The 55,772-nt window shown below is 74.8% G+C and carries 54 protein-coding genes (1 of these 54 running past the window's edge); 26 read left to right on the top strand and 28 right to left on the bottom strand.

Translation table 11 applies throughout. From position 1 onward, the window contains the following. Positions 1 to 48 precede the first annotated feature (48 nt). Positions 49 to 1,182 carry a hypothetical protein gene (locus A949_RS0117190; RefSeq protein ID WP_026004746.1) on the bottom strand — a complete coding sequence of 378 codons (1,134 nt, stop codon included), beginning with the start codon at positions 1,180 to 1,182 and terminating at the stop codon, positions 49 to 51. Positions 1,183 to 1,319: 137 nt separating this feature from the next. Between A949_RS0117190 and A949_RS0117195 the strand changes: the two genes are divergently transcribed. The 4 genes from A949_RS0117195 (at position 1,320) to A949_RS0117210 (ending at position 4,140) form a co-directional block, all read left to right on the top strand. Then, complete coding sequence (locus tag A949_RS0117195; RefSeq protein WP_019357259.1) at positions 1,320 to 1,775, top strand: DUF4442 domain-containing protein; 456 nt, start codon at positions 1,320 to 1,322, stop codon at positions 1,773 to 1,775. Positions 1,776 to 1,927: 152 nt separating this feature from the next. Continuing rightward, positions 1,928 to 2,659 (top strand): DedA family protein, encoded by a 732-nt coding sequence (locus A949_RS0117200; RefSeq protein ID WP_019357260.1) that lies wholly within the window; start codon positions 1,928 to 1,930, stop codon positions 2,657 to 2,659. A gap of 37 nt (positions 2,660 to 2,696) precedes the next feature. After that, complete coding sequence (locus tag A949_RS0117205) at positions 2,697 to 3,245, top strand: gamma carbonic anhydrase family protein (RefSeq protein ID WP_019357261.1); 549 nt, start codon at positions 2,697 to 2,699, stop codon at positions 3,243 to 3,245. 130 nt (positions 3,246 to 3,375) lie between these two features. Continuing rightward, a complete protein-coding gene (locus A949_RS0117210; RefSeq protein WP_026004747.1) occupies positions 3,376 to 4,140 on the top strand; it encodes an acyltransferase in 765 nt (254 codons plus the stop codon). Between the two features lie 13 nt (positions 4,141 to 4,153). Here A949_RS0117210 and A949_RS0117215 read toward each other — a convergent pair whose 3' ends face one another. After that, the gene (locus tag A949_RS0117215) at positions 4,154 to 5,026 is read right to left on the bottom strand and encodes a DMT family transporter (protein ID WP_019357263.1); all 873 of its coding nucleotides are present in this window, start codon (positions 5,024 to 5,026) and stop codon (positions 4,154 to 4,156) included. 89 nt (positions 5,027 to 5,115) lie between these two features. Here A949_RS0117215 and A949_RS0117220 point away from each other — a divergent pair, with 89 nt between their 5' ends. Further along, positions 5,116 to 5,703: a helix-turn-helix domain-containing protein gene (locus A949_RS0117220; RefSeq protein ID WP_019357264.1), complete on the top strand. Its 588-nt coding sequence runs from the start codon at positions 5,116 to 5,118 to the stop codon at positions 5,701 to 5,703. A gap of 91 nt (positions 5,704 to 5,794) precedes the next feature. Here the strand turns inward: A949_RS0117220 and A949_RS0117225 are convergent, their stop codons facing one another. Beyond that, the gene (locus A949_RS0117225) at positions 5,795 to 6,202 is read right to left on the bottom strand and encodes a CoA-binding protein (RefSeq protein WP_019357265.1); all 408 of its coding nucleotides are present in this window, start codon (positions 6,200 to 6,202) and stop codon (positions 5,795 to 5,797) included. A gap of 89 nt (positions 6,203 to 6,291) precedes the next feature. Between A949_RS0117225 and A949_RS0117230 the strand changes: the two genes are divergently transcribed. The 3 genes from A949_RS0117230 to A949_RS0117240 all read left to right on the top strand — a co-directional run bounded on the left by A949_RS0117230 (position 6,292) and on the right by A949_RS0117240 (position 11,487). Then, positions 6,292 to 6,957 (top strand): YigZ family protein, encoded by a 666-nt coding sequence (locus A949_RS0117230; RefSeq protein ID WP_019357266.1) that lies wholly within the window; start codon positions 6,292 to 6,294, stop codon positions 6,955 to 6,957. Between the two features lie 91 nt (positions 6,958 to 7,048). Continuing rightward, the gene (locus A949_RS0117235) at positions 7,049 to 8,293 is read left to right on the top strand and encodes an exonuclease SbcCD subunit D (protein ID WP_019357267.1); all 1,245 of its coding nucleotides are present in this window, start codon (positions 7,049 to 7,051) and stop codon (positions 8,291 to 8,293) included. After that, complete coding sequence (locus A949_RS0117240; RefSeq protein ID WP_019357268.1) at positions 8,290 to 11,487, top strand: AAA family ATPase; 3,198 nt, start codon at positions 8,290 to 8,292, stop codon at positions 11,485 to 11,487. Before A949_RS0117235 ends, A949_RS0117240 begins: the two co-directional genes overlap by 4 nt. 154 nt (positions 11,488 to 11,641) lie before the next feature. Here A949_RS0117240 and A949_RS0117245 read toward each other — a convergent pair whose 3' ends face one another. The 4 genes from A949_RS0117245 to A949_RS0117260 form a co-directional block, all read right to left on the bottom strand. Then, positions 11,642 to 13,354 carry a DUF885 domain-containing protein gene (locus tag A949_RS0117245; protein ID WP_019357269.1) on the bottom strand — a complete coding sequence of 571 codons (1,713 nt, stop codon included), beginning with the start codon at positions 13,352 to 13,354 and terminating at the stop codon, positions 11,642 to 11,644. Between the two features lie 111 nt (positions 13,355 to 13,465). Continuing rightward, positions 13,466 to 14,680 (bottom strand): GNAT family N-acetyltransferase, encoded by a 1,215-nt coding sequence (locus tag A949_RS0117250; RefSeq protein WP_019357270.1) that lies wholly within the window; start codon positions 14,678 to 14,680, stop codon positions 13,466 to 13,468. A gap of 171 nt (positions 14,681 to 14,851) precedes the next feature. Then, on the bottom strand, positions 14,852 to 15,370 hold the full coding sequence (locus tag A949_RS0117255) for a DUF1990 family protein (protein ID WP_019357271.1): 519 nt from the start codon (positions 15,368 to 15,370) through the stop codon (positions 14,852 to 14,854). 40 nt (positions 15,371 to 15,410) lie between these two features. Continuing rightward, entirely contained in the window at positions 15,411 to 16,991 is a 1,581-nt protein-coding gene (locus A949_RS0117260) for an alkaline phosphatase D family protein (RefSeq protein ID WP_019357272.1), read from the bottom strand. A 339-nt stretch (positions 16,992 to 17,330) separates the two neighbouring features. Here A949_RS0117260 and A949_RS0117265 point away from each other — a divergent pair, with 339 nt between their 5' ends. Continuing rightward, positions 17,331 to 20,597 carry a hypothetical protein gene (locus A949_RS0117265; protein WP_019357273.1) on the top strand — a complete coding sequence of 1,089 codons (3,267 nt, stop codon included), beginning with the start codon at positions 17,331 to 17,333 and terminating at the stop codon, positions 20,595 to 20,597. 84 nt (positions 20,598 to 20,681) lie between these two features. On the opposite strand, the gene A949_RS0117270 is transcribed toward A949_RS0117265, so the two are convergent. Continuing rightward, positions 20,682 to 21,587: an alpha/beta fold hydrolase gene (locus tag A949_RS0117270; protein WP_019357274.1), complete on the bottom strand. Its 906-nt coding sequence runs from the start codon at positions 21,585 to 21,587 to the stop codon at positions 20,682 to 20,684. 177 nt (positions 21,588 to 21,764) lie between these two features. Between A949_RS0117270 and A949_RS0117275 the strand changes: the two genes are divergently transcribed. After that, entirely contained in the window at positions 21,765 to 22,694 is a 930-nt protein-coding gene (locus A949_RS0117275) for an RNA polymerase sigma-70 factor (RefSeq protein WP_019357275.1), read from the top strand. Here the strand turns inward: A949_RS0117275 and A949_RS0117280 are convergent. Beyond that, entirely contained in the window at positions 22,672 to 23,445 is a 774-nt protein-coding gene (locus tag A949_RS0117280) for an SDR family oxidoreductase (protein WP_019357276.1), read from the bottom strand. The genes A949_RS0117275 and A949_RS0117280 overlap by 23 nt on opposite strands. A 221-nt stretch (positions 23,446 to 23,666) precedes the next feature. On the opposite strand from A949_RS0117280, the gene A949_RS0117285 reads away from it, so the two are divergent. Beyond that, positions 23,667 to 24,413, top strand: a complete 747-nt coding sequence (locus A949_RS0117285; protein ID WP_019357277.1) for a GntR family transcriptional regulator — start codon at positions 23,667 to 23,669, stop codon at positions 24,411 to 24,413. A 43-nt stretch (positions 24,414 to 24,456) separates the two neighbouring features. Here the strand turns inward: A949_RS0117285 and A949_RS0117290 are convergent, their stop codons facing one another. Beyond that, the gene (locus tag A949_RS0117290) at positions 24,457 to 25,629 is read right to left on the bottom strand and encodes an ROK family protein (protein WP_019357278.1); all 1,173 of its coding nucleotides are present in this window, start codon (positions 25,627 to 25,629) and stop codon (positions 24,457 to 24,459) included. A 188-nt stretch (positions 25,630 to 25,817) separates the two neighbouring features. Here A949_RS0117290 and A949_RS0117295 point away from each other — a divergent pair, with 188 nt between their 5' ends. Further along, a complete protein-coding gene (locus A949_RS0117295; RefSeq protein WP_019357279.1) occupies positions 25,818 to 26,228 on the top strand; it encodes a hypothetical protein in 411 nt (136 codons plus the stop codon). Here A949_RS0117295 and mug read toward each other — a convergent pair. The 6 genes from mug to A949_RS0117325 all read right to left on the bottom strand — a co-directional run bounded on the left by mug (position 26,214) and on the right by A949_RS0117325 (position 32,191). Further along, positions 26,214 to 26,714 (bottom strand): G/U mismatch-specific DNA glycosylase, encoded by a 501-nt coding sequence (mug, locus tag A949_RS0117300; RefSeq protein ID WP_019357280.1) that lies wholly within the window; start codon positions 26,712 to 26,714, stop codon positions 26,214 to 26,216. The two genes, A949_RS0117295 and mug, sit on opposite strands and share 15 nt — an antisense overlap. 47 nt (positions 26,715 to 26,761) lie before the next feature. Then, positions 26,762 to 28,192, bottom strand: a complete 1,431-nt coding sequence (gene purB, locus A949_RS0117305; protein ID WP_019357281.1) for an adenylosuccinate lyase — start codon at positions 28,190 to 28,192, stop codon at positions 26,762 to 26,764. An 11-nt stretch (positions 28,193 to 28,203) separates the two neighbouring features. Then, positions 28,204 to 28,980, bottom strand: coding sequence for an SGNH/GDSL hydrolase family protein (locus A949_RS0117310; protein WP_237735846.1), 777 nt, complete (start codon positions 28,978 to 28,980; stop codon positions 28,204 to 28,206). A 209-nt stretch (positions 28,981 to 29,189) separates the two neighbouring features. Continuing rightward, a complete protein-coding gene (locus tag A949_RS0117315) occupies positions 29,190 to 30,200 on the bottom strand; it encodes a hemolysin family protein (RefSeq protein ID WP_019357283.1) in 1,011 nt (336 codons plus the stop codon). Further along, on the bottom strand, positions 30,197 to 31,558 hold the full coding sequence (locus A949_RS0117320; RefSeq protein WP_019357284.1) for a hemolysin family protein: 1,362 nt from the start codon (positions 31,556 to 31,558) through the stop codon (positions 30,197 to 30,199). Before A949_RS0117320 ends, A949_RS0117315 begins: the two co-directional genes overlap by 4 nt. A gap of 207 nt (positions 31,559 to 31,765) precedes the next feature. Continuing rightward, the gene (locus A949_RS0117325; RefSeq protein ID WP_026004751.1) at positions 31,766 to 32,191 is read right to left on the bottom strand and encodes a GNAT family N-acetyltransferase; all 426 of its coding nucleotides are present in this window, start codon (positions 32,189 to 32,191) and stop codon (positions 31,766 to 31,768) included. A gap of 257 nt (positions 32,192 to 32,448) precedes the next feature. On the opposite strand from A949_RS0117325, the gene A949_RS0117330 reads away from it, so the two are divergent. After that, complete coding sequence (locus A949_RS0117330) at positions 32,449 to 32,712, top strand: hypothetical protein (protein WP_019357286.1); 264 nt, start codon at positions 32,449 to 32,451, stop codon at positions 32,710 to 32,712. Beyond that, positions 32,709 to 33,080 carry a hypothetical protein gene (locus A949_RS0117335; RefSeq protein ID WP_019357287.1) on the top strand — a complete coding sequence of 124 codons (372 nt, stop codon included), beginning with the start codon at positions 32,709 to 32,711 and terminating at the stop codon, positions 33,078 to 33,080. The genes A949_RS0117330 and A949_RS0117335 overlap by 4 nt, the downstream gene beginning before the upstream one ends. Before the next feature lie 17 nt (positions 33,081 to 33,097). Here A949_RS0117335 and bioD read toward each other — a convergent pair whose 3' ends face one another. From bioD to bioB, 3 genes are read right to left on the bottom strand one after another with little or no spacing between them, the layout of a single operon-like run. Next, entirely contained in the window at positions 33,098 to 33,850 is a 753-nt protein-coding gene (gene bioD / locus A949_RS0117340) for a dethiobiotin synthase (RefSeq protein WP_019357288.1), read from the bottom strand. 1 nt (position 33,851) lies between these two features. Beyond that, entirely contained in the window at positions 33,852 to 35,186 is a 1,335-nt protein-coding gene (locus A949_RS0117345; protein WP_019357289.1) for an adenosylmethionine--8-amino-7-oxononanoate transaminase, read from the bottom strand. Then, positions 35,179 to 36,267, bottom strand: a complete 1,089-nt coding sequence (gene bioB / locus A949_RS0117350) for a biotin synthase BioB (protein ID WP_019357290.1) — start codon at positions 36,265 to 36,267, stop codon at positions 35,179 to 35,181. Before bioB ends, A949_RS0117345 begins: the two co-directional genes overlap by 8 nt. Positions 36,268 to 36,471: 204 nt before the next feature. Between bioB and A949_RS0117355 the strand changes: the two genes are divergently transcribed. Together A949_RS0117355 and A949_RS0117360 are read left to right on the top strand one after the other, a co-directional pair. Continuing rightward, positions 36,472 to 37,641, top strand: coding sequence for an 8-amino-7-oxononanoate synthase (locus A949_RS0117355; RefSeq protein ID WP_019357291.1), 1,170 nt, complete (start codon positions 36,472 to 36,474; stop codon positions 37,639 to 37,641). Positions 37,642 to 37,931: 290 nt separating this feature from the next. Beyond that, a complete protein-coding gene (locus A949_RS0117360; protein WP_019357292.1) occupies positions 37,932 to 38,363 on the top strand; it encodes an ATP-binding protein in 432 nt (143 codons plus the stop codon). 48 nt (positions 38,364 to 38,411) lie between these two features. On the opposite strand, the gene A949_RS0117365 is transcribed toward A949_RS0117360, so the two are convergent. The 4 genes from A949_RS0117365 to A949_RS0117380 all read right to left on the bottom strand — a co-directional run bounded on the left by A949_RS0117365 (position 38,412) and on the right by A949_RS0117380 (position 41,394). Beyond that, positions 38,412 to 39,092: a hypothetical protein gene (locus tag A949_RS0117365; protein ID WP_019357293.1), complete on the bottom strand. Its 681-nt coding sequence runs from the start codon at positions 39,090 to 39,092 to the stop codon at positions 38,412 to 38,414. 35 nt (positions 39,093 to 39,127) lie between these two features. Beyond that, positions 39,128 to 40,138, bottom strand: a complete 1,011-nt coding sequence (locus A949_RS0117370) for a DMT family transporter (protein ID WP_019357294.1) — start codon at positions 40,136 to 40,138, stop codon at positions 39,128 to 39,130. Between the two features lie 275 nt (positions 40,139 to 40,413). Further along, positions 40,414 to 40,743 (bottom strand): hypothetical protein, encoded by a 330-nt coding sequence (locus A949_RS0117375; RefSeq protein ID WP_019357295.1) that lies wholly within the window; start codon positions 40,741 to 40,743, stop codon positions 40,414 to 40,416. A 6-nt stretch (positions 40,744 to 40,749) separates the two neighbouring features. After that, positions 40,750 to 41,394, bottom strand: a complete 645-nt coding sequence (locus tag A949_RS0117380; RefSeq protein WP_026004753.1) for an ATP-dependent Clp protease proteolytic subunit — start codon at positions 41,392 to 41,394, stop codon at positions 40,750 to 40,752. 238 nt (positions 41,395 to 41,632) lie between these two features. Between A949_RS0117380 and A949_RS0117385 the strand changes: the two genes are divergently transcribed. Continuing rightward, the gene (locus A949_RS0117385; RefSeq protein ID WP_019357297.1) at positions 41,633 to 41,944 is read left to right on the top strand and encodes a type II toxin-antitoxin system Phd/YefM family antitoxin; all 312 of its coding nucleotides are present in this window, start codon (positions 41,633 to 41,635) and stop codon (positions 41,942 to 41,944) included. A gap of 47 nt (positions 41,945 to 41,991) precedes the next feature. Here A949_RS0117385 and A949_RS0117390 read toward each other — a convergent pair whose 3' ends face one another. Then, complete coding sequence (locus A949_RS0117390; protein WP_019357298.1) at positions 41,992 to 42,966, bottom strand: M28 family metallopeptidase; 975 nt, start codon at positions 42,964 to 42,966, stop codon at positions 41,992 to 41,994. Between the two features lie 509 nt (positions 42,967 to 43,475). Between A949_RS0117390 and A949_RS0117395 the strand changes: the two genes are divergently transcribed. The 7 genes from A949_RS0117395 to A949_RS0117425 all read left to right on the top strand — a co-directional run bounded on the left by A949_RS0117395 (position 43,476) and on the right by A949_RS0117425 (position 50,179). Then, positions 43,476 to 43,778, top strand: a complete 303-nt coding sequence (locus A949_RS0117395; RefSeq protein WP_026004754.1) for an urease subunit gamma — start codon at positions 43,476 to 43,478, stop codon at positions 43,776 to 43,778. A 42-nt stretch (positions 43,779 to 43,820) separates the two neighbouring features. Next, a complete protein-coding gene (locus A949_RS0117400) occupies positions 43,821 to 44,132 on the top strand; it encodes an urease subunit beta (protein ID WP_019357300.1) in 312 nt (103 codons plus the stop codon). Next, on the top strand, positions 44,125 to 45,846 hold the full coding sequence (locus tag A949_RS0117405; protein ID WP_019357301.1) for an urease subunit alpha: 1,722 nt from the start codon (positions 44,125 to 44,127) through the stop codon (positions 45,844 to 45,846). The genes A949_RS0117400 and A949_RS0117405 overlap by 8 nt, the downstream gene beginning before the upstream one ends. A gap of 191 nt (positions 45,847 to 46,037) precedes the next feature. Then, the gene (locus A949_RS0117410; protein WP_026004755.1) at positions 46,038 to 46,703 is read left to right on the top strand and encodes an urease accessory protein UreF; all 666 of its coding nucleotides are present in this window, start codon (positions 46,038 to 46,040) and stop codon (positions 46,701 to 46,703) included. Between the two features lie 167 nt (positions 46,704 to 46,870). Then, complete coding sequence (gene ureG, locus A949_RS0117415; RefSeq protein ID WP_019357303.1) at positions 46,871 to 47,578, top strand: urease accessory protein UreG; 708 nt, start codon at positions 46,871 to 46,873, stop codon at positions 47,576 to 47,578. Next, positions 47,527 to 48,375: an urease accessory protein UreD gene (locus A949_RS0117420; protein WP_019357304.1), complete on the top strand. Its 849-nt coding sequence runs from the start codon at positions 47,527 to 47,529 to the stop codon at positions 48,373 to 48,375. The genes ureG and A949_RS0117420 overlap by 52 nt, the downstream gene beginning before the upstream one ends. 136 nt (positions 48,376 to 48,511) lie before the next feature. Then, positions 48,512 to 50,179: an alpha/beta hydrolase gene (locus A949_RS0117425; RefSeq protein ID WP_019357305.1), complete on the top strand. Its 1,668-nt coding sequence runs from the start codon at positions 48,512 to 48,514 to the stop codon at positions 50,177 to 50,179. 160 nt (positions 50,180 to 50,339) lie between these two features. On the opposite strand, the gene A949_RS0117430 is transcribed toward A949_RS0117425, so the two are convergent. The 3 genes from A949_RS0117430 to A949_RS0117440 all read right to left on the bottom strand — a co-directional run bounded on the left by A949_RS0117430 (position 50,340) and on the right by A949_RS0117440 (position 53,331). Continuing rightward, a complete protein-coding gene (locus tag A949_RS0117430; RefSeq protein ID WP_019357306.1) occupies positions 50,340 to 51,062 on the bottom strand; it encodes a lysophospholipid acyltransferase family protein in 723 nt (240 codons plus the stop codon). Positions 51,063 to 51,387: 325 nt separating this feature from the next. Next, complete coding sequence (locus A949_RS33720) at positions 51,388 to 52,209, bottom strand: thioesterase II family protein (RefSeq protein ID WP_019357307.1); 822 nt, start codon at positions 52,207 to 52,209, stop codon at positions 51,388 to 51,390. 297 nt (positions 52,210 to 52,506) lie between these two features. Then, on the bottom strand, positions 52,507 to 53,331 hold the full coding sequence (locus A949_RS0117440) for a 2-oxo acid dehydrogenase subunit E2 (protein WP_019357308.1): 825 nt from the start codon (positions 53,329 to 53,331) through the stop codon (positions 52,507 to 52,509). Between the two features lie 406 nt (positions 53,332 to 53,737). On the opposite strand from A949_RS0117440, the gene A949_RS0117445 reads away from it, so the two are divergent. Both A949_RS0117445 and A949_RS0117450 read left to right on the top strand, forming a co-directional pair. Further along, the gene (locus tag A949_RS0117445; protein ID WP_019357309.1) at positions 53,738 to 54,652 is read left to right on the top strand and encodes a DMT family transporter; all 915 of its coding nucleotides are present in this window, start codon (positions 53,738 to 53,740) and stop codon (positions 54,650 to 54,652) included. A gap of 168 nt (positions 54,653 to 54,820) precedes the next feature. Next, on the top strand, positions 54,821 to 55,360 hold the full coding sequence (locus tag A949_RS0117450; protein ID WP_026004756.1) for a type 1 glutamine amidotransferase domain-containing protein: 540 nt from the start codon (positions 54,821 to 54,823) through the stop codon (positions 55,358 to 55,360). A 273-nt stretch (positions 55,361 to 55,633) separates the two neighbouring features. Here the strand turns inward: A949_RS0117450 and A949_RS38135 are convergent, their stop codons facing one another. Then, positions 55,634 to 55,772, bottom strand: the 3' portion of a protein-coding gene (locus A949_RS38135; RefSeq protein WP_158687595.1) for a hypothetical protein. The gene runs 35 nt beyond the window's last position; 139 of the gene's 174 nt are visible here — the last part of the coding sequence; the start codon falls outside the window, past its right edge; the stop codon is at positions 55,634 to 55,636.

A 55,772-nucleotide genomic window follows, 5' to 3' on the forward strand; every position in this document is an offset into this window, starting at 1 on the left:
TGGACTGAGGGCGCCGTCGCAGCCGGTCCCCGTGGCCCGGGGGCGGGGTCAGCCGCGGGGCTCGTCCCCGCCGCCGTCGTAGTCGCGGAGGCTGCCCGTCATCTTCTCGATGGTGGCGTCCGACACCTCGTCCTTGACGCCGGCGTCGGTGTAGAGGACCCAGATCGCCAGGTCACCGTTGCTGTTGATCCAGGACACCGTGACGACCTTGCCCGCGCTGGTGGAGCACTTGTCCTCCTTGGGTGCTCCGGTGATCTTGGCGGTGACGGTGTGGCCCTTGATGCCGTGCTCGTTCTTGAACGGCTTGGGCTTGGAGACCTTGAGGGTGCCCTTCTGCTTCTGGTCGTAGCCGGCGATCGCGAAGTTGCCGGCCGCGATCCGCGCCGCCTCCTTGGTGTCCTTGGAACCCTGCGCGCCCTTGGTGCCGACGCCGGCGCGGCTGCTGCGCTTGCACCAGTCGTCCTTGTAGTAGGCGGGCGCCGACATGGCGACCAGGACCTTGCCCTTGTCGTCCTCGAACCCGGTGATGGTGCCCGTGCTCGCGAGGGTCCAGTCGTCGTTGTCCGGGACGTCGAAGGCCGAGTACCACTTGGGGTTGACGACGGTCTGCCAGCCCTTCACCACCGGGTCCGAGGGGTCCTTGGAGGCGCCGCCGCTTCCCGGCTCGGCCTTCTCGCTCTTCTCCGGCTTCGTCTTCACCGAGGGCGAGGAGGTCTTGTCGGCCTCGTTCTTCTTGCCCCCGCCGGAGTCGTCGCCGCCGAGGACGACGACTCCGGCCACCGTCGCGGCGATGACCGCGACCGCGGCGACGATCGCGATGGCGATCGTCTTGTTCCGGCCTCCTCCGCCACCGCCCTTGGGGGACTGCGGGCTGCCCGGCATGCTCCCCGGGCCCCACTGTCCCGACTGCCCCGGGCCGCCCGGCTGCCCCGGGCCGCCCGGCTGCCCGTAGGGGTGGGGAGCCGGTCCGGGCTGCTGCCCGTAGCCCCCCGGGCCCGGCGGTTGCCCCTGGCCGGGCTGCTGGCCCGACGGCTGCTGCCCGTAGCCGGGCTGCTGGCCCGATGGCTGCTGCCCGTAGCCGGGTTGCTGGTACGGGTTCGGTTGCCCGTACCCGGGTTGCTGGTACGGGTTCGGCTGCTGCGGGTTCTGCTCGCCCCCGGGCGGCTGCTGTCCTGGCCACATGGCCGACAACCCTATGGTGCGGTCGTCGGGTCGGCCACGGCCGGTCCTGGATCGGTACGGACCCGCTACACGAATGGGGCCGAAGCGGGAAGGAACGATTCTCCCACCCCGAGTTACTGGGTGGTAACGTGCGAGCCATGACCACACAGTCGCAGCCGGACATCGGCGAGCTGATGCGGGCCTCCGTGCCCATGGCCCGCACTCTCAACCTGGAGTACCTGGAGACCTCGCCGGAACGGGTCGTCGTCTCCCTGCCCGACCAGAGCGAGTACCACAACCACGTGGGCGGCCCGCACGCCGGGGCGATGTTCACGCTCGCCGAGTCCGCGACCGGCGCGGTGACCCTGGCCGCGTTCGCCGACCAGCTCTCCCGCGCCGTCCCGCTGCCGGTGCGCGCCGAGATGGACTTCAAGAAGATCGCCAAGGGGGTGGTCACCGCCACCGCCGAGCTCGGCCGCCCGGCCGCCGAGGTGGTCGCCGAGCTGGACCGGGGAGAGCGCCCCGAGTTCCCGGTCCGGGTCGCGCTCCGCCGCCCCGACGGCGCGGTCACCAGCGAGATGACCGTCGTGTGGACCCTGCGGCCCAACGACTGACGCCGCGCCGCGCCGCCGGTCCGGTCCCGGTGCCCTCCGGCCGGCGAGCGGCGCGCGAGGCAGTGGACGCGGGCCGGCGCGTGGTCGAGTAGGCTTCCGAATTCGTGCCGTCATGGCAGCTCGTGCTCCGATGTCATGAGAGGAAGCCGCAGTTGCACATCCAGGACTGGCTGGAGAGCGTTCCGGCCGTCAGCGTGTACCTCCTGGTGGGAGTGGTCATCGGGCTGGAGAGCCTGGGGATCCCGCTCCCCGGAGAGATCGTCCTCGTCAGCTCCGCGCTGCTGGCCTCGCAGCAGGGGCACATCGATCCGCTGATCCTGGGAACCTGCGCCACGGTCGGTGCCGTCGTGGGTGACTCGATCGGGTACGCCATCGGCCGGAGAGGCGGCAAGCCGCTCCTGGACTGGCTGGGCGGGAAGTTCCCCAGGCACTTCGGCCCCAGCCATGTGGCCACCGCCGAGCGCTCCTTCCAGCGGTGGGGCATGTGGGCCGTCTTCTTCGGCCGCTTCATCGCCCTGCTGCGGATCTTCGCGGGGCCGCTCTCGGGTGTGCTGAAGATGCCGTACTGGAAGTTCCTGACCGCGAACGTGCTGGGCGGCGTGGTGTGGGCGGGCGGCACGACGGCGGTCATCTACTACGTCGGTATCGTCGCCGAGGCGTGGCTCAAGCGCTTCTCCTGGCTCGGGCTGGTGGCCGCGGTGCTGATCGGCCTCGCCTCCATGGTGCTCGTCAAGCGCCGGGCCGCGAAGGTGGCCGCCGAAGCGGTCGAGGAGCACCGGTCCGAGCCTGCCGCCGCGCGGCGGGACGAGCACGCACCGGCCGCGGAGGGGGAGCCCCGCCGGTCCGAGCGCGACGGCACCCCGTCCACCCCGGTCGGTGACTGAGCGGGACCGGGCAGCGAGACATCCGGAGTGGAGAACAGTGACACAGTACGGGCTGATCGTGACGGTCGGCGGGCACGAACCGCGGCTGGATCCCACCGCGTTCAACGCGCCGACCTCAGTGATCGCGGGTGACGTCACCCTGGCGGCCGGGTCGAGCGTGTGGTATGGCGCCGTACTGCGGGCCGATGCCGCCCCCATCGTGCTCGGTGAGGGGAGCAATGTGCAGGACAACTGCACCGTGCACGGCGATCCCGGTTTCCCGGTCGAGGTCGGCGCCCGGGTCACCGTGGGCCACAACGCCGTGCTGCACGGCTGCACGGTCGAGGACGACGTGCTGATCGGCATGGGAGCCACCGTCCTCAACGGCGCCCGCATCGGCGCCGGTTCCCTCGTCGCGGCCCAGGCGCTGGTGCCGCAGGGGACCGTCGTGCCGCCCGGTTCGCTGGTGGCAGGGGTGCCCGGCAAGGTGCGGCGGGAGCTGACGGACGAGGAGTTCGAGGGCGTGCGCCTCAACGCGCTCGGCTATGTGGACCTGGCCGAGCAGCACCGCGGGGCGACCGTCGGCGAACGGCCGGCGGCCCCCTGAGCGGTTCCGCGGCCGGGCCCGCCGCTGCCCGCCGCGGCTGCGAAGCCCGCACCCGACGCACGCGCCGCCCGGGGTTACCGGTGAGGAACCTCACCGGGGCGCGGCGGTGCCGGGGCGCTACGGTGACGACGTGCCATCCATCAGGAACACGTTCTCCTCCCTCACCTCCCGCGCCGTGCACGGCCTCTGGCGCCGGGCGCGGCAGGCGGGGGCCGTCACCGCGCGGCGCCCGGGGCCGTACGCGTTCCGCCGCATCGGGACCGGGACACGGCTCGCCTTCCCGCAGGGGACGCTCTTCGGGACGCCGTGGATCGAACTCGGCGACCACTGCATCGTCGGCCAGGACGTCACGCTGACCGCGGGGATGATGCCGGATCTGGAGCTGGGGCCGGAGACGGTGCTGCGGCTGGGCAACGGCGTGGTGCTGGGCCGGGGCAGCCACATCATCGCGGACACCCGGGTCAGTCTCGGCGACGACGTGTTCTGCGGCCCGTACGTCTACATCACCTCGACCAACCACTCCTACGACGACCCGGAACGGCCCGTCGGCAAGCAGTGGCCGCGCACCGCACCGGTGGAGATCGGCGCGGGGAGCTGGATCGGCGCGGGGGCCGTCGTCCTGCCCGGCGCGACGCTGGGGCGCAACGTGGTGGTCGCGGCGGGAGCCGTGGTGCGGGGTGAGATTCCCGACCACGCCGTGGTCGCGGGTGCCCCCGCCCGGGTGGTGCGCCGGCTGGATCCCGAGCAGGGGTGGCAGCCGCCGCTGCGCACTCCGCCGCCGATGCCGGTTCCCGAGGGCGTCAGTCCGCAGCAGCTGGTCGACCTCGCCGACCTGCCCACCGCACCGGACGCCGGGCCGCCCGGCGGATCGTCCGGCTGCTCGTCCGGCGGTTGAGCCGGTGCCCCGGTCAGCCCGAGGCCAGCAGGACCGTGCCGAGCAGCGCCAGCCCGGCGCCCGTGGTCTGCAGCGCGCGCAGCCGCTCCTGGAGCACGCTCCGCGCGGCGAGCGCGGTGACGACGGGATAGAGCGAGGCGAGGACGGCGGCGACGGTGACCGGGCCGTGCTGCGCGGCGACGGCGTACGTCCCGTTGGCGGCGACGTCGGCCAGACCGACGAAGGCCAGGGCCGGCAGCGCCGTCCACACCGCACCCAGGCCCTCCTCGGGGAGTGCCGGTGTGCCGCGCCGCACCGAGGCCCAGAGCGCACCGCCGCCCACGACGACGTTGACCACCCGCTGCACGAACAGCGTCAGGAAGAGCCCGGCGAGCGTCGTGGACGCCTCGGCGACCAGGCTCATCGTCGCGCCGAACCCGAAGGCCGCGATCAGGGTGAGCAGGACCGTGCGCCGCTGCACGGGTGCGCCTCGGCCGCCCACGCCGCCGGCCAGCACCACTCCGGTGACGGCGACCAGGGTCCCCAGGGCCTGGAGCGGGCCGGGCCGTTCGCCGTGCAGGGTCATGCCGACGGCCACCGGCACGGCGACGCTGCCGAGGGTGGCGACGGGTGAGACCACGCCCATCGGGCCGACGGCCAGTGCCCGGTAGAAGCACAGCATCGACACCGGTCCGATCGCTCCGGCCGCCACCGCGCACCACAGCAGGCGCGCGTCCAGTTCGCCCCAGGCGCCGGTGGCGAGCACGATGACGCCGAGCACCAGGCAGGCCGCGCCCTGCGAGACGACCACCACGGTCAGCTCGCGCAGCCGCTTGCTGAGCAGTCCGCCACCGAAGTCGGCCAGCCCCCACAGGAGGCTGGTGGCCAGCGCGAAGACAGCGGTCATGGCGGATTCCCTCGCAGTACAGTGTGATGAACGCTCAAGTCCAGCACACCGTAGTACATCGCAATGAACTCTGTCATTTAATATTTTGGATGGTGCGGAACACCGTGACGGACCTCGACCACCTCACGCAGGCGCTCGCGCGCAACCTGAAACACCTGCGTGCCGAGCGCGGCTTCACCCTCGACGCCCTCGCGGCCCGGGCCGGTGTCAGCAGGGGCATGCTCATCCAGATCGAACAGGCCCGCACCAACCCCAGCGTGGGCACCGTCGTCAAGATCGGCGACGCGCTCGGCGTCAGCATCACCTCGCTGCTGGACTTCGACCAGGAGCCGCAGGTCCGCCTGGTGCCGCCGGAACAGGCGGTGCGGCTGTGGTCCACCGAGGCGGGCAGCCACAGCACCCTGCTCGCGGGCACCGAGGCCCCCGGTCCGCTGGAGCTGTGGCACTGGAAACTGGCGCCGGGAGACGCCAGCAGCTCCGATCCGCACCCGCTGGGCACCACCGAACTCGTCCATGTGACCACCGGCACGCTCACCCTCGAGGTGGACGGCGACACATACCCGGTGCCGGCCGGGACCTCCGCGTGCTTCGAGTCCCACGTCCCGCACGGCTACCGCAACGACGGGCCGGAGAACGTCGAGATGACCATGGCCGTCGCAGTCCCCGCGCCCCGCTGAACCGGACGGCCGCGCCGGTGGTCCGGCTGTCTGCCGCGCCGCACCCGCCGGCGGGGCGCCGACCGCTCCCGTGCGGCGGCCGGCTCCGTGCTCACCCCAGCCGCGGGATCTCGATCGCCGGACACCGGTCCATCACCATCCGCAGCCCGGCCGCACGGGTGCGCTCGCAGGCCGCCTCGTCCACCACGCCGAGCTGGAACCAGACGGCCCGGGCACCGATCGCCACCGCCTCGTCGGCCACCCGTCCCGCCAGCTCGGAGCGGACGAACACGTCCACCACGTCCACCGGGAACGGGATCCGCGCGAGCGTCGGGTAGCCGCGCTCGCCGTGCACCGTCTCGGCGCTCGGGTGGACGGGAACGACACGTTTGCCGTACCGCTGCAGCACCTCGGCGACCCCCCAGGCGGGCCGCGAGGTGTTCTGCGACAGCCCCACCACCGCCCAGGTGTCACCCAGCTCGGTGAGAATCTCCCGCACCGTCCCGGTATCGCCGTACATCACTCTCCTCCTCCGCGGCAGTCCAGCTCTCCGCGACAACGGACGGCACCCCCCGCCGATTCCCGCGGCCGCGGCCCTAGGCTGGCGGGATGCACCAGGAGCAGCACGCACAGCAGGAGCAGCCGCCGGGGCCCGCGGAGTACGTCACCGTGGCCGGGGAGGGCGTGCACGAGACGGAGGTCAACCGCTCCCGCTTCCGGTGCGCCCTCGCGCCCGCGGCCACGGAAGCCGAGGCCCAGGAGTTCATCGCCCGGATCCGCAGGCAGCACCCCGGCGCCAACCACAACTGCTCGGCCTACGTCATCGGCGCCGACGCGGGCACCCAGAAGGCGAACGACGACGGCGAGCCGGGCGGCACCGCGGGAGTGCCGATGCTCCAGATGCTGCTGCGGCGCGAGGTGCGGTACACGGTCGCCGTCGTCACCCGCTACTTCGGCGGCGTCAAGCTGGGTGCGGGCGGCCTGATCCGGGCCTACGGAGGCGCGGTCGGCGAGGCTCTGGACGCGGTGGGGACCGTCACCAGGCGCCGCTTCCGGCTGCTGACGGTCACGGTCGGGCACGAGCGCGCCGGACGCCTGGAGAACGAACTGCGCGCCACCGGCCGGGAGGTGCGCGAGGTGCGCTACGGCGCCGAGGTCGCCATCGAGGTCGGCCTGCCCGACGCCGACCTGGCCGGCTTCCGCAGCTGGCTGGCCGACGCGACGGCGGGCAGCGCACGAGTCGAGGTGGGCGGCGAGGCGTTCGGTACGGTCTGAGCCCTCCGGAGTCCCGGCGGACGAGCCGGCGCGGACCCGGAACGGGCCCGCGGACCGGCAGTGTCGGTGGTGGGCCTTAAGGTCGTTGACCATGCGTCTGCTGCACACCTCGGACTGGCATCTGGGCCGGAGCTTCCACCGCGTGAGCCTCCTCGACGCCCAGCGCGCCTTCCTGGACCACCTGGTCGCCACCGTCGAGGAGCGGGCGGTGGACGCCGTACTGGTCTCCGGCGACGTCTACGACCGCGCGGTCCCCTCCCTCGCCGCCGTCGAGATGTTCGACCGGACGCTCTCCCGCCTCGCGGACCTCGGCGTGCCCACCGTGATGATCTCCGGCAACCACGACTCGGCACGCCGGCTGGGGGTCGGCGCGAAACTGCTCGGCCGCGCCGGGGTCCACCTGCGCACCGACCCCCGCGAGTGCGGCACGCCCCTACTCCTCGAACCCGCCGACGGAGGCGGCCCGGTGGCCGTCTACGGAGTGCCCTACCTGGAGCCCTCGCTGGTGCGGGAGACGCTCGGCGCGGAGAGCGGCGGCCACACCGCCGTGCTCCGCGCCGCGACGGACCGGATCCGCGCGGACCTCGCCGCCCGGCCGGCCGGGACGCGCTCCGTCGTGCTGGCCCACGCCTTCGTGACCGGCGCCGAAGTCTGCGACAGCGAACGGGACATCACCGTCGGCGGCGTCGCCTCGGTGCCCGCCTCGGTCTTCGCGGGGATCGACTACGTCGCGCTCGGCCACCTGCACAACTGCCAGGCCCTCTCCGAGCGGATCCGCTATTCCGGCACCCCGATCGCCTACTCGTTCTCCGAGGCCGGGCACCCGAAGTCCATGTGGCTGGTCGACCTCGGCCCCTCGGGCGAACCGGTGGCCGAGCGGCTGCCCTGCCCCGTACCCCGGCCACTCGCCCGGCTGCGCGGCAGGCTGGCCGAACTGCTGGAGGACCCGGCTCTGGAGCAGCACACCGACTCCTGGGTGGAGGCCACCCTCACCGACGCGGCCCGCCCGCACGACCCGATGGCCCGGCTGACCGCGCGTTTCCCGCACACCGTCAGTCTTGTCTTCGCGCCCGACCGGGAAGAGGACGGCGACGCCCGCTCCTACGCCGTACGGCTCAGCGGGCGCACCGACCGGCAGATCGCCGAGGACTTCGTCGGCCATGTACGCCCCGGACAGCAGGCGGCGCCCGAGGAGCGCGAGATGCTCGGGCAGGCGCTGGAGGCCGTCCGCGTCGCCGAGGGCGAAGCGGGGACAGCGGCCGCCCCGCGTGCGCCGCGGCCCCCGGCCGACGGCCGGCGCCCGAGCCAGGACGGCACGCGGGCGGTGGCCCGTTGAGAATCCACCGGCTGTCCCTCACCGCCTTCGGCCCGTTCGGCGGCACGCACACCGTCGACTTCGACACGCTCTCCTCGGCCGGTCTGTTCCTGCTGCACGGTGCCACCGGCGCGGGCAAGACCTCGGTGCTGGACGCCGTCTGCTTCGCGCTCTACGGCGGAGTGCCCGGCGCCCGCCAGCAGCCCGGCGGCACCCTGCGCAGCGACCACGCCGACCCGCACGTGCGCACCCAGGTCGTCCTCGACCTCACCGTCGCGGGCCGGCGGCTGGAGGTCACCCGCGCTCCCGAGCAGCTCCGGCCCAAGACCCGGGGCACCGGCCTCACCCGCGAACGCGCCCGCTGCGAATTGCGCGCCTGGGATCCGGGCGCGGGCGAGTGGCAGGGGCTCAGCCGCTCCCACCAGGAGATCGGTGAGGAGATCGGGCAGGCCCTGGGCATGAGCAAGGACCAGTTCTGCCAGGTGGTGCTGCTGCCGCAGGGCGACTTCGCCCGCTTCCTGCGCTCGGGCGCCGAGGACCGGGCGAAGCTGCTGGGCCGGCTCTTCGACACCGGCCGGTTCGCCGCCGTCGAGGAGGAGCTCGCGCGGATGCGCAAATCCGCCCAGCGCGAGGTCGTCGCCGCCGACGAGGAACTGCTGGCCCTCGCCCACCGGATGCGGCAGGCCGTCGGCGACCCCGCCGAGCTCGCCGAGGGGCCCGCGCACACCGCTGCCGCCGACCCGCTCCCCGGCCAGCGCACCGGCTCGCCCCGCGGCTCGGCGCCGGACGCCCGCGGCAGCGGAGGCGCGCGCACCCGCGGCGGCGCCCGCGGCCGGGCGGCGCCGCCCGGCGAGTCCCCCGCGCGGGACGGGCTCGCCCCCGGCGATCCCGGTCTGGCCGACTCGGTCCTGGCCTGGGCGGCGCAGGCCAGGACCTACGCGCGGGAACGCTGCACCGCCACGGCGCTCGCCGCCGACACCACGCGGGCACACCACACGGAGGCCGTCCGGGAGCTGGAGGCGGTCCGGGACCTGGCCCGCGCCCAGCAGCGGTTCGCGCATGCCGGGCAGCGTGCCGAAGAGCTGGCGGCCGGTGCCGCGGAGCGGGACGCGGAGCGGCAGCGGCTGGAGCGGGCGCAGGCCGCCGAGACGGTGCTGCCCGCCCTGCGGCTGCACAGCACCGCACAGCAGGACCACACCCGGGCCCGAGCCGCGGAACGGGAGGCGCGCGCGGACCTCCCGGACGCCCTCGGCGACGCCGGCCCCGACCGGCTGTCAGCACTGGAAGGCGAACTGCGACAGGAACTGGGGGCGCTGCGGGCCACCCGCGAGGAGGAACCGCGCGCCGCCGCGATCGAGACCGAACTGCGCCGCCTGGATGCCGAGTCCCGGACCGACGAGGACCTCCTCCGCGAGACGGGGGAGTGGCTGGACGGCTGGGAGGAGCAGCGGCTCGGGCTCGAACGGCGGGTGGCCGAGGCACTGGAGGCCGCCACCCGCACCGAGCACCTGGCCGGCCGGCTGCACCCCGCCCGCGCCCGCCTGCAGGCCGCGCACCGCCGGGACCGGCTGGACGCCGAGATCGAGTCGGCCGACGAGGTGCGGCGCCGGGCCCGCGAGGAGGCCGCCGACGCCAAGGAGCACTGGCTCGCGGTGCGGGAGCGGCGGCTGCGCGGCATCGCGGCGGAGCTCGCCGCGCAGCTGGCCGCGGGCGACCCCTGCGCCGTGTGCGGCGCCACCGAACATCCCGATCCGGCCCGTGCGGAGCCCGGCCACGTGGACCGGGCGGCCGAGGAGGAGGCGCTCGCCCGCTCGCAGCGGGCGGCCGAGCACCACCGCTCGGCCGAGCAGCGGCTCGCCGCGCTGCGCGACAGCCGCACCGAGGCGGCGGCCGACGCGGCGGCCGACGCGACCGGGGACGGAGCAGGGGCGGCGTCCGACGGCGGCACCGAGCAACTGGCCAGTGCCGTCGCCGCCCTGGAGCAGGAGCATGCCCGGGCCCGCGCCCAGGCGTCCGGCGCCCATGAGGCCCGCGAGGCGCTGGCCGCCGCCGAGCGGGAGCACGACGGGCGGAGCGCGGCCCGCCAGGAAGCCGCGCGCCGGGCCGCCGCGCGCACCTCGACCCGGGAGGCCCTCCAGCGGGAACTGGCGGCGCTCACCGAGCGGCTGAGCAGAGCACGCGGCGAGGCTCCCAGCGTCGCCGCCCGCTGCGCGGAGCTGGAACGCCGGGTCGGGGTGCTCTCCCGCACCGCGGAGGCGGCCCGGGCCGCCGCCCGCACCGCCGAACGGCTCGCCGATGCCGCCGCGCAGCGGGCGGAGGCCGCCGGCCGCGCCGGCTTCGCCGCACCCGAGGAGGCGGAGGGGGCCGTACTGCCCGAGCCCCGGCAGCGCGAGCTGCGGACCCGGCTGGAGCGCCGGCAGGTCGAGGAGGCCGCAGCCGCGGAGGAGCTGGCCGACCCGGAGCTCGCCGCGGCCGCGGCCCGGCCCGCCGCGGAGCCGGAGGCGGCACGGGCCGCCGCCGAGGCCGCCGAGGAGCGGCTGCGGGCCGCGGATGCCCAACTGCACACCGCGCGCGGCCGGGTGGAGGCGCTGGACGGACTGGGTGAGCGGGCCGCCGAACGTGCCCGGCGGGTGGCGCCGTTGCGCGGCGCCTACGAGAGCGTCGCCCGGCTGGCCGGGCTGGCCGCCGGCACCTCACCGGAAAACGAGCGCCGGATGCGGCTGGAGTCCTATGTGCTGGCCGCCCGGCTCGAACAGGTGGCGGCTGCCGCCTCGGCGCGGCTCGGCCGGATGTCCGGCGGCCGCTACACGCTCGTGCACTCCGACGAACGGTCCGGCGGACGGGGCAGAGCCGGGCTCGGACTGCACGTGGTGGACGCCTGGACGGGTGCCGAGCGGGACACCGGCACCCTCTCCGGCGGCGAGACGTTCTTCGCCTCGCTGGCCCTCGCCCTAGGACTGGCCGACGTGGTGACCGAGGAGGCCGGCGGCACCCGACTGGAGACCCTCTTCATCGACGAGGGCTTCGGCAGTCTGGACGAGCAGACGCTGGACGAGGTGCTGGACGTCCTCGACTCGCTGCGCGAGCGGGACCGCTGTGTCGGCATCGTCAGCCACGTGGCCGATCTGCGGCGGCGGGTGCCCGCGCAGCTGGAGGTCGTCAAGGCGCGCGCGGGCTCCACCCTGCGCCACCGGGCCGCCCCGGCCGACACCTGACCGGCCCGGACGGCACCCGCCCGGCCCGGACGGCGGCCGGCCCGCGTGGACGGCCGGCCCGCGTGGACGGCCGGGCCCCGGCGCACCGGCCGACCGCCCGGCCCGGTGCCGCCGGACCCGCCCGGGGACCGGTCCGGCGGCACCGCACGGCAGTTCAGAGCGCGGACAGCTCCGCCACCAGGTCGTCGAGACCGAGGGAGCCCTGCGAGAGGGCCGCCATGTGCCAGGCCTTGGCGTCGAAGGCGGCGCCGTGCGCGCGCTGCGCGGCCGCGCGGCCCTCCAGCCAGGCGCGCTCGCCCAGCTTGTAGCCGATGGCCTGCCCCGGCATCCCCAGGTAGCGCACCAGCTCGCTCTCCACGAAGTCCGCAGGGCGCCCGCTGTGCATGCCGAAGAACTCCTGGGCCAGCTCCGGAGTCCACCGCTCACCCGGGTGGAACGGCGAGTCGGCGGGGATCTCCAGCTCCAGGTGCATGCCGATGTCGACGATCACCCGGGTGGAACGCATCATCTGCGCGTCCAGATAGCCCAGCCGCCGCTCCGGCGTGGTCAGGAAGCCCAGCTCGTCCATGAGCCGCTCGGCGTACAGCGCCCAGCCTTCGGCGTTGGCGCTGACCATGCCCACGGTCGTCTGGTAGCGCGAGAGCTTGTCGGCGACGTACGTCCACTGCGCGAGCTGCAGATGGTGCCCGGGTACGCCTTCGTGGTACCAGGTGGTGACCATGTCGTAGACCGGGAACCGGGTCTCGCCCATGGTCGGCAGCCAGGTGCGGCCCGGCCGGGAGAAGTCCAGCGACGGCTGGGTGTAGTACGGCGCCGCCGCGCTGCCGGGCGGGGCGATCCGGGCCTCCACCCGGCGTACCGGCTCGGCGAGTTCGAAGTGGGTGCCGTCCAGTTCCGCGATGGCCTCGTCCATCAGCGCCTGGAGCCATTCGCGGACCTCGTCGACGCCTTCCACGGCCTCGCCGTGGGTGTCCAGGTGGCGCAGCGCCTCCCAGGGGGTCCGTGCGCCCGGCAGGATCTTCTCCGCCTCGGTGCGCATCTCTGCCAGCAGCCGGTGGAACTCCTGCCAGCCGTACCGGTAGGACTCCTCCAGATCCAGGTCCGCGCCGTTCCAGTAGCGCGCCCAGCGCGCGTACCGCTCGCGGCCCACCGTCTCCGGTGCTCCGGCGACACCCGGCGCGTACACGTCCCGCAGCCAGTCGCGCAGTTCCGTGACGGCGCGGGTGGCCTCGGCGGCGGCCTCGCCCAGTTCCGGCCGGAGGCCGTCGGGGCAGCCGCCGGCGAACTCCGCGAACCAGCCCCGGTCGTCCTCCGCGTCCTTCTCGCCCAGCCACTGCGCGAGCTGCTCCAGCACGGTGGCGACCTGGCGGGGCCCGGCGTACAGCTTTCGGGCGAGCCCCTCGTCCAGCGAGGCCCGGTATCCGTCGAGCGCGACCGGCATCGCCCGCATCCGGGCGGCGACCGCCTTCCAGTCCTCCTCCGTCTCGGAGGGCATCACCGTGAAGATGCCGCGCACCGCGTGCAGCGGCGAGTTGAGGTTGCTGACGGCGCGCAGTCCCTCGCCGGCCTCGTGGACGGCCAGCTCGGCGGTGAGCCGTTCGCGGAGCAGCCGGGCGCAGCGCCGCTCCTCGTCGCTCTCGGCGCCCGGCCGGGCCTCCGCCGCGGCCAGCTCCTCCAGCGTGGTGCGGTTCAGGACGGCCGTCGCCTCCTGACCCGCGGGGGAGAAGTCCGGCAGCCGGCCGTGGCACTCGGGCACCCCGAGGTAGGTGCCGGTGAGCGGGTCGAGTTCGACGAGTGCGTCGACGTAGGTGTCTGCCACCTGGCGGGGCAGGGGGCCGGGGGTCGCTGTGTTGATCGCATCGGACATGGGCCCATCCTCGTACGCCGGCACCCCTTCCGTCAGCACCGGGCCGACCCGGGTGGGGCACCGGGGCCCGGCGCCGGATGCGGCGGCCGGGCGTCGTGCCGGGGGCGGGCCTCAGCGGGGCGCGACCGCGGCGGGTGCCAGGGCCGCGGTCACCACCAGCGTGCCCTCCTCGATCTGGTAGTCCAGCGGCAGCCCCAGCCCCCGCATCGCCGCGACCATGCCGGTGTTGGAGGACCGGGTCACCGCGTAGACGCTCTCGCAGCGGGCTTCGCGGGCCATGTCGGTCAGCCGCCGCAGCAGGGCGGCGCCGATGCCCCGGCGCTGCCAGGCGTCCTCGACCAGCAGGGCCGCCTCGGTCTCGTCGCCGTCCCACAGCAGGTGCCCGAGCGCCACCAGCTCGCCCGCGGGCGACTCCACGGCCAGGGTGCGGCCGAACCGGGGGGAGAGCAGATGCCGCAGATAGCGGTCGGCACCCTTGACGGGACCGTGGTACCGCTGGGTGAGCGTCTGTTCCGAGCAGCGGGCGTGCATGGCCGTCGCGGCCTCCAGATCGCCCTCGTCGGCGCGGCGGATGGTGACGGCCCGGCCGCCGGGCAGCGTCAGCGCGTGCCGTTCCCCCGGGGTGCGGCGCCCCAGCCGGGCGTCCAGCTCCACCAGCGCGTGGGCCCGCGCGAACTCGGTGGGGGTGAAGGGCACATGGTGCCGTTCCACGACGATCTCTCCTCCGGCAGGGTCGGGCAGGCGCAGCAGCGTACCCTCCAGCGCCCCTTCCGCGGGCGTGTCGCCGGGGACCGAGCGGATGGCGCAGCGGCCCAGCAGCGCCCGCAGGGCCAGCGGGAGTTCGGCCGTGTCCAGGGCCGCCCTGGTGGCCAGGTGGAGCACCCGGGTCGGGCTGTCCACCAGGTCGTGTGCGTCGGCCCGCTCCACCCAGGTGTCGGCGCCGCCCGCTTCGCGGAGCAGCCGGGCCAGCTCCCGCGGCTCCACCGCGTCGGAGGTGCGCAGCAGGAACTCGTCCACCGTGCGGTCGCCGAGCGGGTGCGTCTGGAGTGTGAGGATGTCGACGCCGCCCGCCGCCAGGGCGCCGCAGATCCGGGCGAGCGTGCCGGGTTCGTCCCGCACGGTCGTGCGCACCCGCCACAGCGCGGTGGCGCTGCCGGGGGACCGCCGCACCGCCGCCGCGGCACCCCGCAGCCCCCGTCCGCCGCGGCCGGGCCGGACGCGCCACGCCCGCAGACCGCGCCGGGCGGCCGCCGCCGCGCGCCGTCGGCGGCGCGCGGCGGCGCCGGTCGTGGTGTCCGTCTTCTTCGCGGCAGGGTCATCAGCCATACGAACACCTTCGCGGGTCGTCGTTGCCTGACCACGAACGACATATGACAGGTGCGTAAAAAGAGCGCCTGCCGAGCAAACGTCCCATTTGCGGCGGGCGGTGCGGCCCTTCCCGGAGCGCCCCGGACGGCGTGCCGTGGACCCCGGGGCGGGCTCCGCGGAGCGCGCCGGTCACTCCCGGGCCAGCCTGCGCAGCACCTGTCCGCAGCGGAGTGCGTAGCCCCGCTGCAGCACCGGCAGCACGGGTCCCGCCGCCCGCGTCCACCACACCGCGGGCACACTGTAGGCCCGCACGGTCAGCCGGACGGCGCCGTCGGGCGCGTGTTCGACGAGAAAGGCCTCCTCGCCGCGCTGCGGGTGGCCCGGCAGCGTCCCGTACGCCCACCCGGCGCGCCGCTCCTCCTGCACGGCCCACACCACCCGGCACGGTCCGCCCACCCGCAGCGCTCCCACCCCCAGGCCGACCGTCACCCGCACCCCGGGCGCGGCCCGGCCGGCGTCCGCCTCGAGTCGGACGCCCATCGCACGGTGCATGCGCCACTCCAGCAGCGCCCGCGCGGCCGCCGCGAAGACGGCCCCGCCGGTGCCCAGCGGGATGCGGACCCGCAGTGCGCGGAATCCGGGCGGGGTCACGCCGTACGCGGTGCGGCCGACCGGCGTGTAGCTGTACTCGGCCCGCGGTGCCCTCACCGCGTCGCCCGGTTCGGTTCACCGGCCCTCCAGGCCCGGTTCACTGGCCCACCAGGCCCGGCCGGAGCGTCTTGGTGAACAGCACCGCGCCGCTCTCCTCGCGCAGCCGCACGGTCAGCTCCCCCGTGGAGCCGTCGATGTCCACCTGCCCGAAGTGCTGCCCGCCCTCGCTCGGCGGGGTGTTGGCGCGCTCCGGAGCCCGGATGAACCGCTGCTCGGGCCCGAAGGTGCCGTCCAGCTTCAGCGCCCCGAATCCGCCCGCGTTCAGCGGCCCGGAGACGAACTCCCAGAACGGTGCGAAGTCCTCGAACGCGGCGCGGCCGGGGTCGTACCGCTGCGCGCTGGTGTAGTGCACGTCCGTGGTGAGCCACACCGTCCCGGTGACGCGATGGTGCTTGATGTGCCGCAGCAGTTCGGCGATCTGCAGCTCCCGGCCCAGCGGGGCGCCCGGGTCGCCCTGTGCGACGGCCTCGTAGTCGGTGCCGCCGTCCGGTACGACGAGCCCCAGCGGCATGTCCGAGGCGATCACCTTCCACACCGCGCGCGAGCGCGACAGCTCCCGCTTGAGCCAGCGCAACTGCCGCTCGCCCAGGATGCCCTGGCGGTCGTCGGGGCTGCGGCCGGGCGAGTTCGCGTTCCGGTGGGACCGCATGTCCAGCACGAACACGTCCAGCAGCGGGCCGTGCCGCACCACCCGGTGGACGCGCCCGTCCTCGTCACCGGGCGGCAGGCTGCCGACCGGGAAGTACTCGCCGAACGCCCGCAGCGAGCGCGCCGCGAGAGTGGAGACGTCCTTCTCGGTGTAGCGGTCGTCGTCCAGGATCTCGCCCGGGTACCAGTTGTTGAGCACCTCGTGGTCGTCCCACTGCACGATCGAGGGAACCTGCGCGTTGAACCGGCGCAGGTTCCCCGCCAGCAGGTTGTAGCGGAAATTGCCGCGGAATTCCGCCAGAGTCTCGGCCACCTTGGACTTCTCCTCGGTGGTGACGTTCCGCCAGATGCTGCCGTCCGACAGCTCCACCCGTTCCTGGATGGGGGAGTCGGCGTAGATGGTGTCGCCGCTGTTGAGGAAGAAGTCCGGATCCAGCCGCCGCATCCGGTCGAAGATCGGATATCCGCCCCGGTCGGGGTTGATGCCCCAGCCCTGCCCGGCCAGGTCGCCCGACCACAGGAAGCGCACGTCGTGCCGGTGCGCCGGGGCCGTGCGGAACGTCCCGTGCACCGGCCTGCCCGCGCGCCGCGGATCGTCCGGGTCGGCCAGCAGCACCCGGTAGTGGATCTGCTCGCCCGCGGGCAGCCCGTGCAGCGCGGTGCGTCCGGTGAAGTCGGTCTCCGGCCCCACCACCGGGCCCCGCCACCGCTTCGGGTTGCGGAAGCTCTCGGTCGCGGCCGTCTCCACCACCATCCGCGCCCGGCGGTCCGCGCGCACCCACACCAGACCGGAGGACGCGGTCACGTCGCCCGTCTGCACGCCCCAGTCCGCGGACGGCCTGCCGCGCCGCGCCTGCGCGGGAGCGGCGGCGCCGAGCAACGGCAGCGACAGCGCCGCGCCCGCGCCCGCCGTGCCGCGCAGCACGGCCCGCCGTGCCGGGTGACTGCCGGTCGGATCGTCCTGTGCCATGTGCAGGCCTCCTCGAGAGGTTGCGAGTGTGCGCCGTCGGAGCGTGGGACGGAGACGGGCCCCGGCCGCGGCGCGGAGGACCACTCGCGTGCCGGAGATCCGCCGCGGCGCCGCACGCCGCCCGTCACTCCTGCGAGCTGTATCCCGTTCCCGTGGTGTGCCTGCTCCCTCCGCGTGCCATACGTCCGAAGCCCCAGTGAACACCGGTGCCACACCGGACAGAAGAGGCGGCACGCCACTGCGTGTGTCCGACCGCTCACCGAGGCCTAGGATTGCCGCTTCACGGACAACTCCACCCGCATCCCGCCCGACCTGTTACGCGCCGGCCCAGGAGGCCCGATGACCACCAGCCGTACGCCTGCCGAGCTCCGTGCGGACATCCGTGCGAGCGGTCTGGCCCCGCACGGCCCCGGGCGCGTCGCACGCGCCGAGGAGCTGGTCGCGCAGGCCGAGGCGGCCGCGGAGGCGGGCACCCGCGAGGGCCGGGCCGCCCTGGGCGCGGCGCTGCTGCACCTGGCCGCCAGCCGCGCCTTCGGGACCGCGGCCCGCACCACTCCCGGCCCCGTCGCCCGGGCACTGCGGCTGCGGGACGAGGACCCGGAGGCGTTCGACTCCGAGGACGCCTTCGCGCTGCTGTGGTCGCTCCGCTGGGCCGTGGCGGACCTGGTCGGCGACCCGGCGGTCCCCATGACGGAGATCGAGGAGTGGCTCACCCGGCTGGCCCGCGAGCACGACCGCGCCGGCCTGTCCCGGCGCGCCGTGTACGCACGCGAGTTCCTGGTCGCGCAGTGGTTCGGCGACCGGCAGCGGGCCGCGCGCGCCTACAGCGCCTGGCTGGAGGCGGAACGCGACCGCAGCGCCGACTGCGCGGGCTGCGAACTGGCCTGGCGCGGCCGCGCGTACGCCGTGCGCGCCGAGGAGGCCGAGGCCGTGGCACCGGGCGCCGGAACGGCCCAGGACGAGGCGGCACTGCGGATGTGGGAACCGGTGCTGCGCGGCGAGTACGCGTGCGCCCACCGGCGCTCCTACCTGCTGGCCGCCTCGCTGGAGCCGCTGCTGCGCCTCGGCCGCGCCGCGGAGGCGCGGAGCCGGCATCTCGCGGGCTGCCTGCTGGTCCGGGAGGCGCCGACCGGGCGCGGCGCACTCGCCCGGCACCTGGAGTTCTGCGCCCGCACCGGCAATGAGCCGCGCGGCCTGGAGATCCTCGCCGGGCAGGAAGGGGAGCGCTGGGAGGAGCAGCAGGACGCGCCCGGCCACCAGCTGTGGATGTCCGCCGTCGCCCTGCTGATGCGGCGGCTCGGCGAGCTGGGGCACGCCGCCCTCCCGGTCCCCGGCCCTCCTGGACGGGACTGGAGCGCGGCGGCACTGTTCGAGCACGCCGCCGCGCAGGCCCTGGACACGGCGGAACGCTTCGACCGGCGGGCCGGCACCAGTGGGCATCGCGCGGCGGCGCGCCGCCGCATCGACGCGCGGCCGCTGGTCCCGCACCTGCCGCTGGGGATCGGCGCCGTCACGTTCCCCGCGCCGCCCGGGCCGCCTGCGCCGCCCGCGGCCCCCGTGCCGCCGGGCGGGCCGGAGGCCGTCCCCGGACGTGCCGCGGAGCGCGGCCCGCAGCCGGGAGAGGGAACCTGGAGCGGCCCGGAGGCAGGACGCGGAACCGAGCCCCGGCCGCAGGCGGGTGCGGGATCCGGAGCCGGCTCGCCGGACGCGCAGCGGCTGCTGGCCCAGGCGCGGCGGCTGAGCGCCGTCGGCCACCCGGAGGCGGCCGCGCGGTGGGCCGCGGCCGGCGATGCCGTCGCCCGTACGGGGGCGCGGCTCGACCAGGTGTCGCGGGCCGAACTCCTCGACCACCGGTCCGAGGCGGCGGCCCGCACCGATCCGGCGGCCGGTGCCGCCGGATTCGCGGAGGCCGCCAGTCTCTTCGCCGGGGCCGAGCTGCCCGGTGAAGCCCTGGCGTGCCGCGCGCGGGCCGCCTCCGCCGCCTCCTGCGCCCCCGAGGGGGCGGCCGTGCCGCCCGAGTCCCTCGACGCGCTGTGCGCCGAGGCCCAGCAGCTGCGCGCCGCGGGGCACATCGGCGCCCGGCACGCCCTCGCCGTGCTGCTGGCCCGGGCCCGGCTGCGCGCGCACGACCTCGGCGGGGTGCAGGAGGATGCGGAGAACGCGGGTGGCAGCCCGTTCGACGCGGCCAACCCCGCCAACCGGCCGCCGGCGGCCGACGCCGCATATCCGGCCGGACCGGCGCGTCCGGAGGGCGCGGACCCGCTGGGTCCGGGGGCCGAGGCGCTCGACGCGGAGGTGGCCGGTCTGGTCGCGTTCGCGCTGCCGTACCGCGAGGAGCCCGCGGTACGGGCCGGGATCGCCGAGGCCGTCGAGATCCGGGGCAGGCTGGCGGCCCGGCGCGGCGCCGCGGTTCGCGCCGGCGAACTGCTTGCCGAGTCCGCCGACCTCTTCCACGAGGCGGGCCGCCCGTGGTCCGCCACCGGGCCGGAACTGGCCCTCGCCCGGCTGCTGATGGAGACCGGCGACCACAAGCGTGCCGCCGAGGTGCTGCGCGGCGCCCTGCAGGACCGGCCGGGTGCTGCCGCCCGTCCGTCCGCCGAGCTCGCGCGCCTCCACCTGCTGCACGCCGACGTGCACGCGGCCCAGGGCCTGCTGGCCGAGGAGGCCGGATCGCTCCGGCACGCGGCGTACGCGCTGGCCGGTTCGGGCAGCGCCGCGGAGGCCACCCGGGCCGGTCTCCGGCTCGGCGGCTGCCTGCTCGTCCTGGAGGAGACCGACGAGGCGGCCGCCGTCCTGGTCGAGGCCCTCGGCGGTCTGCTGGAGCGCGAGGACGAACCCGGCATCGTGCAGGCGTGTGTCTGGCTCGGCCAGTCCTGCGCCCGCCCCGAGCAACTGCGGGCCGCCGCCCGGCTGCTCCGCCGCGCGGCCGAGCTGCCGCACCGGTGGCGGGACCGGCACGGGTGCGCCGTCGTCACCCACCTGGCGGCCGACACCCACCGCGCCTGCGGCCGGCACACCGCGGCGGGCGAGCTGTACGCCCGGGCAGAGGCGCTGTGGCGGGAGCTGGGCGATCCGCACGCGGCGATCCGTACGCTGCACGCCCGGGGCTGGCTGGCCATGGAAGCGGGTGCGCCGGTCGAGGAGGCACTGGGGTGCATGGCCGCGGCACAGCAGGAGATCGCCCGGGTGCTGCGCTCGGAGGAGCGCCTTCAGGACGAGGAGCAGCGCCTCCGGCTCCGCCTGGAGGTCGGCCACACCTACCGGCAGACGGCCGAACTGCTGGTCGAGCCGATGCCGGTGCCGGCCCCCGGCGAGCTGGGTGCCACCGCGGTGGACTGCTACGCCCGGGGCATCGAGTACGCCGAGCGTGCCGTGGCCGCCTTCCGCTCCTGCGGCGAGGCCGGCCTGCACGAGGCGACGAGCGCGGAGTTGCGGGCCGCCGCGCTCGAGGTCGACCTGGGCCGCTACGACCAGGCCGTCACCCGGCTCACCCGGGTGCGGGCCGCCTACCCGGCCGGGCGCCCCGATCCGCACGGGACCGTCGCCGAGCGGGTCAGCGAGGCGGGCGCGCTGGAGCTGCGCATCGAGACGGCGCTGAGCCGATGAGCTGACGGCCTGCGCCGGACCCGCGGAGAGGCGGACCCGGCGGCTCCGGGCAGGGCCGATCCGCCGGCCGCGCGTGCCCGGTGCTCAGCTGCGGGCGCGAACCGTTCCCGGCCGCGCGGCCGCGTGCCGGGCGGTGTCCAGGACGACGCGGGCGACGGTGGCCGGGTCGTCGTTCATCGGTACGTGGCCGCAGTTGCGCAGCCGCACCAGGCGGGCGCCGGGCAGCGCGCGCTTGGCGCGGACGCCCTGGCGGCGCAGCAGCAGCCGGTCCCGGTCGCCCCAGCCGATCGTCACCGGCAGGTCCCCGAGGTCCTGGTCGAAGCGTGCCGCGGGGCGGCGGCCCTCCGCCAGTACCGGGGCGAAGCCCGCCGCCTGCCGCAGCGCGCGGGTCTCGGCCACCACGGCGTCGGCCGGACGCCGCCCGGGCCGGGCGTAGATGGTGCTGGTCAGCGCGGCGCGCCCGGCGCTGGTGCGGGCCAGCACCTCCAGCGCCGGGTCGGGCAGGGCCCGCGCCCCGGCCCGCATGCCGCGCAGCACCGCGTAGGCGTACAGCCGCTCGGGGCGGGTGAAGAACCCGGCGGGGGAGAGCGCGGTGACCGAACGTGCCGCGCCGTGCAGTCCGAGCTCCAGGGCCAGCAGTCCGCCCAGCGAGTTGCCCACCACGTGGGGGCGTTCGACTCCGAGGGCCGTGCAGGCCGCGGCGAGGAGCGGCACCACCCGCCGCAGGCCGTAGGAGGCGTCGTCCGGCAGCGGCTGGGAGGCGCCGAAGCCGGGCAGGTCGAGGGCGATCACGTCGTGGCTTGCCGCGAGCACCGACAGCACCGGCTCCCAGGCCTGCCAGTGGTGGCCGATGCCGTGCAGCAGCAGCATCGGCTCGCCCGAGCCGCGCCGTTCGTAGGCCAGCTCGACCGGCGGCCCTCCGGACACCGGGACCTCGACCACGGAGGCGGCGGCGCCTGCGGGTGTCTGCGGGGTGAAGACGGCGGGCATGGCCACTCCTGGGGTTCCTGCGGTGCTGTGCGGCATGTCGGCGGCCGGTCGGCGGCATGGAGCCCCGTCCCGGGGACGGGCGTCGCCGCGGCGACTCGTTGACACGATGTCAGCAAGCGTCCGTCCGGGGAAGCCCCGTGTGCCCTGCGGATCAGCACCCGGTGGCATGATGGCGCGGTGACCGCAGACGCGACCGAGGTCTTCGAGGAACACCGCCCGGTGCTCGACGGCGTCGCCTACCGGATGCTGGGCCGGGTGGCCGACGCCGAGGACGTGGTGCAGGAGGCGTGGCTGCGGTGGGCGGCGGCCGACCGTGCGCAGGTGCGCGAGCCGCGCGGGTACCTCGTGCGCGTCACCACCCGGCTGGCCATCGACCGGCTCCGCCAGGTGCAGTCCCGGCGCGAGGCCTATGTCGGTTCCTGGCTGCCCGAGCCGGTGCCCACCGGCCCGGCCCCGGCCGCGGCGGGCCCGGACGGCGCCGAGCGCGCGATGCTGGCCGAGTCGGTCTCGCTGGCCGTGCTGGTGGTGCTGGAGTCCCTCTCGCCGCTGGAGCGCGCGGTGTTCGTCCTGCGCGAGGCGTTCGGCTTCCCCTACGCGGAGATCGCCGGGACGCTGGAGCGGAGCGAGGCGGCCGTGCGTCAGCTCGCCGGACGGGCCCGGCAGCATGTGGCCGAGCGGAAGCCGCGCTTCGAGGTCGACCCCGCGCTGCGCCGGGAGCTGACCGAGCGGTTCCTCAAGGCCGCGGCGGAGGGCGATGTGCGGGGGCTGGTCTCGGTGCTGGCGCCGGACGCGCGGCTCGTCTCCGACAGCGGAGGGGCGGCCAAGGCGCCGCGCCGGGTCGTCGTCGGTGCCGACCGGATCAGCAGGTTCCTGGCCGCCGTCGCCCCGGAGGGCATGCGGGACCCGGCGCTCGGGGTCCGCTTCCTGGAGCTCAACGGCGCTCCGGCCGTGCTGCTGACCGTCGACGGGCGGCCGGACACGGTCTTCTCGCTGGAGGTGGCCGGGGGACAGGTGCGGACCGTCCACCTGATCCGCAACCCGGCCAAGCTCGCCCACCTGGCGGGGGCCGGCGAGCGGTCCGGCCTCACAGGCCGCCTGCGGCTCTGAGGACCGCGCCCGAGACGTAGGACGCCTCGTCGGAGAGCAGCCAGGCGACGGCGTCGGCGATCTCCTCCGGTTCCCCGGGGCGCCGGGCCGGGGTGATCCCGGCCTTCTTCCACGCCCGGTCCGGGTCGCCCATCCGCGCGTGCATCTCGGTGAGGACCGACCCCGGCTGCACGCAGTTGACCCGTACGCCCTCGCCGGTGAACTCCTTGGCCAGGCCCACCGTCATGGCGTCGACCGCGGCCTTCGACGCCGCGTAGTGCACGTACTCGCCGGGGGAGCCGAGAGTGGCGGCGCAGGAGGAGATGTTCACGATTCCGCCGCCCTGCCCGCCGTGGGCCGTGGACATCTCCCGCAGGGCGCGCCGCGCGCACAGCAGCGCTCCCGTCACGTTGACGTCCACGACGCGCCGCATCACCTCGGGTGAGGTCTCGGTGAACCGGCCGAGCGGTCCGGAGACACCGGCGTTGTTGACCAGTCCGGTCAGGGGGCCGAGGGCGTCCCGCACGGTGTCGAACAGGTGGTCCACCGCGTCCGGGTCGCCGGTGTCGGCCCGGACGGTGACGGCCTCGCGCCCGGCGGCCCGGACTGCCTCCGCGGTGCGGGCGGCCGCTTCCTCGTCGGCCACGTAGTTGACGCCGATGTGGTGGCCGTCCCGCGCGAGCCGCAGTGCGGTGGCGGCCCCGATGCCGCGTCCGGCACCGGTGACGACGGTGACACGCCGCAGCGAGGCGGGGGTGCGGGGGCGCGGCATGGGGTCCTCCGGGCAGCGGCGGGCAAAGTGATCGATGATCGATCATCGCAGTCGGCGGGTCGGGCGACAAGGGGCCGGCCCGACCCCGGGGCATTGGTCTTGACCAAGGGTGGGGGGCGTCCTAGGGTCGGTAGGCATACGCAAGGACCTTTAAAAAACAAGGACGCATAAACACCGGCCGCACACCGTCCGTCGGGTGTTCGGGGATTGCGGAGGCAAGGGTGGGGACCACGCAGTTGGAGACGGTGCCGGAGCCGAAGTACTGGCATCTGAGGACGGTGCTCTCCGAGGCGCTCGACTCGGAGTTCGCGGTCGGCGAGATCCTGCCGAACGAACGCGAACTGGCCGCCCGCTTCGGAGTCGCCCGCGCGACGCTCCGCCAGGCCCTGGAGCAGCTCGAACTCGAAGGACGCCTGCAGCGCCGCCGCGGCGTCGGCACCACGGTCGCACCGCCCCGGGTGGGCGTCGACGTCGGCTCCGAGTCCGGCCCGCACACCTGGCCCGGCGCCCCGGGCGACGCCTGGCACGCCGAGGAGTACGCGGAGGGCCCGGCCCCCGCCGCGGTGGCCCGCACCCTCGGTGTGGCGGCCGACACGCCCGTCCACGTGGTGCTCCGCAGCCGGACGACCGGCGGCCAGCAGGTCGCCTCCGAGATCCTCTACGTCCCCACCGCCTCGGTTCCCCCCGTTCCCGCGGGCGACGGCTCCCGGGCGGCGCGCGCCCGCACGGTGCTGCGCGAGCTGCACCGGCTCCCCTTCGGAGGGCAGGACCGCACGGTCGAGTTGGGCTCCGCACGGGCCGAGGACGCGCGCCGCCTCGACCGGCTGCCCGGCGCGCCCGTACTGGTCGTCACGACGCGCTATCTGTCCGACGGCGGCACCGCCGCGGTCTCCGTCGCGACCTACCGGGCCGACACCTGCCGGCTCTCCTTCAGCGACACGGACCCGGTACCGGTCCTGGCGAGCTGACCGACACCCGCCCGCGGGGCCGACGCCACCGCGGGTGCGGTGGTCAGCCGGCGGTCCCGGCGCCCTCCACGGTGAACAGCTCGCTCTCCGTGCGGTCCAGGGCCACCCGCAGGGCCCCTGTCGCCACCGCCGTGTCGCCCAGCCGGGAGAGCGCCACCCGCGGCGGGCGCAGGCAGTAGCGCTCCAACTCGGCGCGCAGCGGGTCCAGTGCCCCGTCCAGCCCGGAGGCCCAGCCGCCGACCACCAGCAGCTCCGGGTCCAGCGCCAGCACCAGGGCCGCCACATCGTGCACCAGCCGCGCGAGGAAGCGGTCCATGGCCCGTCGCGCCCGTCCGTCCCCCACCCGGGCCTCCGCGAACACCCGGGCCACGGCCGCCTCGTCGAGCGGATGCAGCGGCTCGTCCGTCGTGGACAGCAGCCGCTCGGGCGTGACCTCCCGGCCCAGCAGGTGCAGCGCCCCGATCTCCCCGGCCGCTCCGCCGAAGCCCCGGTGCAGCCGACCTCCGATCAGTGAGCCGGCACCGGGGCTCAGCCCGGCCAGCACCATCACCACGTCGTCCACGCCGCGCGCCGCACCCTTCCAGTGCTCGGCCAGCACCGCGGCGTTCGCGTCGTTCTCCACCAGTACCGGGCAACGGAAGGAGCGGCGCAGCCGCTCACCCAGCGCGAGTCCCGTCCAGCCGGGCAGCGCCGTGCCCAGCCGCACCGTGCCGTCGGCCTCCACGATGCCCGGAGTGCCCACGCCGACCGCGCGCAGCGCGTCCCGGGCGGTGCCGGTCCGCCGCAGCAGCTCCGCGACGGTGCCCCGGATCCGCTCCAGCCGCGCTTCGGCCTCCGCCGCCTCGTCCACCTCGCGGGTCAGGGACCCGGTGAGCCGGCCGGTCAGATCCGAGAGGACGGCCGCCACCCGGTGCGGCCCGATCTCCAGGCCCAGCAGCTGGCCCGCCTCCGCGCGGAACCGGAAGCTCCGCGCCGGGCGCCCGCGGCGCGCCGTGCCGCCCGGTCGCGCCGCCGCGTCCGCGGCCTCGGCGACCAGCCCCGCCTCGATCAGATCCTCGACCACGCCCTCGACCGTGGGCCGGGACAACTCGGTGGCCCGCACCAGTTCGGTGAGGGTCAGCGCCGCCGGAGCCGTCGTCCCGCGCAGCGCCCGCAGGACCACCGTGGAGTTGATGCGCCGCAGCAGGGAGGGGTCCCGTCCGGTCAGCTTGCTCACGCTCCGCCTCCCTGCCTGTGCGTGTGGTGCGGATCGTAACCGCTGCGGGGGGACACGGCGAGCGGTGGCCGCACCGCGCCGACCTGCGGCCGCCCGGCGGGGCGGTGCCCCCGTGCCGCGGACCCGCGGCGGCCCGCGGCGGCAGGGCCGCCCAACCGGCTGTCGGTGCCGCACGGTTGACTGCTCCTATGCACCTCGCGCACCACCTTGCCGCCCTCGACGGACTGCGGGCCGACCCCGCCGCCCGGACCGCCGTGTTACGTACCGCGGACCCGCACCCCGACGGCGACGCGGTCGAACTCCTGGAAGCGGAGCGGGAAGTCCGCGCCGACCACGAAGCGCTGCTCGTCCTGCTGTCCCGGCGCTGGGGCGAGCCGGAGACGGTCGACCTCGGCCCGCATCTGCTGGCCGCCGCGGAGGGCGCCGCCCTGCCCGAGCCCGAGCGGACGGTGTGCTGGCGGGTCGCCGAACTGGCCGTGTGGACGGTGGGGGACCGCTGGGTGGGCGTCGGGCTGGCCCGGTGCGGCGAGGACATCCCGCTGCAGCTCCTGGCGGCCGCGGGGGAGCGGGGCAGGAGCGCACCGTCAGTCCTCGGCTGACGCCGCCCGCAGCTCGCCGAACTTCTCGGCCAGCGCGGACGGCGTGTAGTGCGCGTTGAGCCCGCTGGGATTGGGCAGCAGCCACACCGGCACGCCGCCCACCAGCCGCTCCTGCGGCCCCACCGCAGCGCCCGGGACGTCGAAGGCCGCGCGGTAGGCGGTCACGCCCAGCACGGCGAGCCACTTCGGCCGCAGCCGCGCCGTCTTCGCCTCCAGCAGCCGCCCGCCCTCGGCGAACTCCGCGCGGGTCAGCTCGTCGGCGCGCGCCGTGGCCCGGGCGACGACGTTGGTGATGCCCAGCCCGTGGGCGAGCAGCTCCCGCTCCTCCTCGGGGAGCAGCCGCCGCGGGGTGAACCCCGAGGCGTGCAGCGCGGGCCAGAACCGGTTGCCGGGCCGGGCGAAGTGGTGGCCGGTGGCGGCGGAGAGCAGCCCGGGGTTGATACCGCAGAACAGCACCCGCAGCCCCTCGGCCGCCACGTCCGGCACCTGCTTGCCGCGGGCCGCCGCCAGCTCCCGGGCGGTGAACCGCGGAGTCAGAGGATCGCTCCGGGCCGGTAGCCGGCGGCGTCGGGGTGCAGCGCGGCGACCTCCTGCACGCGGCTGACGATCTCCGCGGTCTGTGCGGCCGCCGCGCCGGTGAACGAGAGCCGGTCCGCCATCAGTGCGTCCAGCGCGGCGCGGTCGAGCGGGATGCGGGAGTCCGCCGCGAGCCGGTCCAGCAGCTCGTTGTGCTCCGCCCCCTCGCGCATCGCCAGGGCCGCGGCCACCGCGTGCTCCTTGATCGCCTCGTGTGCGACCTCCCGGCCGACCCCGGCCCGCACGGCGCCCATCAGGACCTTCGTCGTCGCCAGGAACGGCAGGTAGCGGTCCAGCTCCCGGGCCACCACGGCGGGGAAGACGCCGAACTCGTCCAGCACCGTCAGGAACGTCTCCAGCATCCCGTCGAACGCGAAGAAGGCGTCGGGCAGCGCCACCCGGCGCACCACCGAGCAGGACACGTCGCCCTCGTTCCACTGGTCCCCGGCCAGTTCGCCCGCCATGGAGGCGTAGCCGCGCAGGGTCACCATGAGGCCGTTGACGCGCTCGCAGGAGCGGGTGTTCATCTTGTGCGGCATCGCCGAGGAGCCGACCTGCCCCTCCTTGAAGCCCTCGGTCACCAGCTCCTGGCCGGCCATCAGCCGGATCGTCCTGGCCAGCGACGAGGGGGCGGCGGCCAGTTGCACCAGCGTGCCGACCACCTCGTGATCCAGCGAGCGGGGGTAGACCTGCCCGACGGAGGTGAACACGCGCCCGAAGCCCAGGTGCTCGGCGATCCTGCGCTCCAGGTCGGTCAGCTTCTGCTCGTCCCCGCCGAGCAGGTCCAGCATGTCCTGCGCGGTGCCGACCGGCCCCTTGATGCCGCGCAGCGGGTAGCGGCGCAGCAGCTCCTCCACCCGCTCGAAGCCGACCAGCAGCTCGTCGGCTCCGGTCGCGAACCGCTTGCCGAGAGTGGTGGCCTGCGCCGCGACGTTGTGCGAGCGGCCCGCCATCACCAGCGCCGCGTGCTCGCCCGCCAGCGCGCCCAGCCGCTGCAGCAGGGCCACGGTACGGTCGCGGGCCAGCTCCAGGGAGAGCCGGATCTGGAGCTGCTCGACGTTCTCCGTCAGGTCCCGCGAGGTCATGCCCTTGTGCACGTGCTCGTGCCCGGCCAGCGCGTTGAACTCCTCGATGCGCGCCTTCACGTCGTGCCGGGTGACCTTCTCGCGCTCCGCGATCGAGGCGAGGTCCACGTCCTCGACCACCCGCTCGTAGTCGGCCAGCGCCTCCTCGGGCACGGCGATGCCCAGGTCCCGCTGTGCCTTGAGCACGGCGAGCCACAGCCGCCGCTCCAGCACGATCTTCGACTCGGGGGACCAGATGCGGACCAGTTCGGGGGAGGCGTAGCGGGACGCCAGGACGTTCGGGATGCGCGGCTTGTCACTCACGCCGCCCGAGTCTACGGGGCCGCGCGGTCCCCGGCGCTCCCGGGCGGCGGCGGGGCGGCCCCGGAGCCGACGGTTTCGTCGCAGGCCAGTGGGGCCAGCTCCGGGCGCTTGGGGGTGCGGCCGTCGCCCGAGGAGCGGCCGGTCAGCCGCCGCCCGATCCAGGGCAGCAGGTGGACCCGGGCGAAGCGCGCGTCCGCTGCGCGCCGCGCCGTCCAGGAGGGTGCGGCGGCGGGCGGCAGGGGGGTGTTCCAGTCGCTCCCGGGCGGCAGCCCGAGCCGCTGCCAGACGGCCTCGGCCACTCTGCTGTGCCCCTCGGCCGTCAGATGCAGCCGGTCGTCGGCCCACATGCGCGGATCGCCCAGCGCCTCCGAGCCGAACAGGTCGACCACCAGCGCGCCGTGCCGGTCCGCCAGCCCGTCGATGAAGTCGAAGAGCTGCTCCATCCGGGCCCGGTAGCGCTCCAGCACCGGTCCGCGGCGCCCCGGGCTGCGCATCAGCACCAGCGTCCCGCAGGAGGGCGCCAGGGTGGCGACGGACTCCTCCAGCAGTGCGCAGACCCGCGCGGTGTCGCATCCGGGCCGCAGCACGTCGTTGAGACCGCCCACCAGGGTCACCAGGTCGGCCTCCATCGCCGCCGCGGGGGCGACCTGGTCGGCCGCGATCTGCCCGATCAGCTTGCCGCGCACCGCGAGGTTGGCGTAGCGGAACTCCGGCTCCCGGGCCGCGAGGCGGGCCGCGAGCAGATCGGCCCAGCCCCGGTAGCCGCCGCCCGGCAGCAGATCCGACATCCCTTCGGTGAACGAGTCGCCCAGGGCGACGAACGAGCGAGGGGCGGCCGGCGGGCGGGCGGGTTCCGCGGACGGGGCGGGTGCGGCACTGGTCACGGTCGCCCATGGTAGCCCGTTGCCCCGAGCAACGACCTTGCGGTGTCCCCCGGGGCCACGGATCCATGAGCCGGCGGGCCGGCGGGCCGAGCCGACGGCCGGCCTGGCTGCCGCTACGCCTGGCCGACCAGCTCGCGCAGCACGTCCTCCATGGTCACCACACCCGTCGCCCGTCCGTCCGGGCCGGTGACCGCAGCCAGGTGGGTTCCGCTGGAGCGCATGGCCCCCAGCACGTCGTCCAGCGGCAGCGAGGCCCGCACCCGGGCGATGGGACGCATCGCCGTGAGCGGGAACGCGGCCTCCCGGGGCGAGGCGTCCAGCGCGTCCTTGACGTGCAGATAGCCCAGCACCCGACCGTCGTCGTCCACCACCGGGAACCGGGAGAACCCGGACTCGGCCGACAGGTTCTCCAGCCCCTCGGGGGTCACGCCGCGGCCTGCCGTCACTACCTTGTGCAGCGGCTGCGCCACCTCGGCGATCGGCCGCCTGCCCAGCTCCAGCGCGTCGCGCAGCCGTTCGGTCGAGCGGTCGTCCAGCAGCCCGGCCTCACTGGAGTCGGCCACCATCTGGGCGAGGTCGTCGTCCGAGAACGCGGCCTCGACCTCGCTCTTCGGCTCGACCCGGATCAGTTTGAGCAGCGCGTTGGCGAACGAGTTCACCGCGAAGATCACCGGACGCAGCGCCCGCGACAGCGCCACCAGCGGCGGCCCCAGCAGCAGCGCGGTCCGCTCCGGCCCGGCCAGCGCGATGTTCTTGGGCACCATCTCGCCCAGCAGCATGTGCAGGTACGTCGCCAGCGACAGCGCGATCACGAACGAGACGCCGTGCGCCACGCCGTCCCCGACGCCCGCCGCGTGGAAGGCCGGCTCCAGCAGATGCGCGATGGCGGGCTCGGCGACCACACCGAGCACCAGGGTGCACAGCGTGATGCCCAGCTGTGCCGCGGCCAGCATCTGCGCCACGTGCTCCAGGCCCCACAGCACCTTGCGGGCCTTCTTGTCACCCTCCTCGGCCAGCGGCTCGATCTGGGCGCGGCGCACCGAGATCAGCGCGAACTCCGCGCCCACGAAGAACGCGTTGGCCACCAGCGTCAGCAGCCCGATCAGCAGTTGGAGCACCGTCATCGCTGTGCCTCCGCCCGGTCGCCGGTCTCGGACCCGGCCGGGTCGTCACCGGGTTTCGGCCCGTACAGCCGCACCTGCGCGGCGCGGCGGCCGCCGGCGTCCATGACCGTCAGCTCCCAGCCGCCGACCGACACGGTGTCCCCGGCGGCGGGGATGCGGCCCAGCTCGGTGGCGATCAGCCCGGCGAGCGTCTCGTAGGGGCCCTCCGGAGTGCGCAGCCCGATGGCCTGCAGCTGATCGGTGCGCGCGGCGCCGTCCGCCACGTAGACGGGCCTGCCCTCCGCGTCCTCCCCGGCGGGGGCCAGGTCGGGGGTCTCCAGCGGGTCGTGCTCGTCGCGCACCTCGCCCACGACCTCCTCGATGATGTCCTCCAGTGTGACGACGCCGGCCGTGCCGCCGTACTCGTCGATGACCACCGCGATGCTGCGGTCGCCGCCCGAGAGCTGGTCCAGCAGCCGGTCGACGGTCAGCGACTCGGGTACCAGCAGCGGCTCCCGCATCAGATCGGTCACCGGCCGCAGCCGCCGCTCGGCGGCGGGTACCGCCAGCACGTCCTTGATCCGGACGATGCCGACGACGGTGTCCAGGTTCCCCCGGTAGACGGGGAAGCGGGAGAGCCCCGTGGCGCGGGTGGCGTTGGCGACGTCCTCCACGGTGGCCTGCACCTCGAGCGAGGTCACCTGCACCCGCGGCGTCATGACGTTCTCCGCCGTCAGCTCGGCCAGGTGCAGGGTGCGCACGAACAGGTCGGCGGTGTCCTCCTCCAGCGCGCCCTCCTTGGCGGAGTGCCGGGCCAGCGCCACCAGCTCCTGCGGCGAGCGGGCCGAGGCCAGCTCCTCGGTGGGCTCCAGGCCCATCCGCAGCAGCACCCGGTTGGCGGTGTTGTTCAGATGGCGGATCAGCGGGCGGAAGGCCGCCGAGAAGGCCCGCTGCGGCGTCGCCACCGCCCGGGCCACCGGCAGCGGCCGGGAGATCGCCCAGTTCTTGGGCACCAGCTCGCCGATCACCATCAGCACCACCGTGGAGAGCGCGGTGCCGAGCACCAGGGCGACGGAGGAGGAGGCCGAGGACGGTACGCCGAGCGAGCGCAGCGGTCCGGCGATCAGCTTGGCCACGGACGGCTCGGCGAGCATGCCGACGACCAGATTGGTGACGGTGATGCCCAGCTGCGCCCCGGAGAGCTGGAAGGTGAGGGACCGCACGGCCGCCAGCGCGCTCTTGGCCCCCCGGTCGCCGCGCTGCTCCGCCCGCTCCAGCTCGCTGCGCTCGACGGTGGTCAGGGAGAACTCGGCGGCCACGAATCCGCCGCAGGCCAGGGACAGCAGCAGTGCCACGAGCAGCAGCAGGACTTCCGTCATCGACCGTTCACCTCCTTCCCATCGTGGGACAGCGGTGGCCGGTACGCGCGACGTCGGAGGCTGCTACTGGGAGGGTCGCCCATGGGCGGACGCTCACACCTTTCGGATCCGATGACTGTGCCGGGCCCGCGGGAGTGCGGGCCCGGCTTCGTGTACAGCGTAAACGGGCCGGACGGTCCCCCGGTTCCCGCACGCGGGAACCGGCCGTCAGGAGGCCAGCGGCTTGACCCAGCGGCTCCACTGGGGCTGCGGAGCGTAACCGGCGGCCTGCCAGACCCGGTGTGCCCGCTCGTTCGCGTCCAACACCATGGCGTCGCCGCGCCGCCCGCCGAGCGCCGCGAAGCGCTCCTCCGCGGCGGCCAGCAGGGCCCGGGAGACGCCCTGCCGCCGCCGCGCGGGCAGCACCGCGAGCCGGTAGAGGGAGCAGCGCCAGCCGTCCCACCCGGCGATGACCGTGCCGACCAGCCGCCCGTCCTGTTCCGCCAGCAGCAGGGCCTCCGGGTCCCGGGCGAGGAGCCGGGCCACTCCGTCCCGGTCGTCGCTGACGCTGGTGCCCTCCGCCGCCTCCTGCCAGAAGGCCAGCACCCGGTCGATGTCGGACGCGGCCCCCGGGCGTATCGCAAGATCCGTCATGGCCCGCATCCCAGCACGGGCCGCCTCCGGCCGCCACGCCGTTTCGCCTGGTGGGCGGGTGGTCGGGTGGTCGGCGGGGTCGTCCGGGGCGGTCGGCGGTGCCGGGCCCGGCGTCCGCCGCGTGCTTCCACCACCGGAGCGAACGTGTCCATGAAGGGGGCCGGCACGGTGAGACGGGCCCGGGGCCGGGTTCCGGAACCCCCGTGTCCGCGCCGTACACCTGTTCACCGCTAGCGGAGCGGTGCTAGCGTGGTGCTGTGGCGAAGACGCAACTGAACGTCCGGGTGGACGAGGGCACGGCGCAGGCCGCCAGGGAGCGGGCGCTGGCCCGCGGCGTGAGCGTGAACCGGTACATCGAGGAACTCGTCCAGCGGGACGCGGCCGAGGTGGGCCGCGCCTTCGTGGACGCGGCAGCCGACTTCATGAAGAGCTACGCGTCCGTCTTCGCCGAGGAACTCGACGCCGCCGGAGCCGATGAGCGGGATGCGGGGAGCGGGGCCGGAAGCCCGCCCGCCGCGTGAGCGTCCGCGTCGACCTCGCCTGGCTGCTGATCCTCGCCGAGCAGAAGACCCCGGGCGACCCCCGGGTCACCGACTACGGCGCGCTCGTCGCCGCCGTCAGCCGCCACGAGGCCGCCGTCTTCGGCCGCCCCGTCTACCCCGCACCGCACGACCGCGCCGCCGCACTGCTGCAACTCCTGCTGCACGTACCGGCCCTGGAGCGCTCCAACGCGCTGTTCGCCTCCGCCGTGGCCTACGGCTACCTCGTCGCCTGCGGACTCAAGGTCGTCACCTCTCCCGAGCGGATACGCGACCTGGCCCGGCTCGTCAAGGACGGCACCGCCGACCTGACCGCGATCTCCGCCGAGTTGCGCACCTGGACCCTGTGAGAGACCGGCGGCGGCGCTCAGCCGAGCGCCGCCGCATCGGCGGCACCCCCCAGTTCGGGTGCCAGCCAGCCCGGCGCCCGGGCACCGAACCGCGACGGCGGCAGCGCGCCCGCCCCCTCCGGGACGGCCCCCAGCAGCGGCAGCCCGGTGTACCGGGGCAGATCGGTCGGGTTGCACCGTTCGGCGAGGCCCGGTGCCCCCGGCATGCTGCCGATCACCAGTCCCGCGCACTCCACGCGGCGCGCCCGCAGCGCCTCCGCCGTCAGCGCCGCCGTGTTCAGCGTGCCCAGCCCCGCCTCGACGACCACCAGCACCGGCGCTGCCAGCAGCCGGGCGGCGTCGGCCAGCGTCGAGCCCGCGCCGTCGAAGCGCACCAGCAGCCCGCCCGCACCCTCGACCAGGACGAGGTCGTACGAGGCGGCCAGCTTCCCGGCCGCCTCGGCGACGTCCCCGGCCGACACGTACGGCATCCCCGCGCGCCGCGCCGCCGTCTCCGGCGCCAACGGATCCGGATAGCGGGCCAGTTCGGCGCCGGTCACCGCGCCGGGTGCCGACGCGCTGCCGCCGGCCAGCCGCAGCACCTCCGCCACGTCGCCCGGTTCGCCGGCCGCCACCCCCGTCTGCGCCGGCTTGAGCACGGCCACCGAACGGCCGGCGCGCAGCGCGCACGCCGCCACCGCCGCCGTGGTCACCGTTTTCCCGATCTCCGTACCGGCTCCGGAGACGCACAGCACGCCCCGCGCCACCGCCATGTCCGCCCCGTCCCGCATCTCAGCCCTCCCGAGCCGCCGCGCACATCGCGGCGGCGATCCGTGCCACGTCCTGCTCGCCGGTGATGTACGGCGGCATCGCGTAGACCATGTCGCGGAACGGCCGCAGCCACACCCCGGCACGCACCGCGGCGGCGCTCGCGGCTGCCACGTCCACCTCGTGGTCCAGGCGCAGCACCCCGATCGCGCCGAGCACGCTCACCTCCCGCACCCCGGGCAGCTCCGCGGCCTGCGCCAGCCCGCTGCGCAGCCCCTCGGACACCTGCCGGACCCGCGCCCGCCAGTCCTGGGACAGCAGCAGATCCAGCGAGGCGCCCGCGACGGCGGACGCCAGCGGGTTGCCCATGAACGTCGGACCGTGCGCCAGCACCGGCACCGAACCGCGCGCGATCCCCTCCGCCACGCGCGGCGTGCACAGTGTGGCCGCCATCGACAGATATCCGCCCGTCAGCGCCTTGCCGACACACATCACATCCGGGACCACCCCGGCGTGGTCGGCCGCGAACAGCTCCCCGGTGCGGCCGAATCCGGTGGCGATCTCGTCCAGCACCAGCAGCACGCCGTGCGCGTCGCACGCCTCCCGCAGCGCCCGGACGTACCCGGGGGAGTGGAACCGCATCCCGCCCGCGCCCTGCACCACCGGTTCGACGACGACGGCGGCCAACTCGTGCGCGTGCCGCTCGATCCGCTCGTGCAGATGCGCCACGTAGGCCGGGTCCGGTTCCGCCGCGAAGCCGGCGGGCGGCGCGTCGGCGAACACCTGCACCGGCAGCGCACCGGACCACAGGTGGTGCATCCCGCCCTCCGGGTCGCACACCGACATCGGCTGCCAGGTGTCCCCGTGGTAGCCGCCGCGCCAGGTCAGCAGCCGCCGCTTCTCCGGACGCCCCAGCGAACGCCAGTGCTGCAGGCACATCTTGACGGCGACCTCGACCGCGACCGAGCCGGAGTCCGACAGGAAGACGTGCTCCAGATCGCCGGGCGCCACCTCGGCCAGCCGCGCAGCCAGCCGCACCGCGGGCTCGTGGGTCAGCCCGCCGAACATCACATGGCTCATCCGGCCGAGCTGGTCGCGGACGGCCTCGTCGAGCACCGGGTGCCGGTAGCCGTGTACGGCCGACCACCAGGACGACATGCCGTCGATCAGCTCCCGCTGCCCGTGCGCGGGTTCGGCCAGCCGCAGCCGCACCCCCGCGGCGGACTCCACCACCAGCGGCTCCGCGGTCCCGGGCATCGGCCCGTACGGGTGCCACACATGCTGCCGGTCCAGGGCGAGCAACTCCCCGGTGGCGGCGCCCGGTCCGGCGGGCGCCGCCGGGGCGGTGCTCTCAGGCATTGGGCGGCAGCTCCGTCCCCGTGCCCCGCAGCCGGACCGCGACCCGCTCGTGCGGGGCGGAACCGGACTCCTCGCGCCGGTGCTCGGGCAGCGTGGTCGTCTCCGCGCCCTCCACCTCGAAGCCGGAGTCCGCGATCATCTCCAGGTCGGCCTTGCCCGCCTGCCCCTCGCTGGTGAGGTAGTCGCCCAGGAAGAGGGAGTTGGCAAGGTGCAGCGCCAGCGGCTGCAGAGACCGCAGATGCACCTCGCGCCCGGCGGCCAGCCGCACCTCCACGTCCGGGCACACGAACCGCACCATCGCCAGGATGCGCAGCGCCCGCTGCGGAGTCAGGTTCCACTCCTCGGCCAGCGGCGTGCCCTCGAACGGCAGCAGGAAGTTGACCGGCACCGAGTCCGCGTCCAGCCCGCGCAGCGAGAAGGCCACCTCGACCAGGTTCTCGTCCGTCTCCCCCATGCCCGCGATCAGGCCGGAGCAGGGCGAGAGCCCGGCACCCCGGGCCTGCTTGACGGTCTCCACCCGGTCCTCGTAGGTGTGCGTGGTGCAGATGTCCGCGTAGGTGGACTCCGAGGTGTTGAGGTTGTGGTTGTAGGCGTCGGCCCCCGCCTGGCGCAGCCGCTCCGCCTGGCCGTCGGAGAGCAGACCGAGGCAGGCGCACACCTCGACGCCCTCGTTCCGCTCCTTGATGGCCCCGATCGTCCTGGAGACCCGGTCGATGTCGCGGTCGGTGGGGCCGCGGCCGCTGGCCACCACGCAGACCCGCTTGGCGCCGCCCTGCACCCCGGCCTCGGCGGCCTCGGCGGCCTCCTCGGGCTTGAGCCAGGTGTACTTGAGGATCCCGGCCTCGGAGCCGAGCCGCTGGGAACAGTAGGAGCAGTCCTCCGGGCACAGCCCCGACTTGAGGTTCACCAGGTAGTTGAGTTTCACCCGCTTCCCGAACCAGCGGCGGCGCACCTTGCCGGCGGCTGCCACCACGTCCAGCAGGTCGTCATCGGTGGTCCGCAGCACCGCGAGTGCTTCGTCCCGGGTGGGCGTCTCGCCGCGGAGCCCCTTGTTCACCAGTGAGTTCAGCAGGTCGTCCATGGGCACGATCCTTGCCCATGCGACCTTGCTGGGTAATGGAGGAAGCCTACAAGACCGCTTGAGCGAGGTGTGGAAGTTGTCACACGTCGACCGGCGTTATGGCAGGTTAGGTTCTATTGACTGCCTACAAACATCCAGGCCGCGCAACCCGCCGGGCGCACCCGCCGCCCGGACGGGCGGCGCGGGTGACCGAAGAGAGCTCCCATGTCCCAGGACCCCTTCGCGTGGACCGCCGAGGCACTCCGGAAGCGCCGCGCGGCGGGACTGCTGCGCACCCTCGCGCCCCGGCCCGCCGACTCCCCGCTGCTGGACCTGGCGGGCAACGACTACCTGGGCCTCTCCCGGCACCCGGACGTCGTCCGCGCCGCGGCCGAGGCGGCGCTCCACTGGGGTGCCGGAGCGAGCGGCTCCCGCCTGGTGACCGGATCCACCGAACTGCACGCCCGGCTGGAGTCCGAACTGGCGGACTTCTGCGGCTTCGAGTCCGCGCTCGTCCTCTCCTCCGGATACGCCGCGAACCTCGCCGCGGTCACCGCGCTCACCAACGCGCCGGGCGGCGGCGGGCTGCTGGTCTCCGACGCCCACAACCACGCCTCGCTGATCGACGGCTGCCGCCTCTCCCGCGCCCGGACGGCCGTCGCCGCGCACGCCGACCCGGAGGCCGTCGCCAAGGAGCTGGCCGGACACCCCCGGCAGGCGGCGGAGGGACCCGCGCTGGTGGTCACCGACTCCGTCTTCTCCGTCGACGGGGACGCGGCACCGCTGGCGGAGCTGGCCGGAGTGTGCTCGGCGGCCGGAGCCGGGCTGCTCGTCGACGACGCACACGGGCTCGGCGTACTGGGCGACGGCGGCCGGGGCGCCGCCCGCGCGGCCGGGCTGGCCGGCACGCCCGGCACGGTCGCCACGGTCACCCTGTCCAAGTCGCTGGGCAGCCAGGGCGGCGCGGTCCTGGGCCCCGCGCACGTGATCGCGCACCTGGTGAACACCGCCCGGACCTTCATCTTCGACACCGGGCTGGCCCCCGCGGCGGCGGGCGGCGCACTCGGCGCCCTGCGGCTGCTGCGCGCGGAGCCCGAACGCGCGGCCCGTACCCGGGCCGCCGCGGCCGGACTGCACACCCGGCTGACCGCCGCCGGGCTGGCGGCCACCCGGCCGGACGCCGCCGTCGTCTCGGTGCGCGCCCCCTCGCCGCAGGCCGCGGTGGAGTGGGCGGCCGCCTGCCGTGCCGCGGGCATCCAGGTCGGCTGCTTCCGGCCCCCGTCCGTCCCCGACGGCATCTCCCGGCTGCGTCTGACCGCCCGCGGCGACCTGGCCGAGCAGGTGCTCGCCGACGCCGCCGACACGGTGATCGCCGCGGCGCCGCGCACCGGCTGAGCCCCCGGTTCCGGGGCCCGGCCGCGCCCGCGCTTCTCCGGGCGCCCGATGTGCGGGCAGCCGTGATACGTCCCCAGGGGGTTGCCTTGGGCCGGGCGCGGCAGAGTTCACCGCTTCGGGCGACACAACTCCCGGCAGGCAGGGCGATCGGGCGCACGGCGCCGTGCGGAGTGGCACGCTGTCGCGCAGCGGTTGCCGGGGGCGCTCCCCGAGCTTCCCGGGCGGGCGCAGACCGAGCCCGCCGCCGCGCGACGGAGGAGCCAACGGCCCCGGAAAGGGACGGCCTCGCCATGGCGGACCACCAGGAAGCGACGATCACCCTGCCGACTGCACCGACCTCCGTCACGGCCGCGCGCCGGCATGTCACCGACACTCTCCGCGCGTGGGGGCTGCCCGACGGCGCGGACGCCATGGACGTGCTCCGCCTGATCGTCTCCGAACTCGCCACCAACGTCGTCCAGCACACCTTCGGCAGATCGCCCGGCTTCACCGTCGACCTGCGGCTGGAGGAGGCCGAACGGCTGCGTCTGGGAGTCACCGACAGCCATCCGGGCAGACCGCGGCGGCAGTCGGCCGCGGCCCAGCAGGACCACGGGCGCGGACTGGTCGTCATCCGTACGCTGACCGCCGAGTCCGGCGGCACCGTGCACGTCGCGCCCATGCCCGACGGCGGCAAGACCATCTGGGTGGAGATTCCCTGGCTGCCGCTGCCCGCCGGATGAGCGGCCGCGCCGGGCGCGCCGAGCCGGCGGACGCGCCCTGCGGGTTCGTCACCCGGCGGTCCCGGCGCCGCCGCCCCCGGGCCGGAGCAGCACCTCCGCACCGACCGGGACGAACCCCGCGGCGAGGAAGGCCCGCAGGCTCGCCGCGTTCCCGGGCGCGACCTGCGCCCACAGCGCCTCGTGCGGCGGCACCAGGGTCCGGGCCGCGGCCGCCAGCGCCCGACCCAGCCCGGCGCCACGTGCCGCGGCCTCGACCTCGACGGCCACCTCCCACCGCCCGGCCACGCCCGTGCCGGTCACCAGCGTGCCACCGCCGGCCGTGGTCCAGACGCGGACCTGCGAACGGTGCGCCAGGGCGTCGGCGATCCGGGGATGCGCCGGGCCCGACATCCCGGCCGGGTTCCGCATCTCCCGCAGCTCCTCGCGCTGCGCCGCGGGACCGGTGCCCGGCGGGAGGACGAGCAGCACGTCGATGCCGCCCGCCTCCCGCCCGGTCCTGTCGCACAGCGCGCCGAGGAACGGCGGGCCCATCGGTGCGCCGAGGTCGTCGGGCGGCACCCGGCGCCGCACCCACTCCGGCGGCACGTCGGCGAAGACGACCGTGTGCCCGGTCAGTGCCAGTACTCCCGCGTCCCGGGGCGAGGGCCGGGGGAGCACCGTCAGTCCGCCGTCGGGCGGCGGGAATCCGCCCTGTGCGGCCGACTCGAGGATCTTCGCGAGCGCGTCCATCCGCCGGAGGGTAGCGCTGCGTCGGCAGCAGGCGCTCAGCAGGCGGTGCGTTCGGAGCCTGCCGTGGCCGTCTCCGCCCGGGCCAGCAGCACCACCGCGGCCAGCAGTACCGAGGCGCCCAGAAGCATCGGCAGGGTCAGCCGCTCCCCGAGCAGTCCCACCGCGAGGGCGGTCGCGCTGACGGGCTCGATCAGCATGACCACCGACGCCGTGGCCGCCCGGACGACGGCCGCACCCGCGAAGTAGAGCGGGTACGCTAGCGCCGTCGGCACCGCTCCCATGTACAGGAGCAGCAGTGCCACCCGGAGCGGTTCCCCGGTGTGCGGCAGCACCCCCTCCACGGCCGCGCACGGCAGCAGCGCCACCGCGCCGACGCCGAGCGACCACGCGGTGAGGGTGAAAGCGCTCTCCGGCAGACCGGTACTGCCCACCCACCGGGCCAGCAGCACCGAGACCGCGATCGAGACAGCGGAGAGCAGGGCGAGCGCGACACCGGCGGGCCGCACCTCGTCTTCGCCCCCGCCCAGTACGAGGACGGCCAGCCCTGCGGGTGCGGCGGCGACGGCGCACAGCCCGCGCCGGCCCGGCCGCTCCCGCAGCACGATCCGGGCGCCCAGGGTCACGAACACCGGTGCCGCGCCCAGCGTCACGATCGTCGCGACGGCGACCCCCGTGGCCGGCACGGCGGCGAAGTAGGCGGTCTGGAAGAGCGCCATGCACAGGCCGGTCGACAGCCGGACCACGTACCGGGACCGGCCGCGGGCCGGCGTGTCGCGCCCCGGACCGCCGGTACGACCGGTACTGCCGGGACGGCTGGTCCGGGCGGGGCGCCGCCGCAGCAGCGCCCCGCCCACGAGCAGTAGGACCAGCCCGCCGACGTAGCGCCAGAAGGACATCGCCAGCGGCCCCAGGTCGCCGGCGGAGTGGAGGACATCGACCGCCGCGCCCGTGGTGCCCCAGGTGGCACCGGCGGCGGCGAGGAAGAGCAGGCCCTGCCCGACAGGCAGGCCGAAGGAGCCGGTCGGACCGGCGGAAGAAGTGGACACGAATGTGCTCCGCGTGAGGAGAGGTCGGTGAACGGACCCGTTCGCGGGCACCACCGACCTCCGCGGCGGAGGTCGTCCGTCCGCCGCGGCAGTCGCGCGTGGCCGCCCGCCCTACGCGGGGGGCGGGGAGATGAGCAGCGGAGCCGAGTTCATGATCGGGACCCTAGCCGTCGGGGGCACGGCCGTCACCTGGATTCCGGGCGCCGCTGTGCGCCGCCCTACGCCGCCGCGCACCGCTGGATCCCGGTCCGCGGGCACCCGGTGTGCCGGGTGCCTCAGCTGCCGGGCCCGTCCGGCTCGGGCGCCGGAAGCAGGACCCGCTCCGCGCGCCGGTCGCCCTCCAGCACCCGCAGCGCCCGCTCCAGCGTCCCGGCATGCAGGGTGCTCTCGCCGCGTTCGTGCATCAGCGCCAGCGCGTCCCGCAGCCGGACCGCCTTGCTGACCAGGCCCTGTGCGGCACGCAGCGCTCCGTAGGTGTCGCGGCCGCGCGCCGGGTTGATCCGGCCGACCAGGTCGAGCGCCTCCAGATAGGCGTCGACCAGCTCGCTCTCGGCGCGGGTCAGCGCGGGCAGCGGCGGCAGGCCCGGCGGCCAGTCGCGGGGCATGCCGGCTCACCGCCGCGCCGGGGAGGGGGCCGGCTTCCGGGTGGCGGTCAGCCGGTCGACGAGGCCGTAGTCGACGGCCTGCTGTGCCGTGAGGATCGTGTCGCGTTCGAGGTCCTGGCTGATCCGGTCGCGGGGCCGGCCGGTGTGGCGTGCGTACAGCTCCTCCAGCAGTGCGCGGGTGCGTGCCATCTCCCGTGCCTGGATCTCGAGGTCGTCGGCCTGCCCGTGCACGGGTTCGTGCAGCGAGGGCTGGTGGATGAGGATGCGCGCGCCCGGCAGCGCGAGCCGCTTGCCGGGGGTCCCGGCCGCCAGCAGCACGGAGGCGGCAGAGGCCGCCTGCCCCATGCACACGGTCTCGATGTCACAGCTGACGAACCGCATCGTGTCGTAGATCGCGGTCATCGCCGTGAACGAGCCGCCCGGTGAGTTGATGTACAGCGAGATGTCCTGGTCCGGTGCGGCGTGCTCGAGGTGGATGAACTGCGCCATCACGTCGTTGGCGGAGGTGTCGTCGATCGGGCTGCCCAGGAAGACGATCCGCTCCTGTAGCAGCTTCGCGTACGGGTCCATCGTGCGCGTCCCGCTGCTGGTGCGCTCGGTGAACTCCGGCAGGACGTACCGGGCTGTCGGTGCTGGTGGCTGGTTCCGCATGGCGTCGCACTCCACTCTCCCGCGAGAAACGTACAGGTTGTACAGAACGTACGTTGAGCAGCGTGCCATGAACGGGCTCCAACGGTCCCCTGCCCAGGGCGCATTCCGCTGCGGGCGAAGCGCCGGGGCCGGCCCTCGGGGCCGGCCCTCGGGGCCGGCCCCCAGGGCGGCGCACTGCCCCGGATTTCCGCACATCCGCTCTGACCTGCGGTTCTGCGGGCGGCCCTAGAATGGCGGGATGGCTTACGAGATTCCGGTGACGCAGGCGAGGGCCGAACTGGCGGAGCTGATCAATCGGGTCGTCTACGGCGAGGAGCGGGTGGTGGTCACCCGGCACGGGAAGCCGCTCGCGGCGCTGGTCCCGGCCGCGGACCTGGAGCGCCTGGAGGCCGCCGACCAGGATCAGCAGGCGCCGGAGGAGATCGTCAGCACCGTCTCCGGGATCCGGGAGGCGGGCGGCGCGGTGCCCGGGGAGGCGCGGCGGTTCGGCATCGCCGCGGAGCACCGCGGCCCGGCCGCCGGAGACCGGCGGCCGGGCCAGGGGAGCTGAGCCCGTACGGGCAGGGGATCAGGAGCTGAGCTCCCGGACTCCGCCGGTCAGGAGCTGAGCTCCCAGACGGCGTGGGCGATCGCGTCGCTGTGCAGGTCGAGTGCCTTCTCGTCGACGTTCGAGGTGTCGTCGCAGGCCGAGTGGTAGCACGGGTCGTACGGCTGACCCGCCGTGCCGCCCCACTTGTCCGCCTGCGCCTGGGTCTTGCGCTCACCCGCGCCGGTGAAGGTGCCGCCGACGGTGACACCCGCGTTCTTGAACGAGGCGTGGTCGCTGCGCCCGTCGGTCTCCTCCGACGCCTCCGTCTCGATGCCCTTCGAGCTGAACCAGTCGGCGAACACCGACTCGACGGCGGCGTCGTCCTCGTAGACGAAGTGGCCCGCGTTGGGTGAGCCGATCATGTCGAAGTTCAGATAGGTGTCGATCTTTCCGAGTTCGCCCTCCGAGAGGCTGTCGACATAGTGGCCCGAGCCGACCAGCCCCCGCTCCTCCGCTCCCCACCAGGCGAACCGGAGGTGCTTGGCGGGTTCGAGGTCCGCGGCGGAGACGGCCAGCGCGGTCTCCAGTATCCCGGCGGACCCCGAACCGTTGTCGTTGATGCCGGGACCGGAGCGGACCGAGTCCAGATGGGCGCCGGTCATCAGGGTCGACGAGGTGTCGCCCCCGGGCCAGTCGGCGATCAGGTTGTAGCCGGTCTCCCCGCCGCTGGTGAACTCCTGGACGGTGGTCCGGAATCCGGCGGCGTCCAGCTTCGTGCGTATGTGGTCCAGCGAGGCCCGGTAGCCGGGGCTGCCGTGGGCCCGGTTGCCGCCGTTGGCCTCGGCGACCGACTGGAGGTCCCGGAGGTCCTGCTGGACGGCGGAGACGTCGATGTCGGGCGCCTCGGCCGCGCGTGCTCCGGCGCCGTCGGGAGTGGCCAGTGCCGTCCCGTCGGCCGCGCCGAGCAGGGCGAGTGCCAGTGCGGTGCTCGCCGCGGTGGCGAGGGCGGCACGGTGCTGCGGTCTGCGGTGTCCGCGTATCACTGTGAGCTCCGATGTGTGGGGGTGTGGGGGACCGCCGAGTCGGCGGGGTGTCGCCCGGAGCGGCGACACGAAGTGGTGCGTTGTGACGTGGACATGAGATTCAGGGGGAGGTGTCATCCCCGTCAAGAGCGCATATCGGACAGGGCGTTGTGGAAACCGGAGGGTGTAGGTCCGACTCGTCCGCGGATCCGCTGTCGTGCTGCTCGCCCAGTGGCAGGTGCAAGCGCCGGTCGCGAGACTCCCGCGCGGTCCGGACGGAGTCGGCTCGGCTCCGCTCTCCGCAGGTCGGCACGTCGGCCGAGGGGCCGGGGCGGGAGCGCGACCGAGGCGAGCCGTGGCCGGGAAGTTGACGGAGGCGAAGTGGATTAACGCCGTCGAAACGGCCCTGCCGTACGCTCCGGGTCCGTCGGCGGCACACAATCGTATGTGTGATACACCTACCGGGCGTGGTCGTCGCCGCGAGTGACCAGGGTGTTCCCGGGCCCGGTGACGACGGTGAGGTGGAGACAATGCAATTGACCCCGCACGAACAGGAGCGGCTGCTCATCCACGTCGCGGCCGACGTCGCCCGGCGACGCAGGGAGCGCGGACTGCGGCTGAACCATCCCGAGTCCGTCGCGCTCATCACGGCGCACGTGCTCGAGGGCGCCCGCGACGGCCGGAGCGTCGCCGAACTCATGGAGACCGGGCGCGCGGTCCTCGCCCGCGAGGACGTCATGGACGGCATCCCGGAGATGCTGCACGACGTCCAGGTCGAGGCGACGTTCCCGGACGGCACCAAGCTCGTCACCGTGCACGACCCTGTTTCCTGAGCGCTCCTGACCGCTCTCGACCGCGCGAGGAGTCGCCACACCATGATCCCCGGAGAGATCCGGTTCGCCGACGAACCGGTACCCCTCAACGCGGGCGCCGAGACCACCCGGCTCACCGTGCTCAACGCCGCCGACCGGCCGGTCCAGGTCGGCTCCCACTACCACTTCGCCGAGGCCAACCCAGGGCTGGAATTCGACCGGGAGGCCGCCTGGGGCAGGCGCCTCGGCATCGCCGCGGGCACCGCCGTCCGCTTCGAACCCGGCATCCCCGTCGAGGTCGACCTCGTGCCCATCGGCGGCCGGCGGATCGTCGCCGGACTGCGCTCGACCGCGGGAGGCCCCCTCGATGCGTGAACTCTCCCGTGCCGCCTACGCCGACCTGTTCGGCCCCACCACCGGCGACCGCGTACGGCTCGCCGACACCTCGCTCCTCGTCGAGATCGAGGACGATCTGTGCGGCGGCCCCGGACGCGCGGGCGACGAGGCGGTCTTCGGCGGCGGCAAGGTGATCCGCGAGTCCATGGGCCAAGCCCTCACCACCCGGGCCGAGGGCGCTCCCGACACCGTGATCACCGGTGCGCTCGTCCTCGACCACTGGGGCGTCGTGAAGGCCGACGTCGGTGTCCGCGACGGGCGGATCGCCGCCCTGGGCAAGGCCGGCAACCCCGACACCATGGACGGCGTCCACCCCGACCTGGTCATCGGCCCCGAAACCGAGATCATCGCGGGCAACGGCAAGATCCTCACCGCCGGTGCCATCGACGCGCACGTCCACTTCATCTGCCCGCAGCTCGCCGACGAGGCGCTCGCCGCCGGAATCACCACGCTCGTCGGCGGCGGTACCGGACCGGCCGAGGGCTCCAAGGCCACCACCGTCACCCCGGGCGCCTGGCACACCGCCCGCACCCTGGAGGGCATGGACGGGCTGCCGGTCAACGTCGGACTGCTCGGCAAGGGCAACACCGTCTCGCGCGCCGCCATGCTCGCCCAACTCCGCGGCGGAGCGGTCGGATTCAAGATCCATGAGGACTGGGGCGCCACCCCCGCCGCCATCGACGCCTGCCTGTCGGTCTGCGACGAGACCGGCGCCCAGGTCGCCATCCACACCGACACCCTCAACGAGGCCGGGTTCGTCGGCGACACCCTCGCCGCGATCGGCGGACGCGGCATCCACGCCTACCACACCGAGGGCGCGGGCGGCGGGCACGCGCCGGACATCATCACCGTCGTCGCCCAGCCCAACGTGCTGCCCTCCTCCACCAATCCGACCCGGCCGCACACCGTCAACACCATCGAGGAACACCTCGACATGCTGATGGTCTGCCACCACCTCAACCCGGCCGTGCCCGAGGACCTCGCGTTCGCCGAGTCCCGCATCCGGCCCAGCACCATCGCCGCCGAGGACACGCTCCACGACCTCGGCGCCATCTCGATCATCTCCTCCGACGCGCAGGCGATGGGCCGCATCGGCGAAGTGGTGCTGCGCACCTGGCAGACGGCGCATGTGATGAAGGAACGGTACGGCGCCCTCGCGGGCGACACCCGCGCCGACAACCTGCGCGCCCGCCGCTACGTGGCCAAGTACACGATCAACCCCGCGGTCGCGCAGGGCATGGACGCGGAGATCGGCTCCGTCGAGCCGGGCAAGCTCGCCGACCTGGTGCTGTGGGACCCGGCCTTCTTCGGGGTCAAGCCGCAACTCGTCCTCAAGAGCGGGCAGATCGCCTCCGCGCAGCTGGGTGACGCCAACGCCTCCATCCCCACCCCGCAGCCGGTGCTGCCCCGGCGGATGTTCGGCGGGACGGGACGCGCCCCCGGTGCGAACTCCGTGAACTTCGTGACGCAGACCGCCCTGGACGACGGGCTGCCGGACCGGCTTCCCCTCGCGAAGCGGTTCGTCGCCGTCCGCGACACCCGTCCCGTCACCAAGGCCGACATGCGGCAGAACGACGCCCGACCGGACGTACGCGTCGACCCGGACACCTTCACCGTCACCATCGACGGCACCGCCGTCGAACCGGCTCCTGCCGCCTCCCTGCCCATGGCCCAGCGCTACTTCCTGTTCTGACCCGCGGTACCGCCCCGCCGCCTGCCCGCCTCCGGCGCGGGCGGGCGGCGGGGCGGGACCGGCGCCGTGGGCGCACGTCATTCCCGTTCATTCCCGTTCATTCCCGTCCCCGCGCCGCCGGAACGCCGGGGAGCCGACAGCAGGGAGCCGCGCCGAGCGGCGTCCCCGGAGCACGAGTGGAGGTCTGCGGGATGAGCGGTGCTGCCGCATTGCTGGTGCTCGCCGACGGCAGATTCCCCGCCGGAGGGCACGCACACTCCGGCGGGGCGGAGGCGGCCGTGCGGGCCGGACGGGTGCGCAGCGCGGCCGACCTGGCGGAGTTCTGCCGCGGACGGCTGCACACCACCGGCCTGACCGCCGCGGCGCTGGCCGCTGCCGCCGCAGCCGGGCAGGATCCGCTCGCGCTGGACGAGGCGGCCGACGCGCGCACCCCTTCCCCGGCGCTGCGCCGTACCGCCCGCAGACTGGGCCGCCAGCTGATGCGTGCGGCCCGGGCGACCTGGCCCGGGCCGGACCTGGACGCGCTGGCCGCCGCCCGCCCCAAGGGCGCGCACCAGCCGGTCGTGCTCGGGCTCGCCGCCCGCTCGGCTGGGCTCGGGCCCCTGGACGCGGCGCATGCCGCCGCATACGAGAGCATCAGCTCCCCGGCGACCGCGGTGGTCCGGCTGCTCAGCCTCGACCCGCTGGAGGCGACCGCGGTCCTGGCCCGGCTCGCGCCCGCCGCGGACGAGGTGGCCCGGCGCGCCGGCGCCGCCGCCCGGGGACCTGTCGAGGAACTGCCCGCGGCCTCCGCGCCGCTGCTGGAGATCACCGCCGAGCAGCACGCCGCCTGGCAGGTCCGCCTCTTCGCCTCCTGACCCCGACCTCCCCTGCGTGCCTGCTTCCCGTCCCTCCCGTCCCTCCCGACCCCCCCGACCCCCCGACCCCGCCCGACCCCGCCCGCCCGACGGCCGTCGGCGGCCGTCGGCGGCCGAGCACCGACCCCCGGTCACCGCGGACCGGTCACCGAGCCCAGGAGGAGCCCGTGCATCTCGACCACGCCACACCCGGTCCCGAGCGGTACACCGCCTCGGCGCCCCTGCCCGACGGCCGCCGCCGCGCCCTGCGCGTGGGACTCGGCGGACCGGTGGGCTCGGGCAAGACCGCCAGCGTCGCGGCGCTGTGCCGTGCGCTGCGCGACCGGTTCTCGCTGGCCGTCGTCACCAACGACATCTACACCAGGGAGGACGCCGCCTTCCTCCTCCGCGAGGCCGTGCTGCCGCCGGAGCGGATCACCGCGGTGGAGACCGGAGCCTGCCCGCACACGGCGATCCGGGACGACATCTCCGCCAACCTGGAAGCCGTCGAGGACCTGGAGGACGAGGTCGGCCCGCTGGACCTGGTGCTCGTCGAGTCCGGGGGCGACAATCTCACCGCCACCTTCTCCAGGGGACTGGTCGATGTGCAGATCTTCGTCATCGACGTCGCGGGTGGTGACGACATCCCCCGCAAGGGCGGTCCCGGTGTCACCACCGCCGATCTGCTGGTCGTCAACAAGACCGACCTCGCGCCGTACGTCGGCTCCGATCTGGCGGGCATGGCCCGGGACGCCGAGCGGCAGCGCGGTGCGCTGCCCGTGCTCTTCCAGTCGCTGCGCACCGAGCCCGGTGTGCTGCCGCTGGCGGACTGGGTGCGCGAGCAGTGCGCGGCCTGGACGGCGGCGGAACCGGCGTCCGCCGCGGGCTCGGCATGACGGTGGCCGCGTCCGCGTCCGCAGCCGGGTCCGGATCCGCCGCAAGCGTCAGCGCCCGCGCCCGGATCACCGCGGCACCCGACGGACGCGGCGGCACCGCACTGCCGCTGCTCGGCGGGGCCGGCCCCATCGCGCCGCGCCGCACCCGCTCGGCCGACCCGGCCGCCGCCCGGGTCACGCTGGTCGGTGCGATGAGCGCGCCGCTGAACGGGGACCGACTGGCCCTGGAGGTCCGGGCCGAGGCGGGCGCCGCGCTGCGGGTGGACGGCAGCGCCGCCATGCTGGCGCTGCCGGGCCGGACGACCGGGCCCGCCCGCTACGACGTCCGGCTCCAGGTGGGGGAGGGGGGCCGACTCCACTGGCTGCCCGAGCAGTTGGTCTCCGTACGCGGCAGCGAGCTGCGCCAGCACCTGCGGGCCGAAGTGGCGCGGGGCGGACGGCTGGTGGTGCGGGACGAACAGGTACTGGGCCGAGCGGGGGAGGAGCCCGGACGGCTCGGCAGCCGTCTCACCGTGCGGTACGGCGCACGCCCGTTGTTCGACCAGGAGCTGGATCTGGGGCCGGGAGCTCCGGGCTGGGACGGCGGCGCCGTCCTGGGCGGACACCGGGCGGTGGGCCAACTCCTGCTGGTGGGCACGGAGAAGACGGACGAGCAGCGGCTTCTGGACTGGAATCCGGGGGAGTCGGCGGTCGTCACCCCGCTGGCGGGGCCCGCCCTGCTGGTGACCGCGGTCGCGCGGGACGCGCTCCGGCTGCGCCGGGTCCTCGATTCCGCACTGACGTTCACTTCTTGGTAAAGAACGATCCGGCGCCCTGTCCCCTGCCGCCGACGAGGATGAAGGATCCCCTCTGAGGACCACCACCGTGGTCGCCCATCACTGTCGTGGTCAACGACCACCGCCGTCACTGTCGGCAGTACCCGGAGGGGAACACGTGAACAGACGGAAGGCGGCCATAGCCGCCGCCGGCACCATCGCCGCCGGAGCCCTCACGGCCGGGCTCATATCCGTGCCGTCCGCCGTGGCGGAGGGCAGCAGCGGCCCGCAGGCCCGCTCGGTCAAGCACTCGGGCGCCGCCGAGGCGCGCGGCGTCAAGAAGGCCGCAGCCCGGGCCGCGCGCGCCGGTGTCGACTGGAAGGACTGCCCCGCCGACTGGGGCATCAGGGACGGCGTCCAGTGCGGCTGGGTCACCGTTCCCCTCGACTACGCCAAGCCGAACGGCAAGAAGATCCGGCTCGCCGTCGACCGGGCCCGCAGCACCGGCGGCAAGGCGAAGCGGCAGGGCTCCCTCGTCTACAACCCGGGCGGCCCCGGCGGCTCCGGGCTGTACTTCCCGGCCCGGATCCCGGACAAGAACCCGCTGTGGGCGAAGGCCGCCACCGCCTACGACTTCGTGGGCTTCGACCCGCGCGGTGTCGGGCACTCGGCGCCCATCTCCTGCGCCGACCCGCAGGAGTGGGTCAAGGCACCCAAGGCGGACCCGGTCCCGGACAGCGAGGCCGACAAGCGGGCCCAGCGCAAGCTCGCCAAGGAGTACGCCGACGGCTGCCAGGAGCGCAGCGGTGAGCTGCTGCCGCAGCTCACGACGCCCAACGCCGCCCGCGACCTGGACGTGATCCGCGCCGCGCTCGGCGACAAGAAGCTCAACTACCTCGGCGTCTCCTACGGCACCTACATGGGCGCCGTCTACGCCGAACTCTTCCCCCGCCACATCCGCCGGATGATCACCGACAGCATCGTCAACCCGTCGCGGCGCAAGATCTGGTACGACGTCAACCTCGACCAGGACGTGGCCTTCCAGACCCGCTGGAACGACTGGAAGAAGTGGGTGGCCGAGCACGACGACGTCTACGGCATCGGCTCGACGCCGCAGAAGGTCGAGGCGGCGTGGCGGGAGCTGCGCGCCACCGCCGAGAAGCATCCCATCGGCGGGAAGGTCGGCCCCGCCGAACTGCTCGGCGTCTTCCAGAGCGCGCCGTACTACGACTCCGCCTGGGCCCGGGTGGCCTCGGTGTGGTCGGCCTACCGCAACGGCGACGAGCAGCCGCTGATCGACGCCGGGGCGCCGGACATGTCGGACGTCGCGGGCAACAAGGCGAGCGAGAACGGCAATGCCGTCTACAACGCCGTCGAGTGCAACGACGCCAAGTGGCCCAGCCGGTGGCGGACCTGGGACCGGGACAACACCCGGCTGCACGCGAAGTACCCCTTCCTCACCTGGGCCAACGCCTGGATGAACTACCCGTGCGCCGTCTGGCCGGTCAAGCAGCACCGGCCGCTGGAGATCCGGGCCAGGACCTCCTACCCGGTGCTGATGGTCCAGGCCACCAGGGACGCCGCCACGCCCTACCCGGGCGGTGTCGAGCTGCACAAGCGGCTCAAGGGCTCCCGCCTGATCACCGAGAAGGGCGCGGGTTCGCACGGCATCACCAACCTGAAGAACTCCTGCATCAACGAGCGCGTCGACGCCTACCTCCTGAAGGGAACCGTCGACCGCAAGGATGTGACCTGCGGTCCGCACGCGACGCCGGAGCCGGTCAAGTCCCCCGCCAAGGCGGCGGCGAAGGCCGAGGCCGCGGCAGTGCCCACGATGGTGCCCTGAAGGAATCCGGGCACCGGCGCCGGGGCGGTCCGCCGCTGACGGCGTGTTCGACAGCCTGATCCCGCGTGCGGGCCGGGCCGGACTCGGAGATCCGGCCCGGCCCGCACCGGCGTCGCTGCGACCTCGCCCGGTCGCCGTGCCGCCGCGCCGGGGCCGGAGCTCAGCGCTGCCGGCCGCTCCCCGGCTGCTTGCCGCGGGTCCCTTCGCCGGCCTGCGCGGCCTTCGCGTCGGGGGCGTACATGTCCACGTACTCCTGGCCGGACAGCTGCATGATCTCGTGGATGATCTCGTCGGTCACCGCCCGCAGGACCGTGCGCTCCTGCTCCATTCCGGCGAACCGGGAGAAGTCCAGCGGTTCGCCGAACCTGATGGTCACCCGCCCCATGCGGGGCAGCTTGCGACCCGGCGGCTGGAGTTCGAAGGTGCCCACCATGGCGCACGGGATCACCTTCACCCCGGCGCCCAGCGCCATCGCCGCCACTCCGACCCGGCCCTTGTAGAGCCGTCCGTCGTGGGAGCGGGTGCCCTCGGGATAGATGCCGAGCAACTCGCCCTTGCCCAGCACCCCCAGCCCCTCGTCGATGGCCGCCTGCCCGGCGCCCTTTCCGGACCGGTCGACCGGGATCTGGCCCACGCTGTGGAAGAACGCGGCGGTCAGCCGGCCCTTGAGCCCCGGCCCCGTGAAGTACTCGGCCTTGGCCAGGAACGTGATCCGGCGGCGGAGGATCGCCGGCATCACGAAGTGGTCGGAGACGGACAGATGATTCCCCGCCACGATCGCGGGCCCCTCGTCGGGCACGTTCTCCAGGCCCTCGATCCGGGGCCGGAACACGAGCCGCAGCAGCGGCCCCAGCAGCACGTACTTCAGTACGTAGTAGAACAAGGGGTCACCTCTGACTCTGCCGGCCCGGCGCAGCGGGGGGTCTTCCGCGGGCCGGACCGGTCTGCGGGGGAGTCGGGGCGCAGCCGCCGGCTGACCGTCCGCGACCGGGTCCGATCGGACTCATACCGACTCCCCACCGACTCTTCTGACTGACGATCAGTTGGTGTGATCGGAGACGATCGTAGCGCCTGCGGAGCGAGGCGTCCGGTCGACGCCGATGCCGCGGAACGGCACCTCACCACCGAAGCCGCACCGAAGCCGTGCCGGTGCCTCGGAGCCCACAACCCCTCAGGGCCCCACACCGAGCCCTCCGCTCCGGGACGAGTCAGCGGGGCCCGGGGACGGGCCCGCAGAGCCGGTGCAGCTCGGCGGTCAGCCGGCCGGAGAACTCCTCCGGCCGGTCGCTGAGGTAGAAGTGGCCGCCGGGGAACACCTGGAGAGAGATCTCACCGCCCGCCTGTTCGCGCCACGCCTCCGCCTCCGCGACGGACACGCGGGGATCGGCGTCCCCGACGAAGACGCTCAGCGGACACCCCAGCGGGGGTCCGGGTGCCATGCGGTAGGTCTCGATCGCCCGGTAGTCGGCACGGAGGGCGGGCAGGAACATCCCGCGGATCTCCGGATCGTCCAGCAGCGAGTCGTCCGTGCCGCTCAGCCGGCGGATCTCGGCGACGAGACCCGCGTCGTCGCGCTGATGGACGGTCTCCGTGCGCTGCAGGGAAGGCGCCCGGCGGCCGGAGACGATCAGCCCCAGCGGCGACCCGGCCCCCGACCGCTCCCGGCGCCGCGCCACCTCGAAGGCGAGGGTCGCACCCATGCTGTGTCCGAACAGCACCAGGGGCATCGCGGGCCCCTGCCGCAGCACCTCGCAGACGGCGTCGACCAGCTCGTCCACCGAGGTGAGGCACGGCTCGGCCAGCCGGTCCTGGCGCCCCGGATACTGCACGGCGTACGCCTCGACGGTGTCCGGCAGGGACTGCAGGAGGGGGAAGAAGAAGCCGGCCGAACCTCCGGCGTGCGGGAAGCAGATCAGCCGGGCGCGGGCGTTCGGTGCGGCGGCCATGCGGCGCAGCCAGCGGTCGGTGCCGCCGGCGCGCGGACCGCGGGAGGAGGTGTGGCCGGTCGCGTCGCCGGACGCCGTGGTCATACGCACTCCGTCGGAAGGTGTGGATGTCATGGACAGCCTGGAAGCCGTCGCCTCCCAGCCTAGAGGGCGCGGCCAACCGGAGTGCACGGGAGAGGAGTTGCGGCCGCCGGCGGGCGGCACCGAACAGTCCGGGGCCCGGGCCGACGGCGCTCCCGGGCCGTGCCCGAAATCCGCCGCGGACAGGCCGCGGGCAGGCCGGACTTTGCCGCCGGCCGGACCCCTCCGACCCGGTCCGGGCGGACCCGCCCGGTCGTCCCGTCTGACGTGCGCCTCACGGACGCCGTCCGGACGGGCGCCTCACGGATCCCGTCGGCCGGGACCCGCCGGGCCGGCTTCACCTCCCGCGGAGCCACCACCCTCCCGGCCGGGCCGGCCGAAGTTCTCCAGTGCGTGCTTGATGTCGCCCAGCACATCCGCCGCCTCGGCCCCGTCGATCACCCGGTGGTCGAAGGTGAGGGAGAGCGGCAGTACCGGCGCCGCGGTCACCGCGCCACCGCGCACCACCGGGCGGTCGGCGACCGCGCCCAGGCCGAGGGTGACGGTGGTGCCGCCGACGGAGTGGAACCAGGTGAGGGGCCGGTGTCCCAGCGAGGTGACGGAGAACGTGCCGGTGGTCGCGGGGCGGCGGCGCAGCGGTCGCGTGCCCGCCCGGTAGGCGAGCCGCCCCAGCGGCGCCGGCAGCCGCCGCAGGATGCGCACCCCGGCGAACTCCGGCATCGTGTCCGGGTCGCCGGCGCGGAAGCGAGCCGTGCTGCGGGCGATGTCCCGCAGGCCCATCAGATGCACGTCCGGCAGCACCGCCGAGAGGACCACGCGGCGCCCGCCCGTCCTCTTGTCCAGCGCCAGCTTCGCGGCCACCGTGTCGTAGTGGGCGATACGGGGCCGCAGGCCGCCGCGGAGCGCGGCGTTCGCCTCGGGATGCGCGGCCAGCACCCGCGCGGCCGCGTACAGCACATAGGCGACGGTCGAGGGGCCGCCGCCCTGCTCCCCGGCCGTTCGCCGGTGGTGCCGCACGGCGGTCATGTCGACCTCCGCCCCCAGGAAGACCGGGGCGCAGGCACGGATCCCCCGCAGGAAGTACGCGGTGTGCCGCCGCTCCCGGGGAAAGGGCTCCGCTCTCACTTCCCGGCTCCCGTCATGGTCGCTGCTCCCTCCGGTCCGAGGCTCCGGGCGCCAGCATCCCCGCCCGGGCTACAGCCGCCCTCGGCCCGGGCTCGGCAAGCGGGAGCCGGCTCCGCCGGGCTCCACCCGGCGGTTCGGGCGGCGGGGTGACGGCCGGCCGGAGCCGCCCGGCGGCGGTCATGGCCCGCCGCCGCGGGATGCCGGTCCCGCGGGTGCCGAAGCGCCATTCGGACCTGGGACTTTCATGCTTAGGGGGCGTGCCGCCCGCCACCGGGGCGGGTGGCGTGGTGTCGCCGAGTGCGGGCGCCTAGTCTCGGCGACGCTGTTCCCGGGCGAAGGGGCGGACGCGCGTGCGAACGCGGTCGACCGGCACGCGTACCGTCCGGTCGGTGGAAAGGGGCGTCCCGTGGCTGTCTACGTCTACGGGCTGGTCGCCGCCTGCTTCCTCGGTCTCGGCTTCGTGCTGCAACAGGACGCCGCCGCCCGCGCACCCACCGCCGATGTGCTCTCCTTCCGGCTGCTCCTGGACCTGGTGCGGGTTCCGCGCTGGCTGCTGGGCATCGGCAGCATGGTGGTCGGCCAGCTCACCAGCGCGTTCGCCCTGATGAAGGGGCATCTGTCCACGGTCGAGCCGCTGCTGGCCACGAACCTGCTCTTCGCGATGCTGTTCGCGCGGCGGCTGAGCAGCCAGCGGCTGGGCTGGTCGGGCTGGGCCGGGGTGGTGCTGCTCAGCGGGGGAGTGACCGCCTTCATCGTGGCCGGCCGTCCGGAAGGCACCGAGTTCCAGGCCAGTGCCCTGCGCCACTGGCTGGTGTTCGGCAGCCTCGCCGGGATCGCGCTCGTCCTGGTGCTCATCGCGCGGCATCTCGAACTCTTCAAGGAGCCGCCGCTGCTGGCTGCCGCCGCCGGGGCGCTCTACGGTCTGCAGGACGCCCTGACCCGGGTCGTCGGCGACATCCACAGCGCATCGGGGGTGGTCGGTGTACTGCTGAGCTGGCAGGGCTACGCCATCGTCGCGCTGGCCGTGATCGGGCTGGTGCTCGTGCAGAGCGCCTTCGAGGGCGGTCCGCTGCGGATGTCGCTGCCGTCCCTCACGGCGGCCGAGCCGCTGGCCGGGATCGCCTGCGGAATCGGCTTCCTGGGGGACTCCATCCGGCTCACGCCGGGTGCGCTGGCCGGCGAGGTGATCGGGCTGCTGGCGGTGGTCGTCGGGGTCTTCATCCTGGGACGCCACCCGGTGCTGCCGTCCGGGAAGCAGCACGACCCCGAGGCGGGCGACGCGGCCGGAGCGCGCGGCGGCGGGCGGCGGCGGACCGGCTGACGGCTCCTCCTCCGGTCCCGCCCGGCGGTCCCGGGCGGCCGGCTCGCACCACCGCAGGCCGCGCGGATTCCGACGCCGAGGCATAGGTGTCCGCCGGGTGGGGGACCCGCAGGTGCGCACGCCATGGACGACGGAGACGACAGAGACGACGGAAAGGACGTGAGGCACGTGCGAGTGGCCTTTCTCGTCGCGCCCGAGGGCGCCGAGCAGATCGAGCTGACCGACCCGTGGGAGGCCGTCGAGCAGGCGGGTGGCAGGCCGGTCCTGCTCTCCACCCGGGGAGAGGCCGTCCAGGCGTTCAACCACCTGGACCGGGCCGACACCTTCCCCGTCGACCAGCTCGTCTCCCAGGCGGATCCGACCCGCTTCGACGGGCTCGTGCTGCCCGGCGGCGTCGCCAATCCCGACCTGCTGCGCACCGACAAGAACGCCGTCGGGTTCGTGCGGGGATTCTTCGACGCGGGGCTGCCCGTGGCCGCGATCTGCCACGCCCCCTGGACCCTGATCGAGGCCGACGTGGTGCGCGGGCGCACCCTGACCTCGTTCCCCAGCCTGCGCACCGACATCCGCAACGCGGGCGGTACCTGGGTGGACGAGCAGGTCAAGGTCTGCGACGGCGGCGCCAACAAGCTGATCACCAGCCGCAAGCCGGACGACCTCAAGGCGTTCGACAACGCGCTGCTGGCCGAGTTCGGCGCCGGGGGCTGACCGGCGGCTGCTCGCGGCCCGCGACACCGGGCGCCGACGGACAGCCGGTCCCGTGCGGCAGCGGCCGGGCCCGTACCCTCCGACAGGGTGCGGGCCCGACCTTTCACTCGTTCCACTCTTCCCGGACCGAGACGGTCCGGCTCGCGCGTCCGGACGGGCTGTGCCCCTGAGCGGTCTCCTCCGGCCCGTCCCGCTGCGGGTCAGCCGGCGGGCGCCCGGCTCGGCCATGGCAGCCCTCGGCCCGGCCACGTTCCCCACCCGCCGCAGCCCGGCTCAGTCCCGGGTCGCGAACACACCCAGAGTGACCAGTCCCAGCACCACCCAGCAGAACCACAGCCATCCGCTGCTCCCCAGCGCCGCGGTGTAGGCCGTCACCACCACCAGGCCCACGACCGTGCACACGGTCATCGCC

The organism is Streptomyces sp. AA1529 (genome assembly GCF_000280905.1).
In the GTDB taxonomy this organism is placed as follows: domain Bacteria; phylum Actinomycetota; class Actinomycetes; order Streptomycetales; family Streptomycetaceae; genus Streptomyces.

Coding starts and splice junctions, on each gene's coding strand:
- A949_RS0117360 (WP_019357292.1), top strand. CDS start 37,932: ATGGCGGACCACCAGGAAGCGACGATCACCCTGCCGACTGCACCGACC.
- A949_RS0117270 (WP_019357274.1), bottom strand. CDS start 21,587: ATGCCCGCCGTCTTCACCCCGCAGACACCCGCAGGCGCCGCCGCCTCC.
- A949_RS0117225 (WP_019357265.1), bottom strand. CDS start 6,202: ATGTACGGCGATACCGGGACGGTGCGGGAGATTCTCACCGAGCTGGGT.
- A949_RS0117230 (WP_019357266.1), top strand. CDS start 6,292: ATGCACCAGGAGCAGCACGCACAGCAGGAGCAGCCGCCGGGGCCCGCG.
- A949_RS0117265 (WP_019357273.1), top strand. CDS start 17,331: ATGACCACCAGCCGTACGCCTGCCGAGCTCCGTGCGGACATCCGTGCG.
- A949_RS0117250 (WP_019357270.1), bottom strand. CDS start 14,680: ATGGCTGATGACCCTGCCGCGAAGAAGACGGACACCACGACCGGCGCC.
- A949_RS0117320 (WP_019357284.1), bottom strand. CDS start 31,558: ATGACGGAAGTCCTGCTGCTGCTCGTGGCACTGCTGCTGTCCCTGGCC.
- A949_RS0117375 (WP_019357295.1), bottom strand. CDS start 40,743: ATGCCCCGCGACTGGCCGCCGGGCCTGCCGCCGCTGCCCGCGCTGACC.
- A949_RS0117395 (WP_026004754.1), top strand. CDS start 43,476: ATGCAATTGACCCCGCACGAACAGGAGCGGCTGCTCATCCACGTCGCG.
- A949_RS33720 (WP_019357307.1), bottom strand. CDS start 52,209: ATGACCACGGCGTCCGGCGACGCGACCGGCCACACCTCCTCCCGCGGT.
- A949_RS0117295 (WP_019357279.1), top strand. CDS start 25,818: ATGCACCTCGCGCACCACCTTGCCGCCCTCGACGGACTGCGGGCCGAC.
- bioB (WP_019357290.1), bottom strand. CDS start 36,267: ATGGACGACCTGCTGAACTCACTGGTGAACAAGGGGCTCCGCGGCGAG.
- A949_RS0117410 (WP_026004755.1), top strand. CDS start 46,038: ATGAGCGGTGCTGCCGCATTGCTGGTGCTCGCCGACGGCAGATTCCCC.
- A949_RS0117405 (WP_019357301.1), top strand. CDS start 44,125: ATGCGTGAACTCTCCCGTGCCGCCTACGCCGACCTGTTCGGCCCCACC.
- A949_RS0117220 (WP_019357264.1), top strand. CDS start 5,116: ATGGTGCGGAACACCGTGACGGACCTCGACCACCTCACGCAGGCGCTC.
- A949_RS0117355 (WP_019357291.1), top strand. CDS start 36,472: ATGTCCCAGGACCCCTTCGCGTGGACCGCCGAGGCACTCCGGAAGCGC.
- A949_RS0117190 (WP_026004746.1), bottom strand. CDS start 1,182: ATGTGGCCAGGACAGCAGCCGCCCGGGGGCGAGCAGAACCCGCAGCAG.
- A949_RS0117310 (WP_237735846.1), bottom strand. CDS start 28,980: ATGTCGGATCTGCTGCCGGGCGGCGGCTACCGGGGCTGGGCCGATCTG.
- A949_RS0117195 (WP_019357259.1), top strand. CDS start 1,320: ATGACCACACAGTCGCAGCCGGACATCGGCGAGCTGATGCGGGCCTCC.
- bioD (WP_019357288.1), bottom strand. CDS start 33,850: ATGCGGGACGGGGCGGACATGGCGGTGGCGCGGGGCGTGCTGTGCGTC.
- A949_RS0117385 (WP_019357297.1), top strand. CDS start 41,633: ATGGCTTACGAGATTCCGGTGACGCAGGCGAGGGCCGAACTGGCGGAG.
- A949_RS0117345 (WP_019357289.1), bottom strand. CDS start 35,186: ATGCCTGAGAGCACCGCCCCGGCGGCGCCCGCCGGACCGGGCGCCGCC.
- A949_RS0117260 (WP_019357272.1), bottom strand. CDS start 16,991: ATGGCACAGGACGATCCGACCGGCAGTCACCCGGCACGGCGGGCCGTG.
- A949_RS0117325 (WP_026004751.1), bottom strand. CDS start 32,191: ATGACGGATCTTGCGATACGCCCGGGGGCCGCGTCCGACATCGACCGG.
- A949_RS0117365 (WP_019357293.1), bottom strand. CDS start 39,092: ATGGACGCGCTCGCGAAGATCCTCGAGTCGGCCGCACAGGGCGGATTC.
- A949_RS0117245 (WP_019357269.1), bottom strand. CDS start 13,354: ATGTCCGATGCGATCAACACAGCGACCCCCGGCCCCCTGCCCCGCCAG.
- A949_RS0117280 (WP_019357276.1), bottom strand. CDS start 23,445: ATGCCGCGCCCCCGCACCCCCGCCTCGCTGCGGCGTGTCACCGTCGTC.
- A949_RS0117380 (WP_026004753.1), bottom strand. CDS start 41,394: ATGCGGAACCAGCCACCAGCACCGACAGCCCGGTACGTCCTGCCGGAG.
- A949_RS0117235 (WP_019357267.1), top strand. CDS start 7,049: ATGCGTCTGCTGCACACCTCGGACTGGCATCTGGGCCGGAGCTTCCAC.
- A949_RS0117400 (WP_019357300.1), top strand. CDS start 43,821: ATGATCCCCGGAGAGATCCGGTTCGCCGACGAACCGGTACCCCTCAAC.
- A949_RS0117215 (WP_019357263.1), bottom strand. CDS start 5,026: ATGACCGCTGTCTTCGCGCTGGCCACCAGCCTCCTGTGGGGGCTGGCC.
- A949_RS0117315 (WP_019357283.1), bottom strand. CDS start 30,200: ATGACGGTGCTCCAACTGCTGATCGGGCTGCTGACGCTGGTGGCCAAC.